Origin of the sequence: Streptomyces sp. NPDC014764, assembly GCF_043082785.1 — a bacterium.
In the GTDB taxonomy this organism is placed as follows: domain Bacteria; phylum Actinomycetota; class Actinomycetes; order Streptomycetales; family Streptomycetaceae; genus Streptomyces; species Streptomyces althioticus.
Genome location: NZ_JBIBXY010000007.1, coordinates 108574 through 163961 on the forward strand (window position 1 = coordinate 108574; position 55388 = coordinate 163961).

54 protein-coding genes (1 of these 54 running past the window's edge) are annotated in these 55388 nt (G+C 73.5%); 31 read left to right on the forward strand and 23 right to left on the reverse strand.

Features of this window, described 5'->3' with window-relative positions; translation table 11 throughout:
- Positions 1-3 precede the first annotated feature (3 nt).
- The 6 genes from ACF1AG_RS19245 to ACF1AG_RS19270 all read left to right on the forward strand — a co-directional run bounded on the left by ACF1AG_RS19245 (position 4) and on the right by ACF1AG_RS19270 (position 6528).
- Positions 4-315 (forward strand): urease subunit beta, encoded by a 312-nt coding sequence (locus ACF1AG_RS19245; protein ID WP_359602992.1) that lies wholly within the window; start codon positions 4-6, stop codon positions 313-315.
- The gene (locus ACF1AG_RS19250) at positions 308-2029 is read left to right on the forward strand and encodes an urease subunit alpha (RefSeq protein ID WP_359602993.1); all 1722 of its coding nucleotides are present in this window, start codon (positions 308-310) and stop codon (positions 2027-2029) included. The genes ACF1AG_RS19245 and ACF1AG_RS19250 overlap by 8 nt, the downstream gene beginning before the upstream one ends.
- Complete coding sequence (locus tag ACF1AG_RS19255; RefSeq protein ID WP_391810086.1) at positions 2029-2703, forward strand: urease accessory protein UreF; 675 nt, start codon at positions 2029-2031, stop codon at positions 2701-2703. The genes ACF1AG_RS19250 and ACF1AG_RS19255 overlap by 1 nt, the downstream gene beginning before the upstream one ends.
- Positions 2704-3345: 642 nt before the next feature.
- A complete protein-coding gene (ureG, locus tag ACF1AG_RS19260) occupies positions 3346-4029 on the forward strand; it encodes an urease accessory protein UreG (protein WP_359602996.1) in 684 nt (227 codons plus the stop codon).
- Positions 4017-4805, forward strand: a complete 789-nt coding sequence (locus ACF1AG_RS19265; protein ID WP_359602998.1) for an urease accessory protein UreD — start codon at positions 4017-4019, stop codon at positions 4803-4805. The genes ureG and ACF1AG_RS19265 overlap by 13 nt, the downstream gene beginning before the upstream one ends.
- Positions 4806-4908: 103 nt before the next feature.
- Positions 4909-6528, forward strand: coding sequence for an alpha/beta hydrolase (locus ACF1AG_RS19270; protein ID WP_387797151.1), 1620 nt, complete (start codon positions 4909-4911; stop codon positions 6526-6528).
- Between the two features lie 61 nt (positions 6529-6589).
- Here ACF1AG_RS19270 and ACF1AG_RS19275 read toward each other — a convergent pair whose 3' ends face one another.
- A complete protein-coding gene (locus ACF1AG_RS19275) occupies positions 6590-7315 on the reverse strand; it encodes a lysophospholipid acyltransferase family protein (RefSeq protein ID WP_391810087.1) in 726 nt (241 codons plus the stop codon).
- A 197-nt stretch (positions 7316-7512) separates the two neighbouring features.
- Here ACF1AG_RS19275 and ACF1AG_RS19280 point away from each other — a divergent pair, with 197 nt between their 5' ends.
- Positions 7513-7968: an RpiB/LacA/LacB family sugar-phosphate isomerase gene (locus ACF1AG_RS19280; protein WP_391810088.1), complete on the forward strand. Its 456-nt coding sequence runs from the start codon at positions 7513-7515 to the stop codon at positions 7966-7968.
- A 108-nt stretch (positions 7969-8076) separates the two neighbouring features.
- Here the strand turns inward: ACF1AG_RS19280 and ACF1AG_RS19285 are convergent, their stop codons facing one another.
- From ACF1AG_RS19285 to ACF1AG_RS19305, 5 genes are all read right to left on the reverse strand, one after another.
- The gene (locus ACF1AG_RS19285; RefSeq protein ID WP_359603004.1) at positions 8077-9306 is read right to left on the reverse strand and encodes a SpoIIE family protein phosphatase; all 1230 of its coding nucleotides are present in this window, start codon (positions 9304-9306) and stop codon (positions 8077-8079) included.
- A gap of 9 nt (positions 9307-9315) precedes the next feature.
- Positions 9316-11790, reverse strand: coding sequence for a SpoIIE family protein phosphatase (locus ACF1AG_RS19290; protein WP_391810089.1), 2475 nt, complete (start codon positions 11788-11790; stop codon positions 9316-9318).
- Between the two features lie 188 nt (positions 11791-11978).
- On the reverse strand, positions 11979-13205 hold the full coding sequence (gene rocD, locus ACF1AG_RS19295; RefSeq protein WP_359603007.1) for an ornithine--oxo-acid transaminase: 1227 nt from the start codon (positions 13203-13205) through the stop codon (positions 11979-11981).
- The gene (ddaH, locus tag ACF1AG_RS19300) at positions 13202-14014 is read right to left on the reverse strand and encodes a dimethylargininase (protein WP_359603009.1); all 813 of its coding nucleotides are present in this window, start codon (positions 14012-14014) and stop codon (positions 13202-13204) included. Before ddaH ends, rocD begins: the two co-directional genes overlap by 4 nt.
- Positions 14015-14137: 123 nt before the next feature.
- Positions 14138-14641 carry an Lrp/AsnC family transcriptional regulator gene (locus ACF1AG_RS19305; RefSeq protein WP_024884926.1) on the reverse strand — a complete coding sequence of 168 codons (504 nt, stop codon included), beginning with the start codon at positions 14639-14641 and terminating at the stop codon, positions 14138-14140.
- Positions 14642-14775: 134 nt separating this feature from the next.
- Between ACF1AG_RS19305 and ACF1AG_RS19310 the strand changes: the two genes are divergently transcribed.
- From ACF1AG_RS19310 to ACF1AG_RS19325, 4 genes are read left to right on the forward strand one after another with little or no spacing between them, the layout of a single operon-like run.
- Positions 14776-15546 (forward strand): LytTR family DNA-binding domain-containing protein, encoded by a 771-nt coding sequence (locus ACF1AG_RS19310; protein ID WP_359603011.1) that lies wholly within the window; start codon positions 14776-14778, stop codon positions 15544-15546.
- Positions 15547-15562: 16 nt separating this feature from the next.
- Entirely contained in the window at positions 15563-15922 is a 360-nt protein-coding gene (locus ACF1AG_RS19315; protein ID WP_359603012.1) for a hypothetical protein, read from the forward strand.
- 21 nt (positions 15923-15943) lie between these two features.
- Positions 15944-17656: a cation acetate symporter gene (locus tag ACF1AG_RS19320; RefSeq protein ID WP_391810090.1), complete on the forward strand. Its 1713-nt coding sequence runs from the start codon at positions 15944-15946 to the stop codon at positions 17654-17656.
- Positions 17653-18858 carry a sensor histidine kinase gene (locus ACF1AG_RS19325; RefSeq protein ID WP_391810091.1) on the forward strand — a complete coding sequence of 402 codons (1206 nt, stop codon included), beginning with the start codon at positions 17653-17655 and terminating at the stop codon, positions 18856-18858. The genes ACF1AG_RS19320 and ACF1AG_RS19325 overlap by 4 nt, the downstream gene beginning before the upstream one ends.
- An 18-nt stretch (positions 18859-18876) precedes the next feature.
- On the opposite strand, the gene ACF1AG_RS19330 is transcribed toward ACF1AG_RS19325, so the two are convergent.
- From ACF1AG_RS19330 to ACF1AG_RS19350, 5 genes are all read right to left on the reverse strand, one after another.
- Positions 18877-19053, reverse strand: a complete 177-nt coding sequence (locus ACF1AG_RS19330) for a hypothetical protein (protein ID WP_359604788.1) — start codon at positions 19051-19053, stop codon at positions 18877-18879.
- An 84-nt stretch (positions 19054-19137) separates the two neighbouring features.
- Positions 19138-20091, reverse strand: coding sequence for a cytochrome c oxidase assembly protein (locus tag ACF1AG_RS19335; protein WP_359604790.1), 954 nt, complete (start codon positions 20089-20091; stop codon positions 19138-19140).
- 128 nt (positions 20092-20219) lie between these two features.
- A complete protein-coding gene (locus tag ACF1AG_RS19340) occupies positions 20220-21245 on the reverse strand; it encodes a 6-phosphofructokinase (RefSeq protein WP_093552004.1) in 1026 nt (341 codons plus the stop codon).
- Positions 21246-21498: 253 nt separating this feature from the next.
- A complete protein-coding gene (locus tag ACF1AG_RS19345; protein ID WP_359604792.1) occupies positions 21499-22227 on the reverse strand; it encodes a glutamine amidotransferase in 729 nt (242 codons plus the stop codon).
- Positions 22228-22251: 24 nt separating this feature from the next.
- A complete protein-coding gene (locus tag ACF1AG_RS19350) occupies positions 22252-23490 on the reverse strand; it encodes a MurT ligase domain-containing protein (protein ID WP_102636915.1) in 1239 nt (412 codons plus the stop codon).
- Positions 23491-23637: 147 nt separating this feature from the next.
- Here ACF1AG_RS19350 and def point away from each other — a divergent pair, with 147 nt between their 5' ends.
- Positions 23638-24183 (forward strand): peptide deformylase, encoded by a 546-nt coding sequence (gene def / locus ACF1AG_RS19355; protein ID WP_359604794.1) that lies wholly within the window; start codon positions 23638-23640, stop codon positions 24181-24183.
- 14 nt (positions 24184-24197) lie between these two features.
- Here the strand turns inward: def and ACF1AG_RS19360 are convergent, their stop codons facing one another.
- On the reverse strand, positions 24198-24839 hold the full coding sequence (locus ACF1AG_RS19360) for a TetR family transcriptional regulator (protein WP_359604796.1): 642 nt from the start codon (positions 24837-24839) through the stop codon (positions 24198-24200).
- 171 nt (positions 24840-25010) lie between these two features.
- On the opposite strand from ACF1AG_RS19360, the gene ACF1AG_RS19365 reads away from it, so the two are divergent.
- Positions 25011-26237, forward strand: coding sequence for an acyl-CoA dehydrogenase family protein (locus ACF1AG_RS19365; protein WP_359604797.1), 1227 nt, complete (start codon positions 25011-25013; stop codon positions 26235-26237).
- 91 nt (positions 26238-26328) lie between these two features.
- Complete coding sequence (locus ACF1AG_RS19370) at positions 26329-26991, forward strand: transcriptional regulator (protein ID WP_359604799.1); 663 nt, start codon at positions 26329-26331, stop codon at positions 26989-26991.
- Between the two features lie 4 nt (positions 26992-26995).
- Here the strand turns inward: ACF1AG_RS19370 and ACF1AG_RS19375 are convergent, their stop codons facing one another.
- From ACF1AG_RS19375 to ACF1AG_RS19395, 5 genes are all read right to left on the reverse strand, one after another.
- On the reverse strand, positions 26996-27232 hold the full coding sequence (locus ACF1AG_RS19375; RefSeq protein WP_026243794.1) for a DUF6213 family protein: 237 nt from the start codon (positions 27230-27232) through the stop codon (positions 26996-26998).
- A 25-nt stretch (positions 27233-27257) separates the two neighbouring features.
- Positions 27258-28643, reverse strand: a complete 1386-nt coding sequence (locus tag ACF1AG_RS19380; RefSeq protein ID WP_359604801.1) for an NADP-dependent succinic semialdehyde dehydrogenase — start codon at positions 28641-28643, stop codon at positions 27258-27260.
- A 77-nt stretch (positions 28644-28720) separates the two neighbouring features.
- The gene (locus tag ACF1AG_RS19385) at positions 28721-29185 is read right to left on the reverse strand and encodes an NUDIX domain-containing protein (protein ID WP_359604803.1); all 465 of its coding nucleotides are present in this window, start codon (positions 29183-29185) and stop codon (positions 28721-28723) included.
- Positions 29182-30720 carry an ATP-dependent DNA ligase gene (locus ACF1AG_RS19390; protein WP_391810092.1) on the reverse strand — a complete coding sequence of 513 codons (1539 nt, stop codon included), beginning with the start codon at positions 30718-30720 and terminating at the stop codon, positions 29182-29184. Before ACF1AG_RS19390 ends, ACF1AG_RS19385 begins: the two co-directional genes overlap by 4 nt.
- 47 nt (positions 30721-30767) lie before the next feature.
- Positions 30768-31715: an NAD(P)/FAD-dependent oxidoreductase gene (locus ACF1AG_RS19395; protein ID WP_387797138.1), complete on the reverse strand. Its 948-nt coding sequence runs from the start codon at positions 31713-31715 to the stop codon at positions 30768-30770.
- Between the two features lie 78 nt (positions 31716-31793).
- Here ACF1AG_RS19395 and ACF1AG_RS19400 point away from each other — a divergent pair, with 78 nt between their 5' ends.
- The 6 genes from ACF1AG_RS19400 to ACF1AG_RS19425 all read left to right on the forward strand — a co-directional run bounded on the left by ACF1AG_RS19400 (position 31794) and on the right by ACF1AG_RS19425 (position 37322).
- Positions 31794-32369, forward strand: a complete 576-nt coding sequence (locus ACF1AG_RS19400; protein ID WP_359604809.1) for an XRE family transcriptional regulator — start codon at positions 31794-31796, stop codon at positions 32367-32369.
- A gap of 158 nt (positions 32370-32527) precedes the next feature.
- Positions 32528-33505, forward strand: coding sequence for an NADPH:quinone oxidoreductase family protein (locus ACF1AG_RS19405; protein WP_359604811.1), 978 nt, complete (start codon positions 32528-32530; stop codon positions 33503-33505).
- Complete coding sequence (locus tag ACF1AG_RS19410) at positions 33502-34683, forward strand: acyl-CoA dehydrogenase family protein (RefSeq protein WP_359604813.1); 1182 nt, start codon at positions 33502-33504, stop codon at positions 34681-34683. The genes ACF1AG_RS19405 and ACF1AG_RS19410 overlap by 4 nt, the downstream gene beginning before the upstream one ends.
- On the forward strand, positions 34680-35756 hold the full coding sequence (locus ACF1AG_RS19415; protein ID WP_391810093.1) for an acyl-CoA dehydrogenase family protein: 1077 nt from the start codon (positions 34680-34682) through the stop codon (positions 35754-35756). The genes ACF1AG_RS19410 and ACF1AG_RS19415 overlap by 4 nt, the downstream gene beginning before the upstream one ends.
- Before the next feature lie 169 nt (positions 35757-35925).
- Positions 35926-36789: a phosphatidylinositol-specific phospholipase C/glycerophosphodiester phosphodiesterase family protein gene (locus ACF1AG_RS19420; RefSeq protein ID WP_359604816.1), complete on the forward strand. Its 864-nt coding sequence runs from the start codon at positions 35926-35928 to the stop codon at positions 36787-36789.
- A 338-nt stretch (positions 36790-37127) separates the two neighbouring features.
- The gene (locus ACF1AG_RS19425) at positions 37128-37322 is read left to right on the forward strand and encodes a hypothetical protein (RefSeq protein ID WP_006135180.1); all 195 of its coding nucleotides are present in this window, start codon (positions 37128-37130) and stop codon (positions 37320-37322) included.
- Between the two features lie 136 nt (positions 37323-37458).
- Here ACF1AG_RS19425 and ACF1AG_RS19430 read toward each other — a convergent pair whose 3' ends face one another.
- The gene (locus tag ACF1AG_RS19430) at positions 37459-38667 is read right to left on the reverse strand and encodes an ROK family transcriptional regulator (RefSeq protein WP_359604818.1); all 1209 of its coding nucleotides are present in this window, start codon (positions 38665-38667) and stop codon (positions 37459-37461) included.
- A 97-nt stretch (positions 38668-38764) separates the two neighbouring features.
- A complete protein-coding gene (gene xylB, locus ACF1AG_RS19435) occupies positions 38765-40210 on the reverse strand; it encodes a xylulokinase (RefSeq protein WP_359604820.1) in 1446 nt (481 codons plus the stop codon).
- A 114-nt stretch (positions 40211-40324) separates the two neighbouring features.
- On the opposite strand from xylB, the gene xylA reads away from it, so the two are divergent.
- The 3 genes from xylA (at position 40325) to ACF1AG_RS19450 (ending at position 42649) form a co-directional block, all read left to right on the forward strand.
- A complete protein-coding gene (gene xylA, locus ACF1AG_RS19440; protein ID WP_359744908.1) occupies positions 40325-41491 on the forward strand; it encodes a xylose isomerase in 1167 nt (388 codons plus the stop codon).
- A 288-nt stretch (positions 41492-41779) separates the two neighbouring features.
- Positions 41780-42271, forward strand: a complete 492-nt coding sequence (locus ACF1AG_RS19445; protein ID WP_391810094.1) for a hypothetical protein — start codon at positions 41780-41782, stop codon at positions 42269-42271.
- 195 nt (positions 42272-42466) lie between these two features.
- Positions 42467-42649, forward strand: a complete 183-nt coding sequence (locus ACF1AG_RS19450; protein WP_024884953.1) for a hypothetical protein — start codon at positions 42467-42469, stop codon at positions 42647-42649.
- Between the two features lie 286 nt (positions 42650-42935).
- Here ACF1AG_RS19450 and ACF1AG_RS19455 read toward each other — a convergent pair whose 3' ends face one another.
- A complete protein-coding gene (locus tag ACF1AG_RS19455) occupies positions 42936-43766 on the reverse strand; it encodes a hypothetical protein (RefSeq protein WP_391810095.1) in 831 nt (276 codons plus the stop codon).
- A 178-nt stretch (positions 43767-43944) separates the two neighbouring features.
- A complete protein-coding gene (locus ACF1AG_RS19460; RefSeq protein ID WP_359604228.1) occupies positions 43945-44544 on the reverse strand; it encodes a class I SAM-dependent methyltransferase in 600 nt (199 codons plus the stop codon).
- Positions 44545-44693: 149 nt separating this feature from the next.
- On the opposite strand from ACF1AG_RS19460, the gene ACF1AG_RS19465 reads away from it, so the two are divergent.
- From ACF1AG_RS19465 to ACF1AG_RS19495, 7 genes are all read left to right on the forward strand, one after another.
- A complete protein-coding gene (locus tag ACF1AG_RS19465) occupies positions 44694-45467 on the forward strand; it encodes an MHYT domain-containing protein (RefSeq protein WP_359604226.1) in 774 nt (257 codons plus the stop codon).
- Positions 45468-45510: 43 nt separating this feature from the next.
- Positions 45511-48219, forward strand: a complete 2709-nt coding sequence (locus ACF1AG_RS19470) for a nitrate- and nitrite sensing domain-containing protein (RefSeq protein WP_391810096.1) — start codon at positions 45511-45513, stop codon at positions 48217-48219.
- On the forward strand, positions 48216-48650 hold the full coding sequence (locus ACF1AG_RS19475) for a roadblock/LC7 domain-containing protein (RefSeq protein ID WP_359604223.1): 435 nt from the start codon (positions 48216-48218) through the stop codon (positions 48648-48650). Before ACF1AG_RS19470 ends, ACF1AG_RS19475 begins: the two co-directional genes overlap by 4 nt.
- A gap of 22 nt (positions 48651-48672) precedes the next feature.
- Positions 48673-49083, forward strand: a complete 411-nt coding sequence (locus ACF1AG_RS19480) for a DUF742 domain-containing protein (RefSeq protein ID WP_359604221.1) — start codon at positions 48673-48675, stop codon at positions 49081-49083.
- Between the two features lie 87 nt (positions 49084-49170).
- On the forward strand, positions 49171-49776 hold the full coding sequence (locus ACF1AG_RS19485) for an ATP/GTP-binding protein (RefSeq protein WP_359604219.1): 606 nt from the start codon (positions 49171-49173) through the stop codon (positions 49774-49776).
- Positions 49777-49786: 10 nt separating this feature from the next.
- A complete protein-coding gene (locus tag ACF1AG_RS19490; RefSeq protein ID WP_391810183.1) occupies positions 49787-50179 on the forward strand; it encodes a roadblock/LC7 domain-containing protein in 393 nt (130 codons plus the stop codon).
- 137 nt (positions 50180-50316) lie between these two features.
- Positions 50317-51339: a DUF6397 family protein gene (locus tag ACF1AG_RS19495; RefSeq protein WP_387797125.1), complete on the forward strand. Its 1023-nt coding sequence runs from the start codon at positions 50317-50319 to the stop codon at positions 51337-51339.
- Between the two features lie 283 nt (positions 51340-51622).
- Here the strand turns inward: ACF1AG_RS19495 and ACF1AG_RS19500 are convergent, their stop codons facing one another.
- Positions 51623-52489: an acyl-CoA thioesterase II gene (locus ACF1AG_RS19500; RefSeq protein ID WP_102636937.1), complete on the reverse strand. Its 867-nt coding sequence runs from the start codon at positions 52487-52489 to the stop codon at positions 51623-51625.
- Positions 52490-52508: 19 nt separating this feature from the next.
- Positions 52509-55022 (reverse strand): DUF3516 domain-containing protein, encoded by a 2514-nt coding sequence (locus ACF1AG_RS19505; RefSeq protein WP_359604209.1) that lies wholly within the window; start codon positions 55020-55022, stop codon positions 52509-52511.
- Positions 55023-55167: 145 nt separating this feature from the next.
- On the opposite strand from ACF1AG_RS19505, the gene ACF1AG_RS19510 reads away from it, so the two are divergent.
- On the forward strand, positions 55168-55388 hold the 5' end (the start) of the coding sequence (locus ACF1AG_RS19510) for a metal-dependent hydrolase (protein ID WP_359604208.1). The gene runs 574 nt beyond the window's last position; only the first 221 of its 795 coding nucleotides appear in the window; its start codon is at positions 55168-55170; its stop codon lies off the right edge, out of view.

Below are 55388 nucleotides of genomic sequence, written 5' to 3' on the forward strand. Positions count from 1 at the left end.
GCCGTGACACCCGGAGAGATCCTGTTCGCCGAGGGCCCGATCGTCTACAACGAGGGCCGCGAAGCCACCCGCCTGACCGTCCTCAACGCGGCCGACCGGCCCGTGCAGGTCGGCTCGCACTACCACTTCGCCGAGGCCAACCCGGGTCTGGAGTTCGACCGTGCCGCGGCCCGGGGGAAGCGGCTCGACGTCCCCGCCGGCACCGCCGTGCGGTTCGAGCCCGGCATCCCCGTCGAGGTGGACCTGGTGCCGCTCGCCGGGACGCGGACCGTGCCCGGGCTGCGCGGGGAGACGGGGGGCGCGCTCGATGCCTGAGATCTCCCGCCAGGCGTACGCCGACCTGTTCGGGCCGACCACCGGCGACCGGATCCGGCTCGCCGACACCGATCTGCTGATCGAGATCGAGGAGGACCGCTCGGGCGGCCCCGGACGCGCCGGTGACGAGGCGGTGTTCGGCGGCGGCAAGGTCATCCGCGAGTCGATGGGCCAGGCCACCGCCACCCGCGCCGACGGCGCCCCCGACACGGTGATCACCGGCGCGGTCGTCGTCGACCACTGGGGGATCGTCAAGGCCGACGTCGGCATCCGCGACGGCCGGATCACCGGCATCGGCAAGGCCGGCAACCCCGACACCATGGACGGGGTCCACCCCGACCTGGTGATCGGCCCCGAGACCGAGATCGTCGCGGGCAACGGGCGCATCCTGACCGCCGGCGCGATCGACGCGCACGTCCACTTCATCTGTCCGCAGATCGCCGACGAGGCACTGGCGTCCGGCATCACCACGCTGGTCGGCGGCGGCACCGGACCCGCCGAGGGCTCCAAGGCCACCACCGTCACACCCGGCCCCTGGCACCTGGCGCGGATGCTGGAGGCGATGGAGGCGTACCCCCTGAACATCGGGCTGCTCGGCAAGGGCAACACCGTGTCTCAGGACGCCCTGTTGTCGCAGATCCGGGGCGGCGCCGTCGGACTGAAGCTGCACGAGGACTGGGGATCCACCCCCGCCGTCATCGATGCCGCGCTCACCGCGGCCGACCGGACCGGCGTGCAGGTCGCCATCCACACCGACACCCTCAACGAAGCCGGTTTCGTGGGCGACACGCTCGCCGCGATCGCCGGGCGAGGCATCCACGCGTACCACACCGAAGGCGCGGGCGGCGGCCACGCGCCCGACATCATGACCGTGGTCTCCCAGCCGCACGTCCTGCCCAGCTCCACCAACCCGACGCGGCCGTTCACCGTCAACACCGTCGAGGAGCACCTCGACATGCTGATGGTGTGCCACCACCTCAACGCCGCCGTGCCGGAGGATCTGGCCTTCGCGGAGTCGCGGATCCGGCCGTCCACCATCGGCGCGGAGGACGTGCTGCACGACCTCGGCGCCATCTCCGTCATCTCCTCCGACTCCCAGGCGATGGGACGTGTCGGCGAGGTGATCATGCGGACCTGGCAGACGGCCCACGTGATGAAGCGGAGGCGCGGGGCGCTGCCCGGCGACGGGCGGGCCGACAACCACCGGGTCCGTCGCTACGTCGCCAAATACACCATCAACCCGGCGGTGGCCCAGGGCATGGCCGGGGAGATCGGCTCGGTGGAGAGCGGCAAGCTGGCCGATCTCGTGCTGTGGGAGCCGAAGTTCTTCGGGGTCAAGCCGCAACTCGTCCTCAAAGGCGGGCAGATCGCCTACGCGCAGATGGGCGACGCCAACGCGTCCATCCCGACCCCGCAGCCGGTGCTGCCCCGGCCCATGTTCGGCGCGACCGGGCGGGCGCCCGCGGCCAACTCGGTCAACTTCGTCGCCCAGGCCGCCCTCGACGCGGGGCTCCCGGACCGGCTCGGACTCGGCAAGCGGTGGGCGGTGATCGGCTCCACACGCGCGGTCACCAAGGCGGACATGCGGGAGAACGACGCCCTGCCGGACGTGCGGATCGACCCCGACAGCTTCGCCGTGCGCATCGACGGAGAACTGGTCGAGGCGACACCGGCCGAGGAACTCCCCCTCGCCCAGCGCTACTTCCTCTTCTGATGTCCAGGGCAGCACTGCTCGTCCTGGCCGACGGACGGTTCCCCGCGGGCGGGCACGCCCACTCCGGTGGTGCGGAGGCCGCGGTGCACGCCGGGCGGATCACCGGCGCGGAGAGCCTGGAGGACTTCTGCCGAGGGCGGCTGCACACCACAGGGCTGGTGTCGGCCGCGGTCGCCGCGTCCGCCGCGCTGGGCGTGGACCCGGGGGAGCTGGACGCGGCCGCCGACGCCCGGACGCCGTCGCCGGCGCTCAGGTCGGCCGCGCGCAGGCTGGGCCGCCAGCTGCTGCGCGCCGTCCGCGCCACCTGGGCCGGCCCGGAACTCGACGCGCTGACGCGGCGGTTCCCGAAGGGCGCGCACCAGCCCGTGGTGCTGGGGGTGGCCGCGCGAGCGGCCGGACTCGGCGCGGAGGACGCGGCGCACTGCGCGCTGTACGAGAGCGTGGGCGGACCCGCGTCCGCGACGGTACGGCTGCTCAGCCTCGACCCGTTCGACGCGACGGCCGTCCTCGCCCGTCTGGCGCCGGAGGTGGACCGCGTGGCGGAGACTGCGGTACGGGCGGCCCACCGGGTCGTCGAGGAAGGCACCGACGCCCTGCCGGCGGCGTCGGCACCTCTGCTGGAGGTCTTCGCCGAGGCGCATGCCGCCCGCGCGGGACGCCTGTTCGCGTCATGAGCGCCGTGCGGGCGACGGCCTTGCTTCCGCTCGAAGCGGCCGGGGCGGTGCCGGAAGCGCGTCGGCGGGGGCGGCCGTCCTGCCGGCGTCACCGGCGCAGGTCGGCCCACCGGGGGTGCGCGTTCGGGTCGTCGCCGGGTGCGGGTGCGGGTGCGTGGGGGTTGTTCGCGCAGTTCCCCGCGCCCCTGAGGGGGTTGGTCCGGGCGTGTCTGCGGAGGGGCCGCCCTCGTGGAGTCTCGGCCCCGCCGGTCCGCGAGGCCGACTGTGCGGCGGCTCGCGGGCTCCCGCTCGGGCGCCCGACCCCGGCACGGGAAGGCTGTCGGCGGGGAGACCCCTCGCGCGCTTCGGGGTGGGCTTCGGTGACCGTCTGCCTGACGGGGTCCGCCCGCGCTTCGGGGTGGGCTTCGGTGGTCGCCTCCTACCGGCCCGCCTCGGCGCCTGCCCGCCGGGGCCCCCTCGGCGCAGGTCTGCCCGCCGGGGCGCGCCTCGGTGACCGCCCCCCATCGGCCCCGCCCCCGCCACCGTCCTCCCACCTGCCCCGCCCCCGCCACCGTCCTCCCACCTGCCCCGCCATCGACCTGACAGCCCCGGCGGTCCGTTCCCCGAGCGACCCGGACGTGCCGCGACACCCGGAGGTGCCTCATGCATCGTGATCACATCGACCCCCACCCCGGGCCCGCCGTCATGGGCGCCGATGCCCGGCGGCCGGACGGAGCGCGTCGTGCTCTGCGGATCGGGCTCGGCGGGCCCGTCGGTTCCGGGAAGACCGCGACGGTCGCCGCGCTCTGCAGGGCGCTGCGGGACGAGGTGTCCCTGGCCGTCGTGACCAACGACATCTACACCCGCGAGGACGCCGAGTACCTGCTCAGGGAGGCGGTCCTGCCCCCCGAGCGGATCACCGCCGTGGAGACGGGCGCCTGTCCGCACACCGCGATCCGTGACGACATCTCCGCCAACCTCGAGGCGGTGGAGGATCTGGAGGACTCGGTCGGCCCGCTGGACCTCGTCCTCGTCGAGTCTGGCGGGGACAACCTCACCGCGACCTTCTCCAAGGGGCTGGTCGACGCGCAGATCTTCGTGATCGACGTGGCCGGCGGGGACGACATCCCGCGCAAGGGCGGCCCCGGCGTGACCACCGCCGACCTGCTGGTCGTGAACAAGACCGACCTCGCCCCGTACGTCGGCTCGGACCTCGGCCGGATGGCGGTCGACGCCAAGGCGCAACGCGCCGACCTGCCCGTGGTGTTCCAGTCGCTGCGTGAGGACGAGGGGGTCGCCGCGGTGGCGTCCTGGGTGCGGCGGCGGCTCGCCGCGTGGGCGGTGTGAACACCGCGGGCGTCCGGGCGGAGGCGGAGGTCCGCGCCCGCGCGGACGGCCGGGGCGGCACCGCCCTGCCCGTGCTGGAGAGCCGGGGCCCGCTCGCGCTGCGGCGCACGCGGGGGAGTGGCGCGACCGCGCACGTCACCCTCGTCGGCGCGATGAGCGGGCCGCACGGCGGGGACCGCTTCACCGTTCGCGCCGACGTCGGCACGGGCGCCCGGTTGCGGGTCGGCTCGGCCGCCGCCACGCTCGCCCTGCCGGGCCAGCACGGGGGACAGGCGCGCCAGGACGTGCGGATCACCGTCGCCGCCGGAGGCGAACTGCACTGGCTGCCGGAGCCGTTGGTCTCCGTCACGGGCAGCGAGCTTGTCGTGCACACCCACGTCGACCTGGCGCCCGGAGCCCGGCTGGTCCTCCGCGAGGAACTGGTGCTGGGGCGGGCCGGGGAAGGCCCCGGCCGCCTCACCTCGCGGCTCACCGTGCGCGTCGACGGGCGCCCCGTCCTCGACCAGGAACTCGACTGCGGCCCGGGTGCTCCCGGCGGCTGGGACGGACCCGCTGTGCTGGGCGGTCACCGTGCCGTCGGCCAACTCCTGGTTTGTGAACCGGAGTTCGCGGACAAGCCGATCACTCCCGGCGTGCCGGCCGACGGTCTCGCCGTCCTCCCGCTGACCGGTCCCGCCGTCCTGGTCGGCGCCGTGGCGCCGGACGCCCTGCGACTGCGCCGACTGCTGGACCGGGCGCCAGCATCCTTCACCCCCGCGTCTCCGGCGTCCGCATGACGCCACTGCCATGTCCGCTTATCGGATTGGCAAAGAAGGCGTATCCCCTCTGTCGCCCGTCACCTTCGGGAGACGAGGATCCAACCCCGTACGCATCGAAACCATGTACGGGGAGGCTCCCTTGAGGGACAGCAGACCGAAGAGGCGGGTGGCGGCGCTCGGTTCGGCCGGCGTGCTCGTCACATCCGCGCTCATAGCCGGCGCCGTCGCGGCGCCCAGCGCGAGCGCGACGGCGGACACCCGTCACGGCAAGGACCGTGAGGCCCAGGGCGTCGCCGTCGCCGCGGCCCGAGCCGCCAAGACCGGCGTCGACTGGCAGGACTGCCCCGCCGACTGGAACCTGCCCCGGCCCATCCAGTGCGGCTGGGTCTCCGTGCCGCTGGACTACGCCAAGCCGAACGGCAAGCAGATCAAGCTCGCCGTCGACCGCATCGCGAACACCGGCACGCCGGCCGAACGGCAGGGCGCGCTGCTGTACAACCCGGGCGGCCCCGGCGGTTCCGGACTGCGCTTCCCGGCCCGGGTCACCTCGAAGAGCCCCGTCTGGGCCAACACCGCCAAGGCGTACGACTTCGTCGGCTTCGATCCGCGCGGGGTGGGGAAGTCCGCGCCCATCTCCTGTGGCGACCCGCAGGAGTTCGTGAAGGCGCCCAAGGCCGACCCGGTCCCGCGCACCGAGGCCGACAAGCGGGCACAGCGCAAGCTCGCCCGCGAGTACGCCGAGGGCTGCCTCGAGCGCAGCGGCACCATGCTGCCGCACATGACCACCCCGAACACCGCCCGCGACCTCGACGTCATCCGCGCGGCACTCGGCGAGAAGAAGCTCAACTACCTGGGCGTCTCCTACGGCACCTACCTCGGCGCCGTCTACGCCACCCTGTTCCCGGACCACGTGCGCCGCATGGTCGTGGACAGCGTGGTCAACCCGTCCCGCCAGAAGATCTGGTACCAGGCCAACCTGGACCAGGACGTCGCCTTCGAGACCCGCTGGCAGGACTGGCAGGACTGGGTCGCGAAGAACGACGCCGTCTACCACCTCGGCACCACCCGGGCCGCCGTTCAGCAGCAGTGGCTGAAGCTGCGCGCCGCCGCGGCGAAGGAGCCGTTCGGCGGAGTCGTCGGCCCCGCCGAGCTGATCGGCTTCTTCCAGAGCGCCCCCTACTACGACTCCGCGTGGGCGCCGGTCGCCGAGGTGTTCGGGCAGGCCGCCGCCGGGAACACCCAGGCGCTGGTCGACGCCGCCGCCCCGGACCTGTCCGACACGGCGGGCAACGCGGCCGCGGAGAACGGCAACGCCGTCTACAACGCGGTCGAGTGCACCGACGCCAAGTGGCCCACCGACTGGCGCACCTGGGACCGCGACACCACCCGACTGCACCGCGACCACCCGTTCCTGACCTGGGCCAACACCTGGATGAACCTGCCCTGCGCCACCTGGCCGGTTCCCCAGCGCACCCCCGTCGACGTGAGGACCGGCAAGGGCCTGCCGCCCGTGCTGATCGTCCAGTCCGAGCGGGACGCGGCCACCCCGTACGGCGGCGCCGTCGAGCTGCACAAGCGGCTCAAGGGCTCCCGCCTGATCACCGAGCGGGACGCCGGCTCCCACGGCGTCACCGGGCTGGTCAACCCCTGCGTCAACGACCGGGTCGACACCTACCTGCTCACCGGGAAGCTCGACCGCTCCGACGTGACCTGCGCCCCGCACGCCACGCCGAAGCCGTAACCGCGCGACAGTGAGGGGCGGCCGGAAGAGCCCGGCCGCCCCTCATCCGTGAACGCGGTGCTCACCGCAGCGGCATGCGCGACGCCCGCCGCCTCTCCTCCGCTTTACGCTTCTCCTCCTCGGCCTTCACGTCGGCCGCGTACCGGTCGACGTACTCCTGCTCGGAAAGGGAGAGGATGGCGTACATGATCTCGTCCGTGATGGCACGCAGGACCGCCTTCTCGTTCTCCATGCCCTGGTAGCGGGAGAAGTCCAGCGGCTCGCCGAAGCGGATCACCACCGGGTGGACGCGAGGGATCTTCCGGCCGGGCGGCTGCGCCTCGAACGTGCCGATCATCGCGCAGGGCACCACCGGGACGCCCGCCTTGAGGGCCATCACCGCCACGCCGACCTTGCCCTTGTAGAGGCGGCCGTCGTGCGAGCGGGTGCCCTCCGGGTAGATGCCGAGCAGTTCGCCCTTGCTCAGCACCCCGAGCCCCTCGCGGATCGCCGCCTGACCGGCCTCCTTGCCGGAACGGTCGACGGGGATCTGGCCGGCGCTGTGGAAGAAGAACGCCGTCAGCCGCCCCTTGAACCCCGGGCCGGTGAAGTACTCCGCCTTGGCGAGGAAGGTGATGCGACGCTTCAGCACGGCCGGCATCAGGAAGTGGTCGGAGAACGACAGATGGTTCCCCGCCACGATCGCGGCGCCGGAGGACGGGACATGTGCCAGGCCCTCGATCCGGGGCCGGAAGACCAGTCTGAGCAGCGGGCCCAACAGCACGTATTTGAGCAGGTAGTAGAACAAATGCACGCTCCTCGACTCTGGGAAACGACGGGATCGCCGCGTTCCAGCAGGTCATCCGGCACGTCGTGAACTGCCAGTCTAGGACCGGGTGACGGGCCCGGGCACCAGGTTCGACGGGAACCGGAACTCACCGCCCCGGACAACCGGCCGCACGCCACGCGGCCGCCGCCCGCGCACCGGCCGGTAGGCTCGACGGCATGCGGATCTCCGTCTCCTCCGACATGGACGAACCGGTCGCCCGCGCCCTGGTCGACGCCCTGCGCGAACGCGGCCACGAGGTGCGCGCCCACGGCGCCCTGAGCCCCGGGGCCGACCCGCAGTGGGCCGTCTGCTCCGAGGCCGCCGCCCGCGACGTCGCCGACGGGCGGGCCGATCAGGCGGTGGTGTGCTGCTGGACCGGGACCGGCGCCTCGATCGCCGCCAACAAGGTGCCCGGCGCCCGGGCCGCCCTGTGCACCGACGCGTACACCGCCGACGGCGCCCGCCGCTGGAACGACGCCAACGTGCTGGCGCTGAGCCTGCGGCTCACCTCGGTCCCGCTGCTCCACGAGATCCTCGACGCGTGGTTCGCCGGCCGGCCCAGCGACGACCCCGAGGACCGGGCCAACGTGGAGCGCACCTCCCATCTCGACGGTGAGCGCGCCGGCACCTGACGGCGGGTGGGCGCCTCCCGTCTCGACGGCGAGCGCGCCGGCACCTGACGGCGGGTGGGCGCCACCCGTACCGCCGGCGAGCGCACCGGAGCCTGACGGCCGTGGTCGTCACAACCGCACGACGACCAGGGCCGTGTCGTCCGTGGCGCCGCCCGGCGGCAGCAGTTCCCGCAGCACCGTGTCCGCCAGCGGCTCCGGGTCCAGCGCGCGGTGGTGGCGCAGGGACTCCGCCAGTCGCCGCAGCCCGACGTCGATGTCCTCACGCCGCCGCTCGACCAGCCCGTCGGTGTAGAGAACGAGGGTCGCCCCCGGCTCGAAGACCGTGGACGCCTGCGGCCGCGGCTGCGGCTCCGGACGGGCGTCCAGCGGAGGATCCGTCGCCCGGTCGAGGAACTCCACCCGCCCGTCGCCGTGCAGCAGCACCGGAGGCGGATGGCCCGCGCTGCTGTAGGTGATGACGTGCCGGTCGAAGTCGATGAACGTGGTCACGACCGTCGCCGACTCCGCGCCGTCGACCACGTTCGCGTACCGGCCGAGCACGTTCAGCGCCTGGGCCGGGCCGTCCGCCACCCGGGACGCGGCGCTCAGCGCGCTGCGCAGCTGGCCCATGACTCCGGCCGCCTCCAGGCCGTGCCCCACCACGTCGCCCACCGACACGCCGATGCGGTGGCCGCCCACCAGGTCGACCAGGTCGTACCAGTCCCCGCACACGTTCAGTGAGCCCACCGCGGGCCGGTAGCGCACCGCGGCCCGGCGATGGCCGGCCTTCCGGTGCGCCGGAAGCATCGCCTTCTGCAGCACCAGGGCCACCTCACGTTCCCGGGCGTGCGCCTCGCGCAGCCGGTTGTTGAGCTCCTGAAGCTCCCGGGCGCGGGTGTACAGCTCGGCCTCCAGCACCCGTCCCGCCGTGTCGCCGTCGAGCCCCCGGGCCCGCACGAACTCGGTGACCTCCTCGACCCGGTGCACGATCAGCCGCACCCGGCCGTCCGGTCCGAGGACCGGGCTGTTCACCGGCGACCAGTAGTGCTCGTGCCAGTTCCCCGAGTTCTCGGGGGACTCCACGTCGTAGCGCTGCAGGGCCATGGCGTCCCGTTCGCCGGTGGCCAGCACCCGCAGCAGCGAGGCCCGCAGATGGTGCGAGTGGCTCGAGGCGGGGGAGTTCAACGACTCGGGGAACACGTCGAACACGTGGCGGCCCAGAAGGGATTCACGCGGACGACCGGTGCCCCGCACGTACGCGTCGTTGACGTCGGCGAACACCAGGTCCGGGGTCAGCAGCGCCACCATGCCCGGCAGTGCCCGGTACACCGCCTCGAAGTCGATCGTCGTGTCCGCCATGGCCCCGCCTCACTCCGAGGACGCGGGAAGAGGCTGCTCCGCCCAGATGATCTTCCCGTCGGGGACGAACCGCGTGCCCCAGCGCTCCGCGAGCTGCGACACCAGCAGCAGCCCCCGGCCGCCCTCGTCCATCGCGCGCGGATGCCGCAGGTGCGGGGCGCTCGCGCCGCCGTCGAGCACCTCGCACACCAGCGTCCGCTCCCGGATCAGCCGCAACCGCACCCGCCCGGAGGCGTGACGGATCGCGTTCGTCACCAGCTCGCTCACCAGCAGCTCCGTGGTGAACTTCAGCTCCTCGTCGAGACCCCAGCGGGCGAGCTGGTCCTGGGCCGTCCTGCGGGCGTCCGCCACCACCGCCGGGTCGGGCGGCAGGTCCCACGCGGCGATCTGTCCCGGCGCGAGCCGCCTGGTCCGCGCCATCAGCACCGCCACGTCGTCCTCCGGGCGGACCGGGACCAGCGCGTCGACCACCGCCTGGCAGCTGGGCCGCAGCTCGCGCGCCGTGCCCTCAAGGGCCCGCCGCAGCCGCTCCCGTCCCGTCCCCTCCGCGCCGCCGTCGCCGTGCGCCAGCAGCCCGTCCGTGTGCAGCACCAGCGTGCTGCCCTCGTCCAGTGACAGCTCCACCGCCTCGAACGGCGGACCGCCCACCCCGAGCGCCGGCCCCTGCGGCAGGTCCACGAAGCCGACCGCGCCGTCCGGCGCCACCACCGCGGGCGCGGGATGCCCCGCGGCGGCCATCGTGCACCGCCCGTCCGCCGGGTCGTACACCACGTACAGGCAGGCGGAGCCGACCGAGTTGCCCTGCCTGACCCCGCGCTCCCCGTCGTCGTCACCCTCCCCGTCGCCGTCGTCCCGGGCCGAGCGGAGGGCCAGGTCGTCCAGGTGCGCCAGCACCTCCTCGGGCGGCAGGTCGATCGCGGCGAGCGTGCGGACCGCCGTGCGCAGCCGCCCCATGGCCGCGGCGGCGTCGATGCCGTGCCCCGGCACCTCGCCGACCACCAGCGCCACCCGGGCGCCGGACAGCGGGATCAGGTCGTACCAGTCGCCGCCCAGCCCGGTCAGCTCGTCGGCGGGCCGGTAGCAGGCGGCCACCTCGACGGCGTCCTGGTCGGGCAGCCGCCGCGGCAGCAGGCTCCGCTGGAGCACCAGCGCGGCGTCCCGCTCGCGGGTGTAGCGGCGGGCGTTCTCCACGCATACGGCGGCGCGCGAGACCAGGTCCTCGGCCAGGTGCAGGTCGTCCGCGTCGAAAGGGCTCTGACGGCGGCGGAAGAACGTGGTGAGGCCCAGGGTGACGCCGCGCGCCCGGATCGGGACGATCATCACGCTCTGCAGGCCCAGCTCCAGGAAGGTGGACCCCCGGCCGTCCGGCGCGTCCGCGGACCACTCCACCGCCAGCGGGTCGAGCTGCCCCTGCCGCCAGGACCGCCCCGTGGTCAGGCACCGTACGGGAGGGGAGTCCGCCAGGTAGGAGACGACCGCGCCGCTGTCCACGGATGTCCGCGGCAGATCCTCGTACAGGGACCGGTGGCCGGCGCGGCGCAGCGGGATGCGCTCGGAGCCGGCGAGCGGCTCCGGGACCGGCTCGGCGCCGTGCAGCACCGTCTCCAGCAGGTCCACGGTGACGAAGTCGGCGAGGCCGGGCACGGCGACGTCCGCCAGCTCCTGCGCGGTGGTCATCACGTCGAGGGTGCGGCCGATGTACTGGCCGGCCCGGTCGAGCAGGGCGAGGCGCTGCCGGGCGCGGTGCCGGTCGGTGACGTCCACGACGGTGTAGTACACGCCCATCGGGTCGCCCCGTTCGTCCTCGAGGCGGGTGAACGACAGCATGTGCGCGGTCTCCCGCAGTGGCGCCGAGCGCACCCGGCCGACGTACTCGTAGCCGATCACCTGCTCGCCGGTCTCCAGCACGTGCCGCATCCGCCCCTCGACGGCCTCGCTGTCCATGCCCGGCTGGACGTCGGCGACCCGCAGACCCACACGCGTCCGGCCCGGACCGCCGCCCCACTGCTCCAGGGCCGCGTTGGACCACACGAAGCGCAGCTCCGTGTCCACGATGGCGATGCCGATGGGGTTGCCGACGACGATCTGCTCCAGCACGCCGCGGCTCATGTCCCAGCCCCGCGCTCCGTCCCCCAGCTCCGACAGCAGTACCAGCACCCCCGGGCGGCCCTGCGGGACTGTCGTCGGGGTGACCCGCACCGACACCGGCACCGGCCGCCCGTCCCGGTGGAGGGCCGTCATCAGTCCCGTCCCGTCGCCGCCGGTGCGGCACCGGTCGAGCAGGTCCTCCATCCGCTCGGCGTCCTCGGCCTCCAGCAGGTCGGCGAACTTCCGGCCCACCGCCTCCTCCGCGCGGTGGCCCAGCAGCCGCTCCGCGTGCGCCGTCCAGCCCGTCACCAGACCGTGCGGGTCCAGCAGCAGCGGCGCGGCGTCGGCCACGTCGAACCCCTGCCGGGCTCCTCCCTGCTCCTTGTGTCCGCCCACGGACGGCCTCTCTGTCGCTGAGAGCGTTCTGTCACCTTTGTCCCCGCTAGACCCCATCTTCACCCCGATGACCGGCCCAGGGCTCCCCGGAGGTGGGCCACCGGTGCACCGCGCCCGTCGTCCGACCCGCGCCCGGACAAGCCGAAGCCCCCGCCCGGCAGAACCGGCGGGGGCGTCGGGCGGACAGGTCAGACCTGGCGGCTGAGCACCTTCTCCAGCGTGCGCAGCGCCTCCCGCAGCTCGTCCGCGGTGACGGTCAGCGGCGGGGCCAGCCGGACGGTCGAACCGTGCGTGTCCTTGACGAGGATGCCCTCGCGCATCAGACGCTCGCTGACCTCCCGGCCGGTGCCGAGCGTCGGGTCGACGTCCACGCCCGCCCACAGGCCGCGGCTGCGGAAGCCGGTGACGCCCTTGCCGACCAGCGCCTCCAGGCCCTCCCGCAGCACCACGCCCAGCTCGGCCGCGCGCCGCTGGAACTCGCCCGTCTCCAGCAGTTCCACCACGGCCGTGCCCACGGCGGCCGCCAGCGGGTTCCCGCCGAACGTCGACCCGTGTTCACCCGGGTGGAGCACCTGGAGCACCTCACGCCGGGCCGCCACCGCCGACACCGGGACGATCCCGCCGCCCAGCGCCTTGCCCAGCAGCACCACGTCCGGTTCGACCGACTCGTGCTCCACGGCCAGCGTGCGCCCGGTGCGGCCGAGCCCCGACTGGATCTCGTCCGCGACGAACAGGCACCCGGCGCGCCGGGTCAGCTCCCGCACCCCGGCCAGATAGCCGTCGTCCGGGATCACCACGCCCGCCTCGCCCTGGATCGGCTCGATCAGCACCGCCGCCGTCGTCCCGTCGACCGCCTCCTCCAGGGCCGCGAGGTCGTTGTACGGCACCACCCGGAACCCCGGGGTGAAGGGGCCGAAGCCGGCGCGGGCCGTCTCGTCCGTGGAGAAGCTGACGATCGTGGTCGTCCGGCCGTGGAAGTTGTCCGCCGCCACGACGATCGTCGCCCGGTCGGCGGGGACGCCCTTGACGTCGTAGGCCCACTTGCGGGCCACCTTGATGCCGCTCTCCACCGCCTCGGCGCCGGTGTTCATGGGCAGCACCGTGTCCAGGCCCGTCAGCGCGGCCAGCCGCTCCGCGAACTCCGCCAGCCGGTCGTTGTGGAAGGCGCGCGAGGTCAGCGTGAGCCGGTCCAGCTGGCGGTGCGCCGCCTCGATCAGCGCGGGGTGCCGGTGGCCGAAGTTGAGCGCCGAGTAGCCGGCCAGCATGTCCAGGTACTTCCGGCCCTCCACGTCCTCCACCCAGGCGCCCTCCGCGCGGGCGACGACCACGGGCAGCGGATGGTAGTTGTGCGCGAGGACCGGCTCCTCCGCCGCGATCAGCTCGGCGGACGAACGCGTACGGGGGGCAGTGGTCATGAGCGGATCTCCTGAGTGCAGCACTTGATGCCCCCGCCGGCCTTGCGGAACTCGGACAGGTCGACGGGGACGGGGACGTAACCGCGGCCGGCGAGCCGGTCGGCGAGGGCCGTCGCCTCCGGCGGGACGAAGACATGACGGCCGTCCGAGACGGAGTTCAGGCCGAACGCCATGGCGTCCTCCCTGGTGGCGAGGACCGCGTCCGGGTACAGCCGCTCCAGCACCTCACGGCTGCCCGGCGAGAACGCCTCCGGGTAGTACGCGACGTTCTCCTCGTCCAGCACGAACAGCGCCGTGTCCAGGTGGTAGAAGTACGGGTCCACCAGGGTCAGACCGATCACCGGCACCCCGAAGAACTCCTGGGCCTCCCGGTGCGCCTCGGGCGTGGTGCGGAAGCCGGTCCCGGCGAGGACCCAGCGCCCGGCCGGCACCAGGTCGCCCTCGCCCTCGCACACCGACTCCGGATGCTGGACGTCGAACCCGTGCGCCTTGAACCAGGCGGCGTACGGCACCGACTCCGGGCGCCGCTCCGGCGCGTGGAACTTCGAGCCGAACACACGCCCGTCCACGACGACCGCCGCGTTCGCGGCGAACACCATGTCGGGCAGACCGGGCAGCGGTTCCACGGTCTCCACGGTATGGCCGTGGCGTCGGTAGGCGTCGACCAGCGACAGCCACTGCCGCCGGGCGAGTGAGACGTCGACGGGACGGTCCGGACGCATCCAGGGGTTGATCGCGTACCGCACGGCGAAGAATCTGGGTTCGCAGACGAGATATCGCCGTGGGCGCGCCACACGTGATTCGAGCACGAAGGGGTTCCTCCGCTTCACACGGTGTCGACTAGGGGTGACTCCACGGTAGAAACGCGGCCCTACGGCCGACAAGCGACAGATCCTGCGTGTCCACGCAGGATCGCTGCGTCTTTCCCGGCGTCAGCGCACGTCCGGTGCGTCGTCCGGGGCGGGCTGCGTCACTCCCGCCTCAGGACTGTCGGGCAGCAGGTGGGACAGCACCATCACGCTGATCGTCTTCCGGATGAACGGCTCCTGGCGGATCCGCTCCAGCACCTCCTCGAAGTGCTCCACGTCCCGCGCCCGCACGTGCAGCAGCGCGTCCGCGCCTCCGGTCACCGTCATCGCCGCCGCGATCTCCGGATGGTTGCGCACCACCTCCGCCAGCCGCCGCGGCGGCGCCGCCCCCTCGCAGTAGACCTCCACGTACGCCTCGGTGCGCCAGCCCAGCGCGGACGGCCGCACGGTCGCGGTGAACCCGGTGATCACGCCGGTCTCCCGCAGCCGGTCCACCCGGCGCTTGACCGCCGTCGCCGACAGCCCGACGGAGGCGCCGATCTCCGCGAAGGACGTCCTGGCGTTCGCCATCAGAGCGGTGACGATCTTCCGGTCGAGTTCGTCGAACGGCGTGGGCCTGCTGTTCATGCGGGCACTGTATCCACGACGGCCCCACGGTCACCCCGGGTGCGCCCCGGGAGGAGGACCGGCGCCGAACCGGGTGAAACGCCCTTGTCCGGCACGTAGTCCGGAGCCGGAGATCCCCCCTACACTCCACCTTCATGCTGCGCGCCCTCGCCGTCGACGACGAACGCCCCTCGCTGGAGGAGCTGCTGTACCTGCTGAACGCCGACCCGCGTATCGGCAGCGCGGAGGGCGCCGGCGACGCCACCGAGGCCCTGCGACGCATCAACCGCGCCCTGGAGTCGGGACCCGACGGGCCCGACGCCATCGACGTCGTCTTCCTCGACATCCAGATGCCCGGCCTCGACGGACTCGACCTCGCCCGGCTGCTCACCGGTTTCGCCCGGCCGCCGCTCGTCGTGTTCGTCACCGCCCACGAGGACTTCGCCGTCCAGGCCTTCGACCTCAAGGCCGTCGACTACGTCCTCAAGCCCGTCCGCAGGGAACGCCTCGCCGAGGCCGTACGGCGGGCCGCGGCCCAGCGCGGGACGGCCCCGCCGGAGCCCGCCCCGCGCATCCCCGTGCACGAGCCCGACCCCGACCACATAGCCGTCGAGCTGGGCGGCGTCACCCGCTTCGTCGCCGTCGACGACATCACCCACGTCGAGGCCCAGGGCGACTACGCCCGCCTGCACACCGACCGCGGCAGCCACCTCGTGCGCATCCCGCTGTCCACCCTGGAGGAGCGCTGGCGCTCACGCGGCTTCGTCCGCATCCACCGCCGCCACCTGGTCGCCCTGCGCCACATCGGCGAGCTGCGCCTCGACGCGGGCACCGTGAGCGTCCTGATCGGCTCCGAGGAACTCCAGGTCAGCAGACGCCACGCCCGCGAGCTGCGGGACCTGCTGATGCGCCGGACCACGGGCTGACGGGGGAGACAACCGCATGCCCCAGGAACCCGCGGAGCGCCGGGTGGTCGTCACCGGCCCGCCCCGCCGCACCCGCCGCACCTCCGGCTACTACCGCCCGCGCACCGAGATCGACGAGCAGACCACCCTCGGCCACACCTATGTGCGCTCCCTGATGCGCATCCAGCTGCGCACCGGACTCACCGTGTTCGCCGTCCTCGCGCTGCTCATCGGCCCGCTGCCGCTGGTCTTCGCCGCCGCCCCGGACGCCCGCCGGCTGGAGTGGGCGGTCCTCGGTTTCGGGCTCTACCCCCCGCTGGTCCTGCTCGCCCGCTGGTACGTCCGCCGCGCCGAACGCAACGAACGCGACTTCGTGCGGCTCGTCGAGGACCGCTGAGACCCCGGGAACCGCACCGCCGTGAACACCGCCTACGCCGTCACCGCCGTCGCGCTCGTCGCCGTCGCGACCGTCCTCGTCGGCGCCTTCGGCCTGCGCATATCCCGCACCACCTCCGACTTCTACGTCGCCTCCCGCACCGTGGGGCCCCGCCTCAACGCGGCCGCCATCAGCGGCGAGTACCTCTCCGCGGCCTCCTTCCTCGGCATCGCCGGACTGGTCCTGGTCCAGGGCCCGGACATGCTCTGGTACCCGGTCGGCTACACCGCCGGCTACCTGGTGCTGCTGCTCTTCGTCGCCGCGCCCCTGCGCCGCTCCGGCGCCTACACGCTGCCCGACTTCGCCGAGGCCCGGCTCTCCTCGCACGTGGTGCGGAGACTCGCCGGCACCCTCGTCGTAGGCGTCGGCTGGCTCTACCTGCTGCCCCAGCTCCAGGGCGCCGGACTCACCCTCACCGTGCTCACCGGCGCGCCCGACTGGCTCGGTGCGGTGATCGTCGCCGTCGTCGTCACGGTGATAGTGGCCGCCGGCGGCATGCGCTCCATCACCTTCGTCCAGGCGTTCCAGTACTGGCTCAAGCTCACCGCCCTGCTGGTGCCCGCCCTCTTCCTGGTGATCGCCTGGCAGAGCGACGGCGCGCCCAGCCACGCCTTCGACGAGCCCGCCGAGTTCCGCGAACAGCGCGTGGTGCGCGTCGACGACACCGTCGACCTGCGCCTGACCGCCCCGCTCACCGTCACCGTGGACGGCGCCGTCGACGGCGTGGAACACGAGGGCGCGGAGGTCAGCCTCTCCGCCGGCACCCACCGCATCGACGGCGGCACCCGCCTCACCTTCGCCGAGGGCGCCGAGGTCCCCACCACCGGGCAGGGAGCCGACGACGCCCTGTCGCCCTCCCGCGCCGAGAGCCGCGAGGAACGCCCGCTGTACGCCACGTACGGGCTGATCCTCGCCACCTTCTTCGGCACCATGGGCCTGCCGCACGTGGTGGTGCGCTTCTACACCAGTCCGCACGGCGTGGCCGCCCGCCGCACCACCGTCGCCGTCCTGGGCCTGATCGGCGCCTTCTACCTGCTGCCGCCCGTCTACGGCGCCCTCGGCCGCCTCTACGCACCGGACCTCACCCTCACCGGGGACGCGGACGCCGCCGTCCTGCTGCTGCCCGGCCGGATGATCGGCGGCACCGGCGGCGACCTGCTGGGGGCGCTGGTCGCCGGGGGAGCGTTCGCCGCGTTCCTGTCCACCGCCTCCGGACTCACCATGGCCGTCGCCGGGGTGCTGACCCAGGACGTGCTGCCCTCCCGCGGCGTGCGCCATTTCCGCCTCGGGACCGTGCTCGCCATGGCCGTCCCGCTGGTGGCGAGCATCCTGGTCGGCGGGCTGCCGGTGGCCGACGCCGTGGGCCTCGCCTTCGCCGTGTCCGCGTCCTCGTTCTGCCCGCTGCTGGTCCTCGGGATCTGGTGGCGGCGGCTCACCCCGCCGGGCGCGGCCGCCGGGATGCTCGTCGGCGGCGGCTCCGCGTTCCTCGCCGTGGCCGCCACCATGGCCGGCTATCCGGGCGCCGGGCCGTGGCACGCGCTGCTCGCCTGGCCCGCCCTCTGGTCGGTGCCGCTCGGCTTCCTCACCATGGTGCTGGTCTCCCTCGCCACACCCGGCCGGGTGCCGCCCGGCACGGCCGCGGTCCTGGCCCGCTTCCACCTGCCGGAAGAGCTGCGCACGGAGGTGTCCGCATGAGCGGCTTCCTCGCCGGACTGCTCGTCGCCGTGCTGCCGCTGCTGGCCGCCGGCTTCTGGCTCGGCCGGCGCACGGCACGGCCCGCGAGCCTCGCCGGACTCGGCACCCCCGTCGAGCACGCCACCTTCGAGACCCTGCACACCGCCTCGCTGGCCACGCCCCCGCTGCGCGCCGGGCTCACCGAGGAGACCGCCCGCAAGTCGGCCCGCAAGCTGCGCTCCCTGCTCGGCACGGACGCCCTGGGCCTCACCGACCGTGAGCAGGTCCTCGTCTGGGACGGCGTCGGCGCCCACCACCGCACCGAGATCATGGAGCGTCTCACCGGCCCCCTGGACACCGGCCGCGGCGAGGCGTTCCCGCTGACCTGCGACACCCCGGACTGCACGGTCCGCTGGGCGGTGGTCGCCCCGCTCACCGTCGACGACCGGGTGCACGGCGCGCTCGTCGCCTGCGCGCCCCGCGAGTCGGCGGTGCTGGTCAGGGCCGCGGGGGAGGTGGCCCGCTGGGTCTCCGTGCAGCTGGAGCTGGCCGACCTGGACCAGTCCCGCACCCGGCTGATCGAGGCCGAGATCCGCGCCCTGCGCGCGCAGATCTCCCCGCACTTCATCTTCAACTCGCTCGCGGTGATCGCGTCCTTCGTGCGCACCGACCCCGAGCGCGCCCGTGAGCTGCTGCTGGAGTTCGCGGACTTCACCCGCTACTCGTTCCGCCGGCACGGCGACTTCACCACCCTCGCCGACGAGCTGCACGCCATCGACCACTACCTGGCGCTGGTGCGGGCGCGTTTCGGCGACCGGCTGGCCGTCACCCTCCAGATCGCCCCCGAGGTGCTGCCGGTCGCACTGCCGTTCCTGTGCCTCCAGCCGCTGGTGGAGAACGCCGTGAAGCACGGCCTGGAGGGCAAGGCCGACAAGTGCCGCATCCAGATCACCGCACAGGACGCGGGCGCCGAGGCGCTCGTGGTCATCGAGGACGACGGCGCCGGCATGGACCCCGACCTGCTGCGCCGCATCCTCGCCCGCGAGGTCAGCCCCACCGGCGGCATCGGCCTGTCCAACGTCGACGACCGGCTCCGCCAGGTCTACGGCGACGACCACGGGCTGGTCATCGAGACGGCCGCGGGCGCGGGCATGAAAATCACCGTCCGGCTGCCGAAGTACCAGCCGGGCGTCCATCTGGCGGGGCGGCTCACCCCTCGGTGAGCCGCCCGCCCGTGCCGGTCAGCTGGTGCTGGTCGCGACCATCCCCAGGGTGAGCAGGCCGAGGACGACCCAGATGAACCACAGCCAGCCGTTGCTGCCGAGCGCCACCGTGTACGCCGTCACGGCGACCAGGCCGCCGACGGTGAGCACGCCCATGGTCTTCGTCGAGGTGGAACCGTTCGTGGTACCGGGCATCGCGACACCCTCCTCAGGTCCGTTCCCTCCATGGTGCCCCGGTTTCGGAAAAGCAGGGCGGTACGGGACGGAACCCCGGGGCCGCTAGCTGCCGCGCGCGTTCAGGGAGGCCAGGTAGGCGTTGTACGCCTCCAGCTCCTTGTCGCCGTCCCGGTCGGCGGCGCGGTCCTTGCGGCGCGCCTGCCGCTGGTCCGAGGCGTACCACTGGAACAGCAGCGCGATCAGCACCAGCACCGACGGGACCTCGCTGAACGCCCAGGCGATGCCGCCGGCCGCGTTCTGGTCGGACAGGGGGTCGATGCCGAGCGACGCGGGCGGGTTCAGGAAGGTGTCGACCATCGGAGTGGAGGCCATCATCAGGGCGATGCCGAAGAAGGCGTGGAACGGCATGCCCGCGAACAGCTCCAGCATCCGCATCAGGTGACCCGGCCGGTGCGGACCCGGGTCGACGCCCATGATCGGCCAGAAGAACACCAGGCCCACGGCGAGGAAGTGCACCATCATCGTCGCGTGCCCGACCGCCGACCCCATCAGGAAGTCGAACAGCGGGGTGAAGTACAGGGCGTACAGGCTCGCGATGAACATCGGGATGGTGAACAGCGGGTGCGTCACCACCCGCATGTAGCGGCTGTGCAGCAGCATCAGCAGCAGCTCGCGCGGCCCCTTGGTGCCGCGTACGGACGCCGGGGGCAGCGCCCGCAGCGCCAGGGTGATCGGGGCGCCGAGCAGGATCAGGATCGGCGACACCATGCTGATGACCATGTGCTGCACCATGTGCACGCTGAACATCACCATGCCGTAGTCGTTCAGCGCGGTGCACATCACCAGCCCGATGCTCAGCACACCGGTGGCGAACGCGACCGTCCGCCCCACCGGCCACCTGTCACCGCGCCGGACCAGCCGGACCACGCCCCAGCCGTACAGCGCGAGCGCCAGCAGGCAGGCGACGAGGAAGAACGGGTCCGCCGACCAGGCGAGCCCTCGGCCCAGCGTGAACGGCGGCAGATCCATGGTCATGCCGTGCCCGCTGTGATCCATCCGCCGGCTCCATTTTCGTCCAGGTTGTACGCAATCGGTCCGCACCAGACTAGAACCGCCCCCGGCGACGTCCGTCACCGGGGGCGGTCTGTGAAGCCCGTCTCACGCGCCGGGCGGCGGCCGGAGGATCAGAGCACGCACTCCGCCTCGGCGTACCGCGCCTCGGGCACGGTCTTCAGCGTCTCCACGGCCTCCGCGAGCGACACCATGACGATGTCGGTGCCGCGCAGCGCCGTCATCTGCCCGAAGTCGCCGCGGTGCACGGCCTCCACCGCGTGCCAGCCGAACCGGGTGGCCAGCACCCGGTCGTACGCGGTGGGGGTGCCGCCGCGCTGCACGTGGCCGAGGATCACCGGACGGGCCTCCTTGCCGAGCCGCTCCTCCAGCTCCAGGGAGAGCTGCCGGGCGATGCCGGCGAACCGCTCGTGGCCGTAGACGTCCTTGCCGCCCTCGTCGAAGTCCATGGTCCCGGCCTTCGGCTTGGCGCCCTCGGCCGCGACGACGATGGCGAACCGCTTCCCGGCCGAGAACCGCTCGCCGACCTTCGCGGTCAGCTCGTCGATGTCGAAGGGCCGCTCGGGCACCACGATGGCGTGCGCGCCGGCCGCCATGCCGGAGTGCAGCGCGATCCAGCCGGTGTGGCGGCCCATGACCTCCACGATCAGCACGCGCTGGTGCGACTCGGCGGTGGTCTTCAGCCGGTCCAGCGCCTCGGTGGCCACGCCGACGGCCGTGTCGAACCCGAAGGTGACGTCCGTGACGGCGATGTCGTTGTCGATGGTCTTCGGCACGCCGACTATCGGCAGACCGTTGTCGGACAGCAGCCGCGCCGCCTTGAGGGTGCCCTCACCGCCGATGGGGATGATCGCGTCGAGACCGAGCTCCTCGACATGGCCCCGGGCCCGCTCCACACCGTCCCGCAGATGCTCGGGACGCACCCGGGAGGAGCCGAGGATGGTGCCGCCGCGGGCGAGGATGCCGCCCACCGCGTCGAGGTCGAGCTTGAGGTAGTCGCACTCCAGGAGGCCCTTCCACCCGTCGCGGAAGCCGATGACCTCGTCGCCGTGGTCGACGACGGCACGGTGCACGACGGACCGGATGACGGCGTTCAGGCCGGGGCAGTCGCCGCCGGACGTGAGGACACCAATGCGCATAGCCCGAAACAACCTTCTCGAAGTGGGCCGGGACCGGACCGCGCTGTCCGGTTCGATCCCCGCCACCCTAGCCGTTTCGGGGGGAGGTGCCGCATCCCGCGTCCGCCTGCTGGACGACGCCGCTCACCTGTGCGGAGGAGGCGTCAGACGGGCCGTGCCAGGCCCCTCCGACGCCGCTCACCTGTGCGGAGGAGGCGTCGGACGGGCCGTGCCAGGCCCCTCCGACGCCTCCTCCGCGGCGTCGTTCCGGCGCCTACGCGGGCTGCTGGGCGGCGGCGATGCGCTCGTTGCGCAGGGCCTCGTACCAGCGGTCGTCGGTCGGCGGCAGCGCGTTGACGTCCAGCGCCAGCTTCAGCAGCAGGTCCGCGATCTGCGGGTTGCGCGCCAGCACCGGGCCGTGCATGTACGTGCCGAACACGGTGTCGTTGTACGCGCCTTCGGTGCCGTCGCCGGTGCCGTTGCCGTTGCCGAAACGCACCTGCGCGAGCGGGCGTGCCGTGGGGCCCAGGTGGGTGATGCCCTGGTGGTTCTCGAACCCGGTCAGCGGGGGCAGCCCGAGCTGCGGGTTGATGTCCGCGAGGACGTCGCCCACGCAGCGCGCGCCCTCGCCGCGCACCGACACCACGTCGAGCAGGCCGAGGCCGGGCTCGCGCTGGCCGAGGTCGTTGATGAACTCGTGGCCGAGGATCTGGTAGCCGGCGCAGACCGAGAAGACGATCGCGCCGTTCTCCACCGCCCGGTGCAGCCCGCCGTCGCGGCGCAGCCGCTCGGCGGCCAGCCGCTGCGGGCGGTCCTCGCCGCCGCCGATCAGGTAGATGTCGCCGGAGGTCGGGATCGGCTGGTCGCTGCGCACGTCGAGCCGCGCCACGTCCAGGCCGCGCTGCCGCGCCCGGCGCTCGACGACGAGGACGTTGCCCTGGTCGCCGTAGGTGCTGAGCAGGTCCGGGTAGATCCAGACGACCCGCAGCTGGTTGTCGCTCACTTCAAGTCCCCTGAGGTGTCGTGGTCAGTTGCCGACGCGGCGGCGCAGGTCCTGGAACGCGGTGTAGTTGGCGATGACCTCGATCCGGCCCGGCGGCGACATCTGGACCGCCTGGTCGAGGTTCTCGCACACCTGGAACTGCTGGTTGGCGACCTCGAGGCGCACCGCCAAGTCCAGCTTCCGGTCGCCGACGACGCAGATCGGGTGGCCGGTGAGCCGGGTGTAGTCGACGTCCCACAGCCAGGAGGTGTCGGTGCCGTCGGCGGAGCGCGCGTTCACCGAAAGGATCACCGGGGTCGGCGGCGGGTCGATCAGCGAGAACGTCTCCAGCCAGCCCGCGGGGTTCTTCGCGAGCAGCAGCCGCAGGTCACGGCCCTGGAACTGGACGACGTCGTAGCGGCCGGCCACGGCCTGCACCTGGTACATGCGCTCCAGGGCCACCTGCGGCGGCACCCCGAAGACGGCGGCGACGGCCGCGGAGGACGCGGCGTTGGCCTTGTTGGCGCGGCCCGGCAGCTGGAGGTGGATCGGCCAGGCGGAGCCGTGCGGGTCGAGCACGTGGTCGCCGGAGAGCGCCCAGCTCGGGGTGGGGCGGCGGAAGCCGCACTCGCCGCAGAACCAGTCGTCGCCGGGGCGCTGCATCACGCCGCCGCACGACGGGCAGGACCAGGCGTCGTCCTTCCACATCTGGCCGGCGGCCACCCAGATCACGTTGGGGGAGGACGACGCGGCCCACACCACCAGCGGGTCGTCGGCGTTGGCCACGATCACGGCCTTGGAGCCGGCCAGGCCCTCGCGCCAGGCCTCCGCGAGCATGCGGGTCTCCGCGGCGCGGTCGAGCTGGTCGCGGGAGAGGTTGAGCAGGGCGATGCACTTGGGCTCGGTGGCCTGCGCGACGCCGACCAGGTACTTCTCGTCGACCTCGATGACGCCGTAGCGGGCGTCCTCGCCGGCCGCGAGGGCCGAGGTGATGCCGGCCGGCATGTTGGCGCCCAGCGCGTTGGAGACGACCGGGCCGGCCGCCTTGAGCGCCTCGGCGATGAGCCGGGTGGTGGTGGTCTTGCCGTTGGTCGCCGAGACGAGGGTCACGTCCAGGTGCGCGGCGAGCCGGTGGAGAAGCTCGGGGTCGAGTTTCAGGGCCACCCGGCCGCCGATCACCGAACCGCTGCCGCGCCCTGCGGCGCGGGATGCCGCTGCGACCGCCTTGCCCGCGGTCACGGCCAGCTTGGCCCGCGGCGTGAGCGGGTCCGAGTTGCCTGCCATCAGTTCTCGATCCTCCTTGCGTACGCGCCGCGTCTGTGCCTGACGGCCACGTGGTGTGGGCTCAGCCTATCGAGATCCATTCGCCCTCCAGTACCGCGGCTCCGTCGTAAGACGGGGCGGGGATGCAAGGACCGTACCCTTGCGGCCATGCGACACGGCTCTCTGCCCGGCGTCCACGGACGCGTACGGCCCCTCACCCTGCTCGGAGACCCCGTCCTGCACACGCCGTGCGGGGAGGTCACCGACTTCGGCCCGGAACTGGCGGATCTGGTGGAGGACTTGTTCGCGACCATGTACGCGGCCGAGGGAGTGGGCCTGGCCGCGAACCAGATCGGCGTGCCGCTGCGGGTGTTCGTCTTCGACTGCCCCGACGACGAGGACGTACGGCACCTCGGACACGTGGTGAACCCGCGGCCGGTGGTGACGGACGGGGTGGTGGTGCGAGGGCCCGAGGGCTGTCTGTCGCTGCCCGGCCTGGAGGCGGGGACGGAGCGGTACGACCACGCGGTGGTCGAGGGCTTCACGGTGACGGGGGAGCCGGTCACCGTGCACGGCACCGGGTTCTTCGCCCGCTGCCTCCAGCACGAGAGCGACCACCTGGACGGCACGGTCTACGCCGACCGCCTTGACGGCCGTCGGCACCGCAAGCTGATGCGCCAGATCGCGCGCGCCTCCTGGCACCGCCCTGCCTGAGCCGGGCCCCGGGGTCAGAAGCCCGGGCCGCCCACCTTGTCGCCGGCCGCGGCCAGCCGACCCCACAGCAGGTCGGCCAGGCTGCGCACCAACTCGGCGCGGGCGCAGGGGCGTTCGCCCAGCCACCAGTCGCCGGCCGCGTGCATCATGCCGACGATGCCGTGGCCCCAGACCCGGGCCAGCTGGTGGCTTCCGGGGCCGAGGTCGAGGCGTTCCTCGATCACCTGGGCCAGTTCTTCGCCCATCCGGCGCAGCAGCGGCGCCGAGTGCTTGCCCACGTCGAAGCCCTGCTCGCTCGGCGAGCCCTCCGCCGGGTGCATCAGGAAGCGGTAGACCTGGGGCCGTGCCTCGATCGCCGCCAGGTAGGTGTCCAGCGTGGCCTCGACCCGCTCCCGCCGCTCCGCGGGCGCGTCCAGTGCGGCCCGCAGGGAGTCCAGCAGGGCGTCGGTGTGGCGTGTGGCGAGGGCGGCGTAGAGTCCTCCCTTGTCGCCGAAGTGACGGTAGAGGATGGGCTTGGTGATGCCGGCCTCCGCGGCGATGGCGTTCATCGAGGCCCCGGGGCCGTCGCGCAGCACCACTCGGTCGGCGGCCTCCAGCAGCTCGCGCCGGCGTCGGTCGGCGGACCGCTGCTGCTCGGTCCGCTGTGTGGTGTCCATGAGCTCTCCCCACCCGTGCTGAATCGGTGACGCCTGCGCAAACTAACACTGATCACGGCCCCGACATCGAACGGGATGCCGACCTGCCTGGGGAGTTGACTTTTCCTACTTGTCGGTAACAGACTGGGGTTACCGCAAGTAACATGCACGTGCGCCGCCGCTGGAGGGGTCATGGCCGAGTTCACCATGGAGCTCAACGACGAGCAGAAGGAGGTGCGGGACTGGCTGCACGGCTTCGCCGCCGACGTCATCCGTCCCGCCGCCGCCGAATGGGACGAGCGTGAGGAGACTCCCTGGCCGGTGATCCAGGAGGCGGCCAAGGTCGGCATCTACTCCCTGGACTTCTACGCGCAGCAGTACTTCGACGCAACCGGTCTCGGCATCCCCATGGCGATGGAGGAGCTGTTCTGGGGCGACGCGGGCATCGCGCTGTCGATCGTCGGCACCGGCCTCGCCGCCGTCGGCGTCCTCGCCAACGGCACCGAGGAGCAGATCGGCACCTGGATCCCCCAGATGTACGGCGACGTGAACGACGTGAAGGTCGCGGCCTTCTGCTCCTCCGAGCCCGACGCCGGCTCCGACGTGGCGTCGATGCGCACCCGCGCGGTGTACGACGAGGCCAAGGACGAGTGGGTCATCAACGGCACCAAGACCTGGGCGACCAACGGCGGCATCGCCAACGTCCACGTGGTGGTCGCGGTCGTCGACCCCGAGCTGGGCTCGAAGGGCCACGCGTCCTTCATCATCCCGCCGAACACCCCGGGCCTCTCCCAGGGCCAGAAGTTCCAGAAGCACGGCATCCGCGCCTCGCACACCGCCGAGGTCGTCCTCGAGGACGTCCGCGTCCCCGGCTCCTGCCTGCTCGGCGGCAAGGAGAAGCTCGACGAGAGGCTCGCCCGCGCCCGGGAGAAGGCCAAGAAGGGCGGCGAGCGCGTGAAGAACGCCGCCATGGCCACCTTCGAGGCCTCCCGCCCGGCCGTCGGCGCCATGGCCGTGGGCACCGCCCGCGCCGCGTACGAGGTCGCCCTCGACTACGCCAAGACGCGTGAGCAGTTCGGCCGCCCGATCATCGACAACCAGGGCGTCGCCTTCCAGCTCGCCGACATGCGCACCCAGATCGACGCCGCCCGCCTGCTGGTGTGGCGCGCCTCCTGGATGGGGGTCAACGGCAAGCCGTTCACGGCGGCCGAGGGTTCGATGTCGAAACTGTTCGCCAGCGAGACCGCCAAGAAGGTCACCGCCCAGGCCATCCAGATCCTCGGCGGCAACGGCTACACCCGTGAGTACCCGGTCGAGCGGATGCACAGGGATGCCGCCATCTACACCATCTTCGAGGGCACCAGCGAGATCCAGCGCCTGGTGATCGCCCGCACCCTCTCGGGCATGTCCATCCGCTGACCCACCCGTGCGGGGGCGGTCCGGTCCGCCGGCTTGCCCCCGCACGGCGTAAGGGCCAACCTCGGGGGTGACCGACGCCTCGGAGGACGCGATGACACGCACGGCCCGGGACCTGCTGCGGACGATCACCGCGGAGCTCGCCCCCGATCCGCGCTCGAACCCGCTGGTGCCGCAGATCGCGGCGGGGAAGGCGGACCGCGAGGTGCTGGCGGTGCTCGCACTGGAACAGGCGCAGGTGATCCCCGCGGACCGCCGCGCCTTCCTCCAGCTGGCGGTGCGCTCCACGGCCGAACCTGAGGCCGACGCGTACTTCACCGCCCTGGCCGAGGGCGAGGCGCTCGCCCAGCAGCGGCTGCCCGCCTTCGCCGCGGCCTGCGGCGTCGACGGGACCCGGGCCGCCGCCTACACCCCGCTGCCCGGCTGCCAGGCCTACCCGGCCTACGTCGCCTGGCTGGCCCTCAACGCCGCCCCGGCCGACGCCGTGCTCGCCGTCACCGCCAACTTCTCCGCGTGGGGCGGCTACTGCGCCACCATCGCCGCCGCACTGCGCACACACTACGGCTTCGACGACGAGGCCTGCGCCTTCTTCGACTTCTTCGCCGGACCGGCCGAGCACCTGGACCGCACCGCCGAGCGCGCAGTCCAGGCGGCCCTGGAAACCGGGCGCCTGGACGAGAGCCGCGCCCGCGCCTACGGACACCTGCTGCAGAGTTACGAAGCGCTGTTCTGGCGGACCCTCGAACGGCCGGCCTGACGCCTTACGGGGTGGTGCCGCTGGAGTGGGCGATGCACGCCACGTCGATGCGGTCGGCGAGCTTCGCCAGTTCGATCGTCAGCGCGGCGACCGTGTCCTCGTCGAGCCCGCCCTCGCCGGACTCGACGAGCCGGACCCAGCGGCCGCCGACCGTGCGCAGCAGCTTGCTGACGTCGGCGGCCGCCACCTGAAGGGTGCCGCGGTCGTCGACGATCAGGGGCAGGGTCACTTCGCGGTTCACAGTCGGGATCGTAGCCGTGCGGGCGTCACGCGCCGTGCCAAACCGTGGTGATGTTGCAGAACTCGCGGATTCCGTGCCCGGACAGCTCACGCCCGTAACCCGACCGCTTGACCCCGCCGAAGGGGAACGCGGGATGGGACGCCGTCATGCCGTTGACGTACACGCCGCCCGCCTCGAGGTCCCGGACGAACCGGTCGATCTCCGCCTCGTCACGCGTCCACACGTTCGAACTCAACCCGAACAGGGTGTCGTTGGCGATCAGCACCGCCTCGTCCAGGTCGTCCGCCCGGTACAGCGTGGCGACCGGGCCGAACGCCTCCTCCCGGTGGATGCGCATCTCCCGGTCGATCCCGGCCAGCACGGTCGGCGGGTAGAACCAGCCCGGCCCGTCCGGGCGTTCGCCACCGCACAGCACCGTGGCGCCCGCCCTCACGGCGTCGTCGACCAGTTCTTCCAGGTCCCGGCGGCCCTGTTCGCTGGAGAGCGGGCCGACGTCGGTGTCCTCGTCCGTCGGGTCGCCGACCTTCAGCGCCTTCATGCCGGCGACGAACCGCTCGGCGAAGGCGTCGTAGACGTCCGTGTGCACGATGAACCGCTTGGCGGCGATGCAGGACTGGCCCGCGTTCTGCACCCGGGCCGTCACCGCGACCTCCGCGGCCCGGTCCAGGTCGGCCGAGGGCATCACCACGAACGGGTCGCTGCCGCCCAGCTCCAGCACGGTCTTCTTGATCATCTCGCCGCACGTCGAGGCCACCGCCCGGCCGGCCGGCTCGCTGCCGGTGAGTGTGGCGGCCTTGATCCGCTCGTCGCGCAGCAGGTCGTCGACGGTGGCGGAGCCGATCAGCAGGGTCTGGAAGCAGCCCTCGGTGAAGCCCGCGCGGTGGAACAGGTCCTCGAGGTACAGGGCGGTCTGCGGCACGTTCGACGCGTGCTTCAGCAGCCCGACGTTGCCCGCCATCAGGGCGGGGGCGGCGAACCGCACCACCTGCCACAGCGGGAAGTTCCACGGCATCACCGCGAGCACCGGGCCCAGCGGCCGGTACCGCACCAGGGCCCGGGAGGCGCCGGAGTCCTTCACGTCGGAGGCGGCGGGCTCCTCGTCGGCGAGCAGCTCGGCCGCGTGATCGGCGTACCAGTGCATCGCCTTGGCGCACTTCGCGGCCTCCGCGCGGGCCTGCGCGACCGGCTTGCCCATCTCCGTGGTGATCACCCTGCCGATGGCGTCCCGGTCCTCGTCGAGGATCTCGGCGGCCTGGTGCATCAGACGGGACCGCTCCTCGAAGGTCGTCGTCCGGTACGTGCGGAAGGTGGCCTCCGCGAGCTGGAGCCGGCGTTCGACCTCGTCCTCGTCCATGGGGTGGTACGTCTTGACGGTCTCGCCGTTCGCCGGATTCACCGTGGCGATGTGCATCACTGGCCTCCATGGGACGGGCTGTGCTCCGACGACCTTCCCGCGCGCCGATGGGCGCCGCAACGCGGGAGGGTCTCTCAGAGCGAGTGCTCCGTCAGGCGGTCCAGAAACGCGGCCTGTGCCGACACGACCAGCTCGCGGGCCCGCTCCAGCGGGAACCAGGCCACCCGGTCCAGCTCCGGGAACTCCCGCGTCCGCCCCGACCTGGGCGGCCACTCCATGGTGAACGTGCCGGGCACGACGGATGCCGGGTCCAGGTCGCCCTCCACCGCCCACGCCGTGACCACCTTGCCGCCCGACTGACGGACCTCCCCGAGCGGCACCGCCTCACCCTCCGGCGGAGGCAGCCCCAGCTCCTCCTGGAACTCGCGGCGCGCCGCGTCCCAGGCGGGCTCGGCGGGGTCGTGCTCGCCCTTAGGCACGGTCCACGCCCCGGCGTCCCGGCGCGCGAAGAACGGGCCGCCCATGTGGCCGAGCAGCACCTCGACGCCCTCCCCGGTGCGCCGGAACAGCAGCAGGCCCGCGCTCCGGGCGGCCGTCACGGCCGTACCTCCGGGTGGGCGGCGAGCACGGTCTCGACCGTGTCCGCCTCCTCCGGCCGCTTGTCCTCGCGGTAGCGGATCACCCGGGCGAAGCGCAGGGTGACGCCGGCCGGGTAGCGGCTGGAGCGCTGCAGGCCGTCGTAGGCGATCTCCACGACGAGTTCGGGGCGCACGGTCACCGTGTAGCCGCTCTCGTCGACGGCGATCTCCCGCAGCCGCTCCGTCTGCCACTCCAGCATCGCGTCGGTCATGCCCTTGAAGGTCTTCCCGAGCATCGCGAACCCGCCGTCGGCGGTGCGGGCGCCCAGGTGCAGGTTGGAGAGCCGGCCGGTGCGCCGGCCGTGGCCCCACTCGGCGGCCAGCACCACGAGGTCCAGCGTGTGCACCGGCTTGACCTTCAGCCAGGAAGCGCCGCGCCGCCCCGCGCTGTACGGGGCCTGAAGGCCCTTCACCACGACGCCCTCGTGGCCGCGCTCCAGCGTCTCGGTGAGGAACCGTTCCGCCGCCTCCAGGTCGTCGGGGCCGTTCACCAGCGTGCGCCGCACCCGCATCGGCTCCGGCACCAGCCGGGCCAGCTCGGCGTGCCGCTCGGCGAACGGCAGGTCCAGCAGGTCCCGGCCGTCCACCGACAGCGCGTCGAAGAACACGGGGGAGACCGGCGTCTCCCGGGCGGCCGTCGCCACGTCCACCCGGGACCCGACCCGCCCGGCCGTCTCCTGGAAGGAACGCGGGCGCCCCGTGCCGTCGAAGGAGATCACCTCGCCGTCGAGGATGAACCGCTGCACGTCCAGCCCCCGCGCCGCCTCGGCCACCTCGGGCAGCCGGTCCGTGATGTCGTCCAGGGTGCGGGTGTGGACCCGCACGGTGTCGCCGTCGCGGTGCACCTGGACACGGATGCCGTCGAGCTTCTCCTCGACCGCGCAGACGCCCAGCTTCCCGACCGCCTCCCCGACCGAGGAGGCGCTGTGCGCGAGCATCGGCTGCACCGGACGCCCGACGGTCAGCCGGAACCGCTCCAGCGCCTGAGGCCCGTCCGCCAGCAGCGCCCCGGCGACCGGCTGGAGCGACCCGGCGAGCATCACCGCCCGCCGTACGTCCGCCGGGGCGGCGCCGGTCGCCCGGGCCAGGCCCTCCGCCGCCACCGCGTCCAGGGCGCCCTGACGCACCTCGCCGGTCAGCAGCCCCCGCAGGAAGCGCTGCTCCGCCTCGGTGGACGCGCCGAGCAGCTCGCCGACCAGCCGTGCCCGCTCTCCCTGCGAGCCGGGCCCGGACACCTTCGCCAGCCGGGTGAGCAGCGCGTCCACCTCGCGCACGGTCAGGGACGGCTCGGCGGAGGGCGGCACGGGATCGCCCAGCACCTTCCAGCCGACCCCGATCCGCCCCTGCGGCAGCCGGCCCGCCAGGTACGGGATGACGACCGGGACGTCGTCCGGCTCGGCCTCCCGGAACAGTTCGGCGAGCAGGGCGGTCTTCCGCGACCGCGCCGAGGTGGCGGCCACCTCCTGGGACACCTGGGCCAGCCGGGACAGCAACATGCAGTCATCGTGCTACGAAGGTGTGCCTTCTACACCTCCGCGGGCGGTCACTGCGCGAGCGCCGCGTCCAGGTCCGTCATCCGCAGGTCGCCGACGACCGCCGTCGCCGCGCGGTAGCCGCCGCTCGCCGCGTGCACCACCTGCTCGGTGAACCCGATCGCGTTGCCCGCTGCCCACACGCCCGGCACGCTGGTCAGCCCGTTCGGGTCGACCACCGGGTACGCCCCGAACGGCGTCTCGTCCATCTCGGCGCCCAGCCGCTCCAGCAGCCCCGTCTGCGGTACCGGACGCGGCGCGACGAACACCACCGACCGGGCGTGCACGGTCCCGTCGGCCATCCGTACGCCGGTCAGCCGGTCGTCCTCCACCACCAGGCCGGCGACCTCGCCCGGCACCACGTCCACGCCCGCCGCGGCCAGCCGGCGCAGGTCCAGGTCGGACAGCTCCTCCTCGGCGACCTCGTGCAGGAAGAACGTGACGTCCTTCGACCACCGGGAGACCATCAGCGCCTGATGGACGCCCGCAGGGCTCGACGCCAGCACCCCGAAGGGCTCGTCGCGCACCTCCCAGCCGTGGCAGAACGGGCAGTGCAGCACGTCCCGCCCGAACCGCTCGGCGACCCCGGGGACGTCCGGCATCTCGTCCCTGAGCCCCGTCGCCACGACGATCCGCCGGGCACGCACACTGCCGCCCCGCTCCAGTGCCACCGTGAACTCCTCGCCCCGGGCGACATCCGTCACCCGGTCCCGGACCAGCTCCACGCCGTAGCGCGCGATCTCCTCCCGGCCCAGCTCCAGGAACTCGGCCGGCGGCATCCCGTCGCGGCTCAGATAACCCTGCATGTGCGCCGACGGCGCGTTGCGCGGCTCGCCCGCGTCGACCACCAGCGTGCGGTGCCGGGCCCGCCCCAGCACCAGCGCGGCGGACAGTCCCGCCGCTCCACCGCCCACCACGACCACGTCGTAACGGCTGTCGGTCAGGTCCTGCTCGGTCATCGTGACCACCTCCACCGCCGACGGTCGCTCCGGCACGGGCGGATTGACAAACAAGTTTGCCGAACCTGCAATGTCCGCATGGTGACGGACGACGTTCTCGCGGAAGTGGGCCCCCGGCTGCGCCGGATCCGGAAGGAGCGGGAGGTGACGCTCGCGGCGCTGGCGGAGGCGACCGGCATCTCCGTGAGCACCCTGTCGCGGCTGGAGTCCGGTCAGCGCAAACCCGGCCTCGACCTGCTGCTTCCCATCGCGCAGGCACATCAGGTGTCCCTGGACGAGCTGGTCGGCGCGCCTCCGGTGGGCGACCCCCGGGTGCGCTCCCGGCCGATCGTGCACGGGGGGCGCACCCACTGGCCGCTCACCCGGCAGCCCGGCGGTCTCCAGGCGTACAAGGTGCTCGAACCGAAGCGTCGGCTGGAGCCGGAACCGCGCACCCACGAGGGCTACGAGTGGCTGTACATCCTCTCCGGGAAGCTGCGGCTGGTGCTGGGCGACCACGACGTGGTGCTGACGGCCGGCGAGGCGGCCGAGTTCGACACGCGTGTGCCCCACTGGTTCGGGTCGACGGGGGAGGGGCCGGCGGAGTTCCTCAGCCTCTTCGGACCGCAGGGGGAGCGGATGCATGTGCGGGCGCGGCCGAAGAGCAAGGAGTGAGGCGGCACCGCGTTGCCCGGTGGGTGGGGGCGCGTTTCCCGGTGGAGGGCACGTTTCCCGGCGGAGGGCGCGGGACGGTTCCCTTGAGGCAAGCGACCGCTTAGTATGCGGGGACCCGGTCAGCGAAGACGACGTTCACCGTCCCGTGGAGGCCCCGCATGCAGGCATGGCAAGTGCACGAACTCGGCGAGCCGGGCGAGGTGATGCGCCTCGCGGACGTCGAGCGGCCGACCCCCGGCGAGGGGCAGGTGCTGCTCCGGGTACGCGCCGCCGGCATCAACTTCCCGGACGCCCTGATGTGCAGGGGCCAGTACCAGGTGCGGCCGCCGCTGCCCTTCACCCCCGGTGTGGAGATCTGCGGCGAGACAGAGGACGGCCGCCGTGTGATCGCCAACCCGGCCCTGCCGCACGGCGGTTTCGCCGAGTACGCCCTCGCGGACGCCGCCGCTCTGCTGCCCGCGCCGGACGCGCTGGACGACGCCGAGGCCGCCGCCCTGCACATCGGCTACCAGACGGCCTGGTTCGCCCTGCACCGGCGGGCCCGCCTTGAGGCCGGCGAGACCCTGCTCGTGCACGCCGCCGCGGGCGGGGTGGGCAGTGCCGCCGTGCAGCTCGGCAAGGCGGCCGGCGCCACCGTCATCGGCGTGGCGGGTGGCGCCGGCAAGGCCGCCGCCGCCCGCGAACTGGGCTGTGACGTGGTGATCGACCGCCGCGAACAGGACGTCGTCGCCGCGGTCAAGGAGGCCACCGGCGGACGCGGCGCCGACGTGATCTTCGACCCGGTGGGCGGAGACGCGTACACCCAGTCCGCCAAGACCGTCGCCTTCGAGGGCCGCATCGTGGTCGTGGGCTTCGCGAGCGGCACCATCCCGAGCCCCGGCCTCAACCACGCCCTGATCAAGAACTACGCGATCCTCGGCCTCCACTGGGGCCTCTACAACACCAGGAACCCGGAACTGGTCCGGCACTGCCACGAACAGCTCACCGACCTCGCCGCCAAGGGCGCGATCAAGCCGCTGGTGAGCGAGCGCGTGCCGCTCCCCGGGGCCGCCGACGCCGTGCAGCGGGTCGCCGACGGCGTCAGCACGGGCCGCGTCACCGTGCTGCCGTCCCTGGAGAACGGAGCCGCCGCATGACCGACGCCGACGAACTGCGCCGCCGCACCCGGGACCTGCTGGCCGCGCACCCGCCCGCCGACACCGGGCGCCTGGACTTCCTGCGCGCCCGCTTCGACGCGGGACTCGCCTGGGTGCACTTCCCCGAAGGACTCGGCGGGCTCGGCCTGCCACGCTCCCTCCAGGCCGTCGTCGACGCCGAACTGGCGGCCGCCGGCGCTCCCGACAACGACCCGCGCCGCATCGGCATCGGTCTCGGCATGGCCGCCCCGACGATCCTCCAGTACGGCACCCAGGAGCAGAAGGCGCGCTTCCTGCGGCCGCTGTGGACCGGGGAGGAGGTCTGGTGCCAGCTCTTCAGCGAGCCCGGCGCCGGCTCCGACCTGGCCGCGCTGGGTACGCGCGCCGTCCGTGAGGGCGACGACTGGGTGGTCAACGGGCAGAAGGTGTGGACGTCCAGCGCCCACGTCGCCCGCTGGGCCATTCTCATCGCCCGCACCGACCCGGACGTGCCCAAGCACCGGGGCATCACCTACTTCGTGTGCGACATGACCGACCCGGGAGTCGAGGTGCGGCCGCTGCGCCAGATCACCGGCGAGGCCGAGTTCAACGAGGTGTTCCTCACCGACGTCCGCATCCCCGACGACCGCCGTCTCGGCGACGTCGGCGACGGCTGGCGGGTCGCCCAGACCACCCTGAACAACGAACGCGTCGCCATCGGCGGCAGGCGGCTGCCCCGCGAGGGCGGCATGATCGGCCCGGTCGCCAGGACCTGGCGCGAACGACCCGAACTGCGCACCCACGACCTGCACCAGCGGCTGCTGAAACTGTGGGTCGAGGCGGAGGTCGCCCGGCTCACCGGTGAACGCCTGAGCCAGCAGCTCGTCGCCGGGCAGCCCGGACCCGAGGGCGCCGGCATGAAGCTCGCCTTCGCCCGCCTCAACCAGGAGATCAGCGGCCTGGAGGTGGAACTGCGCGGCGAGGAAGGGCTGTTGTACGACGACTGGACCATGCGCCGCCCGGAGCTGGTCGACTTCACCGGCCGAGACGCCGGCTACCGCTATCTGCGCTCCAAGGGCAACAGCATCGAGGGCGGGACCAGCGAGGTCCTGCTGAACATCGTCGCCGAGCGCGTCCTGGGCCTGCCCGCCGAGCCGCGCACCGACAAGGACGTCGCCTGGAAGGACCTGGCCCGATGAGCGATCTGCTGTACTCGGAGGAGGAAGAGGCGCTCCGCGCCGCCGTCCGGGACCTGCTCACCGACCACTGCGACACGACGTCCGTGCTCGCCCGCGTCGAGTCGGACGCCCCGCACGACCTGGCCGCCTGGAAGGCGCTCGCCGACGGCATGGGCCTCGCGGGCCTGCTCGTCCCGGAGGACCGGGGCGGCCAGGGCGCGACCCACCGCGAGGCCGCCGTCGTCCTGGAGGAGCTGGGGCGTGCGGTCGCGCCCGTGCCGTACCTGACCAGTGCCGTCGTCGCCACGGAGGCGCTGCTGGCGTGCGCGGACGGCGACGGTCTGCTCGCGGACCTGGCGTCCGGGCGCGTGATCGGCGCGCTCGCCGTCGGCCTGCACACCGCCCCCGGCACCGGGTACGCGACCGTCCGCGCGGACGGCGGCGCCCTGCACGGCGAGCTGACCGGCATCGCGGACGCCGCCGTCGCCGACGTCCTGCTCGTGCCGGCGGACGACGGCGGGCTGTACGCGGTGACGGCCGACGCGGTCACCGTGACCCCGCAGACGTCCCTCGACCTCACCCGGCCCCTCGCCCGCGTCACCCTCGAGGCGGCTCCGGGCCGCCGCGTCGGCGACGCCGAGCCCGCCGTACGCCGCGCCCTGCGCGCCGGGGCGGGACTGCTCGCCTCGGAGCAACTCGGCATCGCCGAGTGGGCGTTGACCGAAACCGTGCGGTACCTGAAGGACCGGAAGCAGTTCAACCGCCCCGTCGGCGGGTTCCAGGCGCTGAAGCACCGGCTCGCCCAGCTGTGGCTGGAGGTCGTCCACCTGCGCGCCGCCGCGCGGGCCGCCGCCGACGCGCTCGCGACCGGCGAGGACACGGACGTGTCGGTCACCGTCGCCCAGGCCTACGCGGCCCCCGTCGCCGTGCGCGCCGCCGAGGAGGCCCTGCAACTGCACGCGGGCATCGGCATGACGTGGGAACACCCGGTGCATCTGCGCCTCAAGCGCGCCAAGGCCGACTCGATCGCCTACGGCACGGCGGGCGCCCACCGGGAGGCGCTCGCGGAGCTGGTGGACCTGCGGGCGCCCTGACGCGACCTCAGCAGGCGGCCCGCTCTCCCTCCTCCGGGGTGGGCGGGCCGCGGTGCGTGGATGAACGGCCGACGGCGAACCGGCCAACTCCTCGCACGACACTGCTCTCCACGTGCCACGGGACCCCATACTCACGGGGACCCCGTACGGCACATCAGAGAGGCAGAGCATGGCCCTCACCACCCGTCGCGGAGCCCTCACCGCCCTCGGCGTCGCCCTCGCGAGCCCCCTCGCCCTCCCCGCAGGGCAAGCCCTCGCCGGCCACCACCCGCACCGGCCGCGCCCGTTGTGGCGCGCGCACGCCCACAACGACTACGAGCACCCCCGTCCGCTCCTCGACGCCCTCGACCACCGCTTCGGCAGCGTCGAGGCGGACGTCTTCCTCGTCGGCGGACAACTCCTCGTCGCCCACGACCCCGAGGACCTCGACCCCGCCCGCACCCTGGAGTCGCTGTACCTGGACCCGCTCGCCGCCCGCGTCCGCGCCAACCGCGGCACGGTGTACCGCGGCGACGGCGGCTCGCTCCAGCTGCTGATCGACCTCAAGACGGAGGGCGCGTCCACGTACGCGGAACTCGACCGCCGACTGCGCCGCTACAAGGGCCTGTTCACCACGTACGCCCACGGCAGGGTGTTCCCCGGACCGGTCACCGCCGTCGTCTCCGGCGACCGCGCCGCCCGCGCGCCCATGGAGGCCCAGCGCGTCCGTCACGCCTTCTACGACGGCCGCCTCACCGACCTCGGCGGCCCGGCGCCGGCCTCCTTCGCTCCGCTCATCAGCGACAACTGGACGCTGCACTTCACCTGGCAGGGCGTCGGCGCGTTCCCCGCGGTGGAACGCCGGAAACTGCGCACGCTGGTGGGCGCCGCCCACGCCCGTGGGCAGCGGGTACGGTTCTGGGCCACCCCGGACGTGCCAGGTCCCGCACGGGACGCGCTGTGGGCCGAGCTGGCCGCGGGGGACGTCGACCACCTCAACACCGACGACCTGGCGGGCCTGGAAGCGTTCCTCGACGCCCACCGGAAGGTGTGACCGGCTTCTCGGGCGCAGGCCCCGACCTTCAGGGTGCGAGGGGTGCCGGACCACCCACGACCGGGACGTGAACGCGGTCGTCCTGGCCGCCGGACGGGCGGACAGGCGAAACGCCTGCGGAGGGTGAGTAAGGCCCTCCGCTCGGCGGAGGCGTCGCCCGATGAAACAGGAACCCACCGAGGCAGCGCGCAGCGCTGCGGCAGGAATCCCGGTCCTTCAGGGCTGGGAGGACGTCGAACCACACGTTCGGCGGACAGGTCAGCCGCCCGGACGAACCCTTCGCTACGCCACACTTGCGGCCGAACGCCGCGAAACAGGCGTGGCGGAGGAGGTTGACGATGGCCATTTCCATCTCTGTGGTGCTGCTGCTCTCGGTCCTGGCGGTGATCTTCCTGCGCAACGGCGGGCTGAAGATCTCGCACGCCCTGGTCTGCCTGCTGCTGGGCTTCTACCTGGCCAGCACGAGCATCGCCCCCACGATCCACAGCGGCCTGACGGCCACGGCGGACATCGTCAGCAGTCTGCGGCCGTGAGCGCGCGACCCGCCGGAACAGGTGGCCTCGCCGATCGCGGGGCCCACGGCCGCCCGGCCCGGGACGTCGCACGACGGCGCACCGCTGAGGCGGCCCGCCCGTCAGGGAGGTCACCCACGGGCGGCCCCGTAGGGCCTCAGCCCCGTTCCGCCACCGCCGCCGGGTCGTCCAGCACGCCCCGCACCACCCAGTGGGCCGCGCCCAGCAGTGGTCCCTCCGGGCCCAGGGCGGAGACGGACACCGGGCAGGAAGGGCCCGCCGTGCGTCGGGCCAGTTCCGAGCGGAGCGAGGGAAGCAGCCAGGGCGACAGCCCCGACAGCGCGCCGCCCAGCACCACGTTCTCGGGGTCCAGGAGGTTGACCGCTCCCGTCAGGGCGATGCCCAGCGCCGTGCCCGCGTCGTGCAGGGCGCGTCGTACCGCGGCGTCGCCCTGTTCGGCGCGGCCCGCGAGCAGGCCGACCCGGTCCTCGCCGGGTTCGAGACCGGCCGCGCGCAGCACCGCCTCCTCGCCCGCGTACTGCTCCAGGCAGCCCCGGCCGCCGCAGGCGCACGACGGACCGTCGGGCCACACCGGGACGTGACCCAGTTCGCCGGCGAACCCCCGGTTGCCGTGCAGCACCCGCCCGTCCACCACGACCGCCGCACCGATGCCGATCTCGGCCGAGACGTGCAGGAAGTCGCGCGGGGTGTCCTCGCCGAGCCACAGTTCGGCGAGCGCGCCGAAGTTGGCCTCGTTGGCCACCGTCAGCGGCAGCTTCTCGGGGAGCAGCGGGCCGAGGTCCGTGTCCAGCCAGCCCAGGTTCGGGGCGCGGACGACGGTGCGGGCGTCGCGGGCCACCAGACCGGGCACGGCGACCGCGAGCCCGGCCGGCCACAGCCCCTCGCCCTCCGCCTCCGTCACCACCCGCCGGACCAGTTCGGTGAGTTCGCCGAGCACCGGCTCGGGCGAGCGGTCCCGGTTCGCCACCTGCCGTACCGCCCGCGCCCGTACCTCACCGCGCAGGTCGACCGCGCACACCGCGAGGTGGTCGACGCCCACCTCCGCTCCGATTCCGGCCGGGCCCCGCCCGCTGACCGCGAGGGCGGAACCGGGCCGGCCGACCCGCCCGGGCCGCTCCGGGCCCAGTTCCTCCAGCAGTCCCGTACGGATGAGTTCGTCGACCAGCGTGGACACCGCCGCGCGGGTCAGTCCGATGCGGGAGGCGACGGCGGCCCGGGACAGCGGCCCCTCGTCCCGGACGGTGTGCATCACCCGCGACAGGTTGCGGCGGCGCATGCCCTGCTGGGTGTCGGGCAGGCCGCGGCCCTGACCTGCCGGGCGGGCCTCGTGCAGCGGTGCGCTCATTCCTCCGTCAATCCTCGGTCGGGGGCCGTCCGCGCCCGGCGGACGTCCACGGCGGCCTTCACGGGACCGCCGTGGGGCGACGCCCGCCGGGGCGTCGTCAGCGGTTGTCCGGGGCGCGCTCCAGCAGCGGGGCCGCGTCGGAGAGTACCCCGGCCAGCCGGGACAGGGTCTCCTCGTCCCGCTCGACCGCGTCCAGCACCGGCCCGTCCGCCGTACCCCAGCGACGGGCCACCGCGGCCGGGTCCTCCCCGGTGAGCAGCCCGGCGGCCTGGGCCGCCGCGCCGAGCGCGACCAGCTCCTTCGCCCCGGGCACCTGCACGGGCCGCCCGGACAGCCGCCGCACGGTCTGCTGCCAGGCGTTGCCGCGTGCGCCGCCGCCGATCAGCAGCAGCGGCGTCGACGGGTCGGCGTCCTCGTCGAGGACCAGGTCGAGCGCGGCCAGCAGGGAGTAGACGGCCCCGTCGTAGGCGGCCTGGAGCAGCTGGCCGCCGGTGGTGTCGTGCCGCAGACCGTGCAACAGGCCGGAGGAGTGCGGGAGGTTGGGGGTGCGCTCGCCGTCCAGGAAGGGCAGCAGCGTGACGCCCCGGCCCGGCTCCACGGCCTCGCGGTCCAGGCCGAGCAGGGCGGCGACCCGGTCCACGGCGAGCGTGCAGTTGAGGGTGCAGGCCAGCGGCAGCCAGTCGCCGCGCGCGTCGGCGAAGCCGGCCACGGTGCCGGTCGGGTCGGCGGGCCGGTGCTCCGACACCGCGTACACGGTGCCCGAGGTGCCGAGGCTCATCACCGGCGTGCCGGGGCGCACCCCGAGACCCAGCGCGGCGGCTGCGTTGTCACCCGTGCCGCACGCCACCAGCGTGCCCTTGGAGAACGGCAGGCCGTGCCCGTCGCGCACGGTGCCCGCCACCTCGCCGGGCCGCACCACACGCGGCAGCAGCGCCGGGTCGAGACCCACGTGCGCGAGGATCTCCTCGTCGTACGCCTCCGTCGCGGACGCCCACCATCCGGTGCCCGAGGCGTCACCGCGGTCGGTGGTGCCCTGGCCGGTGAGGCGCTCGGTCAGGTAGTCGTGGGGGAGCCGAACCGCCTTCGTGGCGCGCACCGCTTCCGGCTCGTGCTCCGCCAGCCAGGCCCACTTGGTGACCGTGAAGGACGCGGTGGGCAGGCTGCCGGTCCGGTCGGCCCACGCCTTCGCGCCGCCCAGCTCCTCCACCAGGCGGCCCGCCTGGGGGGCGGACCGCACGTCGTTCCACAGCAGCGCCGGGCGGACCGGCTCGCCGTGCTCGTCCAGCGTGACCAGACCGTGCTGCTGGCCGCCGATCGACACGGCCGCTGCCTCGTGCGCCGCCTCGCCGCACTGCCGCAGCGCCTCGGTCAGGGCGTCCCACCACTGACGCGGATCGCTCTCCCGTCCCGCGCCCGAGGTCACCGTGTGCGGCGCCTGGCCGCTCGCGACGACCCTGCCGGTCGCCACATCGACGACCAGGGCCTTGGTGGACTGGGTGGATGTGTCCACGCCGACGACGAGCGGACCCTCGGCTGCTGACATCGGTCTCTCCCTCTTCCGCGCCCCGGCGGGGTGTGTCTCTTCCCAGAAATGTTCCTGCATACTAATTTGTAAACCGCCATGACGAAATAGTCTCAGCGAGCAAGGAGCCGCGGCATGAGCTACCAGCCCACCCCCGAGGACAAGTTCACGTTCGGCCTGTGGACCGTCGGCTGGCAGGGACGGGACCCCTTCGGCGACGCCACCCGCGGCGCCCTCGACCCGGCCGAGTCCGTCCGCCGCCTCGCCGAGCTCGGCGCGCACGGTGTGACGTTCCACGACGACGACCTCATCCCGTTCGGCGCGAGCGACAGCGAGCGCGCCGAGCACATCAAGCGGTTCCGCCAGGCGCTGGACGAGACCGGCATGAAGGTCCCGATGGCGACCACCAACCTGTTCACCCACCCGGTGTTCAAGGACGGCGGCTTCACCGCGAACGACCGTGACGTGCGTCGTTACGCGCTGCGCAAGACCATCCGCAACATCGACCTCGCGGTCGAGCTCGGCGCGCAGACCTACGTCGCCTGGGGCGGCCGCGAGGGCGCCGAGTCCGGCGCCGCCAAGGACGTCCGCGTCGCCCTCGACCGGATGAAGGAGGCCTTCGACCTCCTCGGCGAGTACGTCACCTCCCAGGGCTACGACATCCGCTTCGCCATCGAGCCGAAGCCGAACGAGCCCCGCGGCGACATCCTCCTGCCGACCATCGGCCACGCCCTCGCCTTCATCGAGCGCCTCGAGCGCCCGGAGCTGTACGGCGTGAACCCGGAGGTCGGCCACGAGCAGATGGCCGGCCTGAACTTCCCGCACGGCATCGCCCAGGCGCTGTGGGCGGGCAAGCTGTTCCACATCGACCTCAACGGTCAGTCCGGCATCAAGTACGACCAGGACCTCCGCTTCGGCGCGGGCGACCTGCGCGCCGCGTTCTGGCTGGTGGACCTGCTGGAGTCGGCCGGGTACGAGGGCCCCCGCCACTTCGACTTCAAGCCGCCGCGGACCGAGGACTTCGACGGCGTGTGGGCCTCGGCGGCCGGCTGCATGCGCAACTACCTGATCCTCAAGGAGCGCGCGGCGGCCTTCCGCTCGGACCCGGAGGTGCAGGAGGCGCTGCGCGCGGCCCGGCTGGACGAGCTCGCCCAGCCGACGGCGGGCGACGGCCTCCAGGCACTGCTCGCCGACCGCTCCGCCTTCGAGGACTTCGACCCGGACGCGGCGGCGGCGCGTGGCATGGCCTTCGAGCGGCTGGACCAGCTGGCGATGGACCACCTGCTGGGCGCGCGGGGCTGACCCCTCGGGCCCCCGCTGTCGTCGCGGACGGAAGCATGTCCCGGTCATGCCTTCCGCGGCGCGGTGGGGGCTTGGCGCGCAGTTCCCCGCGCCCCTTCGGGGCGCGTCCACGCAGCACCCCTCAGGGGCGCGGGGAACTGCGCGAGCGACCCACGACGACCCGCACCCGCGCGCCGGGTGTGCGCTTCGCGCGAGGAGCGGCGCGTTCCGGGGGCGGGTGCCACGACTGGCGGGCGGTTTCACCGCCGTCTTCTCGCGCGGGCGCGGACCCGCGGCGACGATGTGTTCATGGCCACGCCACCCGTACCGCCCCAGCAGCCGCCCGGCCCGCCGGACGACGCACCCCCGCCGCACGGCGAGGGCTTCGGCCCGCCCTCCGACGGCGGCGAGTCCGCCTCCGGTCCGCCCGACGACGGCGGAGGCAAGGGCGGACAGGGAGGCGGCCCCGGACGACGCCGCCTGGTGATCCTGCTGCTCGCCGTGATCGTCGCGGCCCTGGTCGTCGCCATCGCCGTGCTCGTCACGTCGGACGAGGACGGTCCGGACACCGAGCCCACGGAGACCGCCACCGACGGCCCGTCACTGGACCTTCCGTCGGAGTTCCCGACCGGGCTGCTGCCCTCCGGCTTCCCCACGGAACTGCCTTCGGACTTCCCCACGGAGCTGCCCTCCGGCTTCCCGACCGCGCTGCCCAGCGACTTCCCGAGCGGTCTGCCCACCGCGCTGCCCAGCGGACTGGAATCACTGCTGCCGGGGCTGGAGGGCGTGGACGCCCCCTGATGTCCGACGCGTCCCGTGGGTACCCCCATGCTGTGAGGTGCGCCACCATGGAGTGTGGGAGGAGGCCCGTCGGTCGCCTCGAGACCTTAGGGGGCACATCTCAGGGACGTCTCAGGGTGGCGGCCAGGAACCGCTGCCGACGCGGACCCGTTTTCACGTCAGAGAGCGGCAGTGGCCGCGAAGGAGGCGACGCACATGTCGAAGAACGCGAAGATCGCCGCGGGGGGTGTGGCGGCCGGGCTCATCCTGCTCATCTGGCTGCCCTGGTGGGCCGCGCTCCTGATCATCCTGGGAGTCCCGGCAGCCGCCTACCTGGCCCTGGACCCGTCCCAGAGGCAGCGCCTGCGGCGGAACACGCGCAAGGAGCTGGGCCGCTGAGGCGGAGGACGCACTGACGCGCCGGCGGAAGGGCGCGCCCGAGCCCCAGGACGTCAGCGGCGCGGGCGGGTCGGGCAGCGCGCCGCGGACACGCCCTGTCGGAAGGGCCGTACGGCGTGCCCGGCCCGTCCCGCCGCGCGTCGCCGGCACGGCTGTAGCGGGCGCTCGTCCGGGCACCGCCGCCGAGCACATCGCACCCCGGCGGTCGTACCGCCGACCGACCTCGGCCGCACGGGACCGCGTCCCGTACCGAATCCCGCCGCGAGCGTCCTGACGGCGCCCCCGCTCACAGCGGCCGTACGGCCATCTCGTCCAGCGCCTTCAGCAGCCCCGGCAGTTCCGGCCCCCGCCCCACCGGCAGCACCTCGCCGGGTTCGTCGTCGAGCAGGACGAAGGCGATGTCGTCGGTCCGCGCGACGAGCGACCACCCGGGCCCGTCCGCGCGCAGTGTCCGCGCACCCCCCGGTGCGAAGGAGGACCGCACCCGCCCAATCGGCGGCGGCGAGTCGACGTAGCCGCGCGCCTCGGTCAGCACCCGGCGGATCCCGCTGTGCCCGCCCGTCGCCGCCCCCACGCCCTCGCCGGCGTCCGACGCCGCCGAGTCCGGAGTCGGGAACGCCGAGTCGTCCACCTGCTCCCGCCACGTCGCCCACTGCAACGCGATCTCGTCGGCCCCCAGACGCCGCTGGGCCGGCCCCCACACCTCCCCGTCCGGCGGCGTCAGCGGGGGAATGTCCGCCGCGTCGGGGGAGGGGTCGTGCGGAGCGGCCACGTTCGGCGCCGCCACGGCCACCGCGAGGGGCCAGCCGGGCAGCGCGGCGACGACCGTGCGCTCGTCCGGCGACAGGTCGTGCTCCATGCCGCAGTCCCAGGACGCGATCGCGACCGCGACCAGTGAGACGTCGTCGACGACCACGGTCCACCGGGCGCCTTCCCCGTCCTGGCCGAGCACCAGCCCGTAACCGTCGGCCAGGGGCGGAAGGCCGAGCGCGGCGCACGCCTCGGGGTAGTCGTCGCCCAGCACGCTGGGGAACTTCGCGGGCGTCAGCAGCGCCGCCGTCAGCACATAGAGCGCGTCGTCGTCGGCGGCGACGGCTTCCTGGTCCGTCCCGGCCATCCCAGCCTCCCCATCGGTTCGTCCGTCGGCGCGCACCATATGCCGACCCCGCGCCCGTTGTCACGACCCCGCACCCGTGCCCGGAGCTGCAGGTTTCCGGCCGGACAGGGCGAATCACCCCTGCGCGCGGGCCTGTTCGCGGACCCTCCACGAAAGCCCCGCGGACGCGAAACCCGCCTCAGGCGTCCCGCACGGCCAGCGCCAGGAACCGCGTGTCCTCGTCGGCGTACGACGTCATGCGCCAGCCCGCGCCGGTGAGCAGCGCCCGCAGGTTCGGCTCGGCGCGCAGGTCGTCCGGGGTGAGCTCACGCCCCTGACGTGCGGCGAGGGCGGCCCGTCCGATCGGGTGGAACAGGGCGAGCACCCCGCCGGGCCGCACCACGCGCCGGATCTCGCGCAGGTTCTCGGCAGGCCGTGGCAGATGCGCGACCAGCCCGGCCGCGAACACGGCGTCGAGCGAGGACGAGCGCAACGGCAGCCCCGCCACGTCCGTCAGCAGCAGCGTCCCGTCCCGGTCCCGGCCGGCCCGCGCTGCCTCCCGCAGCATCTCCGGCGTCAGATCCGCGCCCAGCACCACCCCGGACGGCCCCACCGCGGCGCGCAGCGCGGGCAGCGCCCGCCCGGTGCCGCAGCCCGCGTCCAGCACCCGGCCGCCCTCGCGCAGCCCGAGCTCGGCGACCGCGGCGGCGTAGGCAGGGCCGTCGTCGGGGAACCGACGGTCCCAGTCGGCGGCGCGGACGCCGAAGAACTCCTGCACGTGTGTGTGGTCGTCGCTCATGCACCGCATGATCCCTCACCGGAACCGGCGACACTGTGTGCGCACGTTCGATCGTGATACGGTCGCACCTCGCCACCGGCGCGTCAACTTTGCGCCGCTTTCGAAACGCGCCCCCTCCATGCGCCTGCGCCCCCTAGCGTCCCCGGGTCATGGGACATCTGGACCACGCCACCCTCGGGTGGCTCACCCCCGTGCTGTCGTACGCGATGGCCTGCACCGGCGCCGCCCTCGGGCTGCGCTGCACCGTCCGCGCGCTCGCCGCCACCGGCCGCGTGCGGCGCAACTGGCTGCTCACCGCGGCCTCGGCGATCGCCACCGGCATCTGGACCATGCACTTCACGGCCATGCTCGGCTTCGGCGTGAGCGGCACCGACATCCGCTACGACGTGCCGCTCACCCTGCTGAGCCTGGTGGTCGCCATGCTGTTCGTGTGCGCGGGGGTCTTCACCGTCGGCCGTCACCCCGACCGGATCCAGGCCCTGCTGCTCGGCGGCCTGACCACCGGGTTCGGCGTCGCCGGCATGCACTACCTGGGCATGGCGGCGGTCCGGCTGCACGGCGAGGTGAGCTACGACCCGGTGCGTGTCGCGCTGTCCGTCCTCATCGCCGTCGTAGCCGCCACGGCCGCGCTGTGGGCGGCCCTCGCCATCCGCTCCCCGGCCGCCGTCACCGTCGCCTCCCTGATCATGGGCGCGGCCGTCAGCAGCATGCACTACACGGGCATGTACGCGGTCGGCGTACGGGTCACCCCGTCCGGTGAGCCGCTGCCCGGGGCGAGCGCGATGTCGTTCGTCTTCCCGCTCGCCGTAGGCCTCGGCGCCTACCTCTTCATCACGTCCGCCTTCGTGGCGCTGTCCCCGGCGGCCGGGGAACGCCACTCGTCCGCCTCCGCCCGGCGGCCGGCCGGACACCCCGCCCACTGACGGCCGCCGCCCGTCCGCACGCCGCCCCACGAGCGAGGAGTCCATGCGCACACCCCGGAGGACCCCGAGCGCCCGCGCCCAGGCACCGTCCCCGCCGCCCGTCCGCGGCCGGCGCGCCCACGCGGGTCCGCCCGCCGACGAGGGACCGATGTCCCCGGCGGGCCCGGCCGGGACGGGCGCACCGCGGCTGCGCGGCCCGTCCGGTCCCCGGACCGTCCGCGCCAAGGTCATCTGTCTGCTGATGGTGCCGGTCATCTCCCTGCTCGCCCTGTGGGGGTACGCCACCGTCACCACCGCCCAGGACGTCTCCCGGCTGCGCCAGGTGCAGCGCGCCGACGCGGCCGTCCGCACGCCGGTTGCCGAGGCCGTCACCGCGCTCCAGGCCGAGCGGAGGGCCGCCGTGCGCCGCGCGTCCGACACGGCGGCCGTCGGGGACCCGGAGTTCACCCGTCTCGCGCAGCGCACCGACCGGGCCGTCACCCGTCTGCGGCTCGGCGAGGACCGCACCGTCGCCGACGGGGAGGCGCTGCCCCGCGCCGTGGCCGAGCGGCTCGACGCCTTCGTCACCGCCGCCGAACGGCTGCGTCCGCTGCGCACCGAGATCCGCGAAGGCCGCGCGGGCTGGGCCCGGACGTACGAGCGGTACACCGCCGCCATCGACGGGGCCTTCCGCGTGGGAGGTGCCCTGACCGGCGTCCAGGACGCCGAACTCGGCGCCGACGCGCGCGTACTGCTCGAGTTCTCCCGCGCGGGCGAGGCCCTCGCCCGGGAGGACGCCATCCTCGCCGCGGCCCGGCTGCACGGCAGCCTCGGCGGGGACCGCCTGCGCCTGTTCACCGGGGCGGTCGAACTGCGCCGCACCCTCACCGCCTCCGCCGCACCCGACCTGCCCGGAGCGGCCCGCACCGCCTGGGACACACTCGCCGACGGCCGCCCCTACGCCGTCCTCTACACGGCGGAGGACAAGATCCTCGCCGCCGACCCCGGGGCACGGGCCGCCGAAGCCGTCCCCCGTGCCACCTGGGACGCCGCGCACGCGCGCGTGAGGGCCGAACTGCGGACCGTGGAGCGGCACGCGGCGGCGTCGGTCGCCGGACGCGCCGACCCCGTGGAGCGGGGACTGTTCGGACCGGCCGGGGCCGCCGTGCTGTTCGGCCTCCTCGCGGCCGCGGCCTCCCTCGTCATCTCGGTCCGCATCGGACGCGGCCTGGTCGTCGAACTGGTCGGCCTGCGCGACGACGCCCTCGACATCGCCCACCGCAAACTCCCCGAGGCCATGCGGAAACTGCGCGGAGGCGGGGAGATCGACATCCGGGCGGAGGCCCCGCACGGACCGCCCGCCCAGGACGAGACCGGCCAGGTCGCCCAGGCACTCGGCACCGTTCACCGGGCCGCCCTGCGCGCCGCCGTGGAACGCGCCGAACTGGCCGGCGGGATCAGCGGCGTCTTCGTCAACCTCGCCCGCCGCAGCCAGGTCCTGGTGCACCGTCAGCTCGGCCTGCTCGACAGCATGGAACGCCGCTCCGACGACCCGGACGAGCTGAGCGACCTCTTCCGCCTCGACCACCTCACCACCCGCATGCGCCGCCACGCGGAGAGCCTCATCATCCTCTCCGGCGCCGCCCCCGGCCGTGCCTGGCGCAGGCCCGTGCCGCTGACCGACGTGGTGCGGGCGGCCGTCTCCGAGGTGGAGGACTACGCGCGCGTGGAGGTGCGGCAGCTCGCCGAGACGTCCGTCGCGGGGGCGGCCGTCGCGGACCTCACCCACCTCCTCGCAGAGATCATCGAGAACGCGGCGCAGTTCTCCCCGCCCCACACCCGGGTGCGCGTCACCGGCGAACCCGTCGGGAACGGCTACGCCGTCGAGGTCGAGGACCGCGGCCTCGGCATGGGAAAGGAGGCCCTCGCCGAGGCCAACCGCCGGATCACCGAGTCCGAGGCGCTCGACCTGTTCGACAGCGACCGGCTCGGTCTCTTCGTGGTCAGCCGGCTCGCCGCCCGCCACGCCGTCAAGGTGCACCTCAAGACCTCGCCCTACGGCGGCACCACGGCGGTCGTCCTCCTCCCCACCGCGCTGCTCGACGACCGCGCCGGGCAGGAGCGTCCCGGAACTCCGGCCGAGGCCCTCGCCGAGCAACACCCGGAGCCGCGCGAACCCGCCCGCGCCCCTCGCCCCGGGACCGCCCACGTCCTCCGGCCCAGGGCGGTCTCCGCCCCCGACACCCGGCGCGCCCTCGTGGCCCCCGTGGCCGACCCGCCGCCGGAACCCCGATCCGTGGCACGTCCCGCGCCCCGCGCCGTGCCGCGTGGCGACGGGGACGCGCCGCCGGAACCCCCGCGCGCGCCACGCCCGTTGCCGCACGCCGACAGGGGCGCCCCGCCGGCGCCCCGCACCGCCCCGCACGCCGTGCCGCGCCCCGACGCAGACGCGGTGCCGCGCCCCGACACGGGCGCCGAGCCCGGGAGCCCACAGGGAGCCGCCACCTTGCGCCTGCACCGCACGGAGGAGCCGGCCGGCTCCGACGACCTGCCCCGCCGGGTACGCCAGGCGAGCCTGGCGCCCCAGCTCCGCGACGGCCGGCCGGACACACCCGGAGCCGCCCCGGGCGTCGGCCGGGACGACGACCGCACCCCCGACCTCGTACGGGACCGCATGGCTGCCTACCGCGACGGATGGACGCGCGGCGGCGGCCGGCCGCCCGGCGCCGCCCGCGGCACGGCGAGGCCCCGCACCGAAGGAGACCCCGCATGATCCAGGAACCTCACACCGATGGAGGCCGGCGCTCCGGCGCACTCGACTGGCTGCTCGACGACCTGGCGCTCCGCGTCACCGACGTACGGCACGCCGTGGTGCTGTCCGGCGACGGACTCGCCATGGGCGCCTCCGGAGGCCTCGGCCGCGAGGACGCCGAGCACCTCGCCGCCGTCGCCTCCGGGTTCCACAGCCTCGCCAAGGGCGCCGGACGGCACTTCGGGGCCGGCGGCGTGCGCCAGACCATGGTCGAGATGGACGACGGCTTCCTGTTCGTGGCCGCCGCGGGGGAGGGCTCCTGCCTGGCCCTGCTCACCTCCGTCACCGCCGACATCGGCCTCGTGGCCTACGAGATGGCACGGCTCGTCCGGCGCGTGGGCGAGCACCTGGACACCGCGCCGCGCGTCGCCGCACGGCCGCCGGCCGGATGAGACGAGGAAGCGGTCCGAGCAGATGACCGACGACACGACCGGCGCCCCGCGCGAACCGGGCAGCCAGTGGTACGACCACGAGGCCGGCCCGCTGGTGCGGCCCTACGCCGTGACCGGCGGACGCACCGCACCCGGCCCTTCCGGCGTGCGCTTCGACCTGATCGCCCTGGTCACGCTGGACCCCGCCGCGCCCGCCGGCGACGACCCCGCGCTCTGCCCCGAGCACCGCGCGCTGATCGGCCTGTGCCGGCCGGAGACCCAGTCCGTCGCCGAACTCGCGGCAGGCGCCGACCTGCCCGTCGGCGTCGTCCGGGTCCTCCTCGGCGACCTGTTGGAACGCGGCCGGGTCACCGTCAGCAGGCCCGTACCGCCCGCCCAGCTGCCCGACGAGCGGGTACTCCGCGAGGTCATCGCGGGGCTGCGGGCGCTGTAGCGGCCGTCCGTTCCGTGGCGGCCCGGCAGCGCGTCGCCCCACCTTCACGGAAGAGCGTCTGAAACACCCTCACGAAAAGAGCGAACGATGGTCTCCGAACACCCCGAAGCCCCCGCCGGCGAGACGACGGCTCTGGCGTTGAAAATCCTGGTCGCCGGCGGTTTCGGCGTGGGGAAGACCACGCTGGTGGGCGCGGTCAGCGAGATCCGGCCGCTGCGCACCGAGGAGATGCTCAGCGAGGCCGGGCGGACGGTGGACGACACCGACGGCGTCGACCACAAGGTCACCACGACGGTCGCCATGGACTTCGGCCGCATCACCATCCGCTCCGGGCTCTCCCTCTACCTCTTCGGCACTCCCGGACAGGACCGCTTCTGGTTCCTGTGGGACGAACTGGCGCAGGGAGCGCTCGGCGCGGTCGTGCTCGCGGACACCCGGCGGCTGGAGGACTGCTTTCCGGCGGTCGACTACTTCGAGCACCGGAAGATCCCCTTCGTCGTCGCCGTCAACTGCTTCTCGGGCGCCCGGCGGCACGACGCGGGCGACGTGTGCCGCGCGCTCGACCTCGACCCGGGGACGCCCGTGGTGCTCTGCGATGCCCGCGAGCGCGCCTCGGGCAAGGAGGTGCTCATCCAGCTCGTCGAGTACGCCGGGCGCATGCACACCGCCCGGCTGCTCGACTCGGTGGGATGACCGCGGTGGCATCCGCCCGTCCGCCGGGCGCCCTCCCACGCCCCGCCCTGGATCAGTCCGCCACGCCCTTTTCGGCCAGCACCTTGTCGATCCGCACCCGGACCAGCAGCTCGCCCGGCACGCCGCCGAGCATCTGGCCGCCGTCTCGTCCGGGCTGCACAGCCTCGCCAAGGGCTCGGGGCGGCACTTCGGCGCGGGCGGGGTACGCCAGACGATGGTGGAGTTCGACGAGGCGGTGCTCTTCGTGACCGCCGCCGGCTCCGGGAGCTGTCTCTGCGTGCTCAGCGGCGCCGAGACCGACATCGGGCACATCGCGTACGAGATGACGCTGCTCGTCAACCGGGTCGGCGAGCATCTGGACGTCGACACCCGCCGCCGACCGGATCCGGACGCGGACGTCTGACCTGCGGATTCGCCGTCTTTGTGGGGGGTGGCGGAGGTTTTCCACAGGGTGGACACGGAGTGTGACGGAACGGATACCGTCTTCCCCGGAGCGGGCGCAACCGGCGCCGGCCCTCCATACACAGGGGGGAGACGAGCATGTCCCGACAGCGGACCACCACCACGCAGCGCACGGTCACGGCTTTCGACACGGGCGCCGGCCCGGTCGCGGCGGCCACGGACGACTCCCGGGTCACGACCGGCCGCGCCGCCCGGGAGCTGGGGCTACGACGCACCGAGTTCGACTTGGCCGTGCGCCTCGGCCGCATCCGCACGGAGCCCGGAGGGGTGGTGGGGGAGCGGCGGGTCGCCCAGGCGGAGATCGAACGCCTGCGGGCCGGTCCTGACTTCCCCGAGGCGCTGCGCCGCAGCGTGCACGCCGTGGGGACAGCGGAGGGGGCCGAGCTGCTGGGGGTGGCGAAGGCCCGCTTCACCCGGCTGGCGAGGCTCGGCCTGCTGATCCCGGTGGCGTTCCACCTGAACCGCTACCGCGCCGTGGTCTGGCTGTATCTCGCGGACGAGCTACGGCTGTTCGGCGACGACGAGAAACACGCGGCGCTGCTGACCGGGCGTATGCCCGAGGGGCTGCGCGGTCTGCTGGACTCCGGGATCGACCTGCGGCCCCGCAACTGGCGCAGCCGGCACCTCGGCTTCCTGCTCCGGGAGGCCGAGGACCCCTGGGCCCGTGCGGGCGCGGTCGCTTCCTTCCTCGACCCGCTGTGCGTGGCACAGGTGGTGCGGGATCCCTACGACCGGTCGCATCTCAACACGTTCCGCCGCCGTCCACCCGGCGGCGCGAACGCCGACTCGCCGGGGGCACGGATCGCGGCTGACCTCATGACAGCCCGGGACGACGACGAGATCGCCTGGCTGCGGGCCGACCTGGCCCGCCTGGTGCACGAGGCCCGGGCCCACCGCCCGGCGCCCCGCCCGTCCGCCTCGTGCCGTCCGACGCCCGCGTCCGAGCCACTCGCGCCCCGTCGGCCGGTGCTCGCGCCCTCGCCGACCAGGCCCACCGCCTCTGCCCGCCCGGACACCCCACCCGCCTCCGACCGCGTCAGACGCCGAGGCCTGCTCGCCCGCTGGCGCCACCGGACCGCCCGACCAGCGACGCGTCCGTGAGGCCAGGTTGCCCGCGGCTCGGGACGCCCGTGAACGGTCGCCCCCGGGCGACTCGCGATGCCGTGCACAGCGGCGGCCGGAGCCGTCCGGCGTTCGTGCGCGGGCGGGACACCGGGTGGCGCGGGTTGGCTCGGGGCGTTCGTGGACGTGCGACGCCGGGCGGCTTGCCTTGCCGTGCACAGCGGCGGCCGGAATCGTCCGGCGTTCGTGCGCGGGCGGGACACCGGTGCCGTGGGCGCCCGGAGCCACCGGAGCATCTCCGGCCCCGCGCGCCGTCCGCGGCCTACAGCGCCCGGAAGAGCCCCTCCTGGACGACCGAGACCAGCATGCGGCCCTCCCGGTCGTAGATCCGGCCGCGGGCCAGCCCGCGGCCGCCCGTGGCGATGGGGGACTCCTGGTCGTACAGGAACCACTCGTCCGCGCGGAACGGCCGGTGGAACCACATCGCGTGGTCCAGCGACGCCATGTCGAACCCACGCGGACCCCACAGCGGCTCCACCGGGATCCGCACCGCGTCCAGCAGCGTCATGTCGCTGGCGTAGGTCAGCGCGCAGGTGTGCACCAGCGGGTCGTCGCCGAGCGGCCCGACCGCGCGCATCCACACCGCGCTGCGCGGCTCCGCGCCCTCGACCTCGTCCGGCTTCCAGCGCAGCCGGTCGACGTAACGGATGTCGAAGGGCTGGCGACGCGCCATCCGCTCCAACTGCTCCGGCAGCGCGCCCAGATGCTCCCGGATCTCGTCCGCGACCGTCGGCAGCGACTCGGGGTCCGGCACCTCGCGGGCCGGAGGCAGCTGGTGCTCGAAGCTCCCCTGTTCAGGCTTGTGGAAGGAGGCGGTCAGATTGAATATCGTGCGGCCCTGCTGCACGGCGGTGACCCGGCGGGTCGTGAACGACCTGCCGTCCCGCACACGTTCCACCTGGTACACGATCGGCACCCCGGGCCGGCCCGGGCGCAGGAAATACGCGTGCAGCGAGTGCACCGGGCGGTCGCCCTCCGTGGTGCGGCCGGCGGCGACCAGCGCCTGGCCGGCGACCTGCCCGCCGAAGACCCGCTGCAGGGACTCCTGCGGGCTGCGGCCGCGGAAGATGTCGACCTCGATCTGCTCCAGGTCGAGCAGGTCGACGAGGCTCTCGGCCGGGTTCGTCATCGGTGCGTCCCTCCCGTGCTCACAGCTGGCCGACGGCGGTGACCCGCACGACGGCACGGCCCTCCGCGTCGGAGGCGGTCAGATCGACCTCGGCGCTGATGCCCCAGTCGTGGTCGTCGTTCGGGTCGTCGAAGATCTGGCGGACCCGCCACAGCCCGTTCTCCGGCTGCTCGTCGATGATGAGCAGCTTGGGGCCACGGGCGTCGGGACCGGTGCCGAGTTCCCCGTACTCGTCCCAGTACTTGTCCATCGCCTCGCCCCACGCGTCGGCGTCCCAGCCGGACTCGCCGTCCAGCTCGCCCAGCGCGTCCACCTGGTCGAGGGCGGCGAGTTCCACGCGGCGGAACATGGCGTTGCGGACGAGCACGCGGAAGGCGCGGGCGTTGGCGGTGACCGGCTTGACCTGGTCGGCCTTCTCCTGGGCCTCCTCGGCGGTCATCTCCTCCGGGTTCGCCAGCTGCTCCCACTCGTCCAGCAGGCTGGAGTCGACCTGGCGCACCGTCTCGCCCAGCCAGGCGATCAGGTCCTCCAGATCCTCCGACTTCAGGTCGTCGGGGATGGTGTGCTCCAGCGCCTTGTAGGCGCTCGCGAGGTAGCGCAGCACGATGCCCTCGGTGCGGGCCAGCTCGTAGTGGGACACCAGCTCCGTGAAGGACAGCGCCCGCTCGTACATGTCCCGGACCACGGACTTCGGCGACAGCGGATGGTCGCCGACCCACGGGTGGGACTTGCGGTACGTGTTGTACGCGTGGAAGAGCAGCTCCTCCAGCGGCTTCGGGTAGGTGATGTCCTGGAGGCGCTCCATGCGCTCCTCGTACTCCACCCCGTCGGCCTTCATCGCGGCGACCGCCTCACCGCGCGCCTTGTTCTGCTGAGCGGCGAGGATCTGCCGCGGGTCGTCCAGGGTGGACTCCACCACGGACACCATGTCCAGCGCGTACGACGGCGATTCGGGGTCCAGCAGCTCGAACGCGGCCAGCGCGAACGTGGACAGCGGCTGGTTGAGCGCGAAGTCCTGCTGCAGATCCACGGTGAGACGCACGATGCGCCCCTCCGCGTCCGGCTCGTCGAGCTTCTCGACGATGCCGCCGTCCAGCAGCGACCGGTAGATGGCGATCGCCCGCCGGATGTGGCGGAGCTGCTGCTTGCGCGGCTCGTGGTTGTCCTCCAGCAGGTGGCGCATCGCCTCGAAGGCGTTGCCGGGCCGGGCGATCACCGACAGCAGCATGGTGTGGGTGACGCGGAAGCGGGAGGTCAGCGGCTCCGGCTCGGACCCGATGAGCTTCTCGAAGGTCTGCTCGCTCCACGCGACGAAGCCCTCGGGGGCCTTCTTGCGTACCACCTTGCGGCGCTTCTTCGGGTCGTCGCCGGCCTTCGCCAGCGCCTTCTCGTTCTCGATGACGTGCTCCGGCGCCTGGGCCACCACGAAGCCCTCGGTGTCGAAGCCGGCTCGCCCGGCGCGCCCCGCGATCTGGTGGAACTCACGCGCCCGCAGCGTGCGCACCCGGTTGCCGTCGTACTTCGTGAGCGCGGTGAACAGCACCGTGCGGATGGGGACGTTGACGCCCACACCGAGGGTGTCGGTGCCGCAGATGACCTTCAGCAGACCGGCCTGCGCCAGCTTCTCCACCAGGCGCCGGTACTTGGGCAGCATGCCGGCGTGGTGCACACCGATGCCGTGCCGCACGTAACGGGACAGGTTGCGGCCGAACTTGGTGGTGAAGCGGAAGTTGCCGATCAGATCGGCGATCTTGTCCTTCTCCTCGCGCGTGCACATGTTGATGCTCATCAGCGCCTGCGCCCGCTCGACGGCCTGCGCCTGCGTGAAGTGCACGATGTACACCGGCGCCTGCCGAGCCTCGAGGAGATCGGTCAGCGTCTCGGTGAGCGGCGTGTACCGGTACTCGTACGACAGCGGCACCGGCCGGGTCGCCGAGCGGACCACCGCGGTGGGCCGGTCGGTGCGCCGGGCGAGGTCCTTCTCGAAGAAGGAGACGTCGCCGAGCGTCGCCGACATCAGCACGAACTGCGCCTGCGGCAGCTCGAGCAGCGGAATCTGCCAGGCCCAGCCGCGGTCCGGCTCCGCGTAGAAGTGGAACTCGTCCATCACGACCTGGCCGACGTCGGCGTGCTTGCCGTCGCGCAGCGCGATCGAGGCGAGCACCTCGGCGGTGCAGCAGATCACGGGGGCATCGGCGTTCACGGACGCGTCACCGGTGAGCATGCCGACGTTCTCGGTGCCGAAGATCTTGCACAGTTCGAAGAACTTCTCCGAGACGAGCGCCTTGATGGGGGCGGTGTAGAAGGTGACCTCGTCCCGGGCCAGCGCCGCGAAGTGGGCGCCCGCGGCGATCATGCTCTTGCCGGATCCGGTGGGCGTCGAGACGATCACGTTCGCTCCCGACACCACCTCGATCAACGCCTCCTCCTGGTGCGGATAGAGGGTGAGCCCGCGCTCCTGCGCCCACGACTCGAAGGCTTCGTACAGGGCGTCGGGGTCGGCGTTCGGCGGCAGCTGATCGATGAGGGTCACCACCCCATCTTGCCTGCCCACTCGCCCGATGCGGGAATCGGCTGTCGGCTCGAAGATCACTACCGCTACGCTGTGTCGCCGGCGCAGCGTCAGCGTCCCCGGTCAACCGGGCGGCGGCGAAAGAGGAATGGGGCGGGCACAGGTCATGATGGGACCAGCACACTCACTGTCGGGCGCCGCGGCCTGGCTCGGGGTCGGGGCGGCGACCGCCGCGGCCGGGTACCCGATGCCGTGGCCCGTGCTGCTGGCCGGTGCGCTGATCTGCGCCGGCGCCGCGCTCGCGCCGGACCTGGACCACAAGTCCGCCACCATCTCGCGGTCCTTCGGCCCGGTCTCACGCTGGCTGTGCGAGATCGTCGACAAGTT

Excerpts from the sequence above, each read along its gene's own strand:
- ACF1AG_RS19250 (WP_359602993.1), top strand. The coding sequence starts at position 308 with ATGCCTGAGATCTCCCGCCAGGCGTACGCCGACCTGTTCGGGCCGACC.
- ACF1AG_RS19255 (WP_391810086.1), top strand. The coding sequence starts at position 2,029 with ATGTCCAGGGCAGCACTGCTCGTCCTGGCCGACGGACGGTTCCCCGCG.
- ureG (WP_359602996.1), top strand. The coding sequence starts at position 3,346 with ATGCATCGTGATCACATCGACCCCCACCCCGGGCCCGCCGTCATGGGC.
- ACF1AG_RS19270 (WP_387797151.1), top strand. The coding sequence starts at position 4,909 with ATGTACGGGGAGGCTCCCTTGAGGGACAGCAGACCGAAGAGGCGGGTG.
- ACF1AG_RS19280 (WP_391810088.1), top strand. The coding sequence starts at position 7,513 with ATGCGGATCTCCGTCTCCTCCGACATGGACGAACCGGTCGCCCGCGCC.
- ACF1AG_RS19285 (WP_359603004.1), bottom strand. The coding sequence starts at position 9,306 with ATGGCGGACACGACGATCGACTTCGAGGCGGTGTACCGGGCACTGCCG.
- rocD (WP_359603007.1), bottom strand. The coding sequence starts at position 13,205 with ATGACCACTGCCCCCCGTACGCGTTCGTCCGCCGAGCTGATCGCGGCG.
- ACF1AG_RS19305 (WP_024884926.1), bottom strand. The coding sequence starts at position 14,641 with ATGAACAGCAGGCCCACGCCGTTCGACGAACTCGACCGGAAGATCGTC.
- ACF1AG_RS19310 (WP_359603011.1), top strand. The coding sequence starts at position 14,776 with ATGCTGCGCGCCCTCGCCGTCGACGACGAACGCCCCTCGCTGGAGGAG.
- ACF1AG_RS19315 (WP_359603012.1), top strand. The coding sequence starts at position 15,563 with ATGCCCCAGGAACCCGCGGAGCGCCGGGTGGTCGTCACCGGCCCGCCC.
- ACF1AG_RS19325 (WP_391810091.1), top strand. The coding sequence starts at position 17,653 with ATGAGCGGCTTCCTCGCCGGACTGCTCGTCGCCGTGCTGCCGCTGCTG.
- ACF1AG_RS19330 (WP_359604788.1), bottom strand. The coding sequence starts at position 19,053 with ATGCCCGGTACCACGAACGGTTCCACCTCGACGAAGACCATGGGCGTG.
- ACF1AG_RS19335 (WP_359604790.1), bottom strand. The coding sequence starts at position 20,091 with ATGGATCACAGCGGGCACGGCATGACCATGGATCTGCCGCCGTTCACG.
- ACF1AG_RS19340 (WP_093552004.1), bottom strand. The coding sequence starts at position 21,245 with ATGCGCATTGGTGTCCTCACGTCCGGCGGCGACTGCCCCGGCCTGAAC.
- ACF1AG_RS19350 (WP_102636915.1), bottom strand. The coding sequence starts at position 23,490 with ATGGCAGGCAACTCGGACCCGCTCACGCCGCGGGCCAAGCTGGCCGTG.
- def (WP_359604794.1), top strand. The coding sequence starts at position 23,638 with ATGCGACACGGCTCTCTGCCCGGCGTCCACGGACGCGTACGGCCCCTC.
- ACF1AG_RS19360 (WP_359604796.1), bottom strand. The coding sequence starts at position 24,839 with ATGGACACCACACAGCGGACCGAGCAGCAGCGGTCCGCCGACCGACGC.
- ACF1AG_RS19365 (WP_359604797.1), top strand. The coding sequence starts at position 25,011 with ATGGCCGAGTTCACCATGGAGCTCAACGACGAGCAGAAGGAGGTGCGG.
- ACF1AG_RS19370 (WP_359604799.1), top strand. The coding sequence starts at position 26,329 with ATGACACGCACGGCCCGGGACCTGCTGCGGACGATCACCGCGGAGCTC.
- ACF1AG_RS19380 (WP_359604801.1), bottom strand. The coding sequence starts at position 28,643 with ATGCACATCGCCACGGTGAATCCGGCGAACGGCGAGACCGTCAAGACG.
- ACF1AG_RS19390 (WP_391810092.1), bottom strand. The coding sequence starts at position 30,720 with ATGTTGCTGTCCCGGCTGGCCCAGGTGTCCCAGGAGGTGGCCGCCACC.
- ACF1AG_RS19395 (WP_387797138.1), bottom strand. The coding sequence starts at position 31,715 with ATGACCGAGCAGGACCTGACCGACAGCCGTTACGACGTGGTCGTGGTG.
- ACF1AG_RS19400 (WP_359604809.1), top strand. The coding sequence starts at position 31,794 with ATGGTGACGGACGACGTTCTCGCGGAAGTGGGCCCCCGGCTGCGCCGG.
- ACF1AG_RS19405 (WP_359604811.1), top strand. The coding sequence starts at position 32,528 with ATGCAGGCATGGCAAGTGCACGAACTCGGCGAGCCGGGCGAGGTGATG.
- ACF1AG_RS19410 (WP_359604813.1), top strand. The coding sequence starts at position 33,502 with ATGACCGACGCCGACGAACTGCGCCGCCGCACCCGGGACCTGCTGGCC.
- ACF1AG_RS19415 (WP_391810093.1), top strand. The coding sequence starts at position 34,680 with ATGAGCGATCTGCTGTACTCGGAGGAGGAAGAGGCGCTCCGCGCCGCC.
- ACF1AG_RS19420 (WP_359604816.1), top strand. The coding sequence starts at position 35,926 with ATGGCCCTCACCACCCGTCGCGGAGCCCTCACCGCCCTCGGCGTCGCC.
- ACF1AG_RS19425 (WP_006135180.1), top strand. The coding sequence starts at position 37,128 with ATGGCCATTTCCATCTCTGTGGTGCTGCTGCTCTCGGTCCTGGCGGTG.
- ACF1AG_RS19430 (WP_359604818.1), bottom strand. The coding sequence starts at position 38,667 with ATGAGCGCACCGCTGCACGAGGCCCGCCCGGCAGGTCAGGGCCGCGGC.
- xylB (WP_359604820.1), bottom strand. The coding sequence starts at position 40,210 with ATGTCAGCAGCCGAGGGTCCGCTCGTCGTCGGCGTGGACACATCCACC.
- xylA (WP_359744908.1), top strand. The coding sequence starts at position 40,325 with ATGAGCTACCAGCCCACCCCCGAGGACAAGTTCACGTTCGGCCTGTGG.
- ACF1AG_RS19445 (WP_391810094.1), top strand. The coding sequence starts at position 41,780 with ATGGCCACGCCACCCGTACCGCCCCAGCAGCCGCCCGGCCCGCCGGAC.
- ACF1AG_RS19450 (WP_024884953.1), top strand. The coding sequence starts at position 42,467 with ATGTCGAAGAACGCGAAGATCGCCGCGGGGGGTGTGGCGGCCGGGCTC.
- ACF1AG_RS19455 (WP_391810095.1), bottom strand. The coding sequence starts at position 43,766 with ATGGCCGGGACGGACCAGGAAGCCGTCGCCGCCGACGACGACGCGCTC.
- ACF1AG_RS19460 (WP_359604228.1), bottom strand. The coding sequence starts at position 44,544 with ATGAGCGACGACCACACACACGTGCAGGAGTTCTTCGGCGTCCGCGCC.
- ACF1AG_RS19465 (WP_359604226.1), top strand. The coding sequence starts at position 44,694 with ATGGGACATCTGGACCACGCCACCCTCGGGTGGCTCACCCCCGTGCTG.
- ACF1AG_RS19470 (WP_391810096.1), top strand. The coding sequence starts at position 45,511 with ATGCGCACACCCCGGAGGACCCCGAGCGCCCGCGCCCAGGCACCGTCC.
- ACF1AG_RS19475 (WP_359604223.1), top strand. The coding sequence starts at position 48,216 with ATGATCCAGGAACCTCACACCGATGGAGGCCGGCGCTCCGGCGCACTC.
- ACF1AG_RS19480 (WP_359604221.1), top strand. The coding sequence starts at position 48,673 with ATGACCGACGACACGACCGGCGCCCCGCGCGAACCGGGCAGCCAGTGG.
- ACF1AG_RS19485 (WP_359604219.1), top strand. The coding sequence starts at position 49,171 with ATGGTCTCCGAACACCCCGAAGCCCCCGCCGGCGAGACGACGGCTCTG.
- ACF1AG_RS19495 (WP_387797125.1), top strand. The coding sequence starts at position 50,317 with ATGTCCCGACAGCGGACCACCACCACGCAGCGCACGGTCACGGCTTTC.
- ACF1AG_RS19500 (WP_102636937.1), bottom strand. The coding sequence starts at position 52,489 with ATGACGAACCCGGCCGAGAGCCTCGTCGACCTGCTCGACCTGGAGCAG.